The following is a 57,671-nucleotide window of genomic DNA, read 5'->3' as shown; positions in this document are numbered from 1 at the left end:
ATCGTCAACGACGAGAAGTCGTGCTTCTCCATTGTTCTCAAATTCCGTCATAGTGAACATTTTGAGTGAATTTTCTGGACGAAACCTGAATGTCCACTGTGTGAAATTTTATTTGTGAGATTGTCGGAGATGACGGAGTCTGCCCGTATCATTTTTATATGAGCAAAAACTCCTCCCGTGCCCTCTTCGAACCGCAGGGCGTGATCTTCAATCCCGTCAAGCGTGCGCTGGCAACTGTTCGTCGGATTTCCCTGACAGTTTTCTTCCTCATCATTGCGGCCCCCATTGTCGTCATGACGCAGATCTTGGAGGAATTCCCACAGCCACTTCTTTATGCAGCACTTGTGTGTGTCGGCCTCCTCTGGCTCTATTTCCTATGGCTGATCGGACGCCAAGTTCGCAACCTCGCATGGGCACAGGGAGAGCATGACTTCCTCATCCGTCGAGGCGCGTTCTTCCGTTCAATGACGATTGTTCCCTACGGCCGCATCCAGTATGTCGATATCTCCGAGGGCCCGATTGCGCGTATGTTCGGAATTTCCTCGATCGTGATTCACACGGCATCGACCCAGACGTCAGCTCACCTCCACGGCATTCCCTCCGAACAAGCTGCCCAACTCCGCGACTACCTTGCGCAGCGCGGGAGCGCTGAGATGGCGGGGCTGTGATCATGAATTCTGCGCAGCGAACGTTTGCAGCAGACCAGGGAGTGGACCCCTCGCTGTGGAGACGTGTCCACATCATCACTCCTCTTCTCGAGGTGTGGCCGATCATTGTTGCCATCATTGCTTTCGCTACCGTGCGAAACCTCAATGAACTCCAAGAAGCGATGAACGCCGGGCTTGGAAACGCCATTATGGACAGGCTTTTCCTTGTCGCGCTGGTGTCTATTCTTGTCATCGCATTTCTTTTTCTCTACACCTTCCTTCAATGGCGAGTGACGGCCTACGCGCTCACTGATTCAGCTTTGTGGTTCCGCAAAGGCATCCTGAACCGGAATCAACGTCACGCGCGGCTTGACCGCATCCAAGCGGTGGACATTACCCAGCCGGTCCTTGCACGCCTTGTTGGATTGGGGAAACTCGACGTTGAGGTTGCTGGCGGCTCGGATTCAAATATCACTATCGGTTTCCTCAAGGTCTCTGAATTAGAAGCCTTGCGCGGTGAAATTCTTGCTCGCGCAGCAGGACTGAAGATGAGCGGACAGAGCCCAGCCCAGGCCTCGGCAATGGGAGGCCAAGGGTACGCGGCACCGTATGGAGCGCCCCAGGCTGCCTCCCCCTACGCTCCCACCCAGGCTCCCTACGGCAGCGCGCAGAGTACCCAGGCACCCTACAGCCCTGTTCCGCAAGGTCAATACCCGCAAGCTCCGGCAATGCCCGCACAACCGGGAGCGATGCCTCAGCCGGCAAACTTCAGCTATACGGGTGAGGTCTTTGCGCCATCCACAATCCCAGTTGCGCCCGAACGGGAACTGTACCAAGTGCCAATGGGGCGCCTTCTCGGCTCGCAGCTTCTTTCGATGAGCGCGCTCGTCTCTGTCTTGGCATTGATCGTGATCATTGTTATCGGCGCTGCAAGTATTCCCTATATCGGTTTGGCGGGAATCACCGCCTCTCTCGGTGGTGTGGCTATGGTGGGGCTCTCCGTTGCGAGCTTCCATTGGAATCGCTTTGCTTCCGAGGCCAACTTCCGCCTTGCGATTTCCCCGGACGGCCTGCGCCTGCGTCGCGGGCTCCTGAGCACACGTTCTCAGACAATTCCCCCCAGGCGAATCCACGCGATTGAGATCCAGCAGCCATTCCTGTGGCGTTTCTTCGGGTGGTATCGCGTGCTGATCCTGCAGGCGGGCTACGGGGCAAAAGATACCGATCAAAATAAACAGCAGAGCTCTCATGTCCTCATCCCCGTGGGAACACGCCGGGACGTGAACTTTGCACTGTGGGCAGTCATCGAGGACCTCGGGGTCGATGACATCCAGACTTTCGTTGATGCTGCGCTCGCAGGAACAGGGGATGGCAACGGTTTTGTCCGAATGTCAGCTCGCGCCTTCATTCTGGATCCATTCCTCTTCAAACGTCGTGCCCGCGCAATTACTCGGACGACTTTCGTTGTCCGAGACGGGTGGCTTACGCGCAAGAGCTTCTGGGCACCTATCGCGCGTTTGCAGTCCGTCAGTGCGAAGGCAGGTCCGCTGGAACGCGCCCTGGGCGTTGCCACCCTTCACATGCATTTGGTTCCCGGTCCCTTCACCATGAAAGCGGAACATCAGGATGCCACGCAGGTAAGTGCGGACCTGGAAACCTTGCTCCACCTCGGGCATGTCACGCGAGCAAGCGAGCCTCCCGAAAAGTGGATGCTACGCATGGAGAATGGTGTGCGCTCAGGCTTTGAGACATCACCAGTGACACAGTAAGGTTCAACATGCGTGGCGGACGCCTAGACATTGGCATTATCGGCATGGGGCACGTCGGTCCGGTCCTTGGATCGGCCCTACGCGCAGTTGGACACAAACTCGTGGGAGTCAGCGCTTCCTCCGAAGAATCGAGAGAACGTGCCGACGCGCTCCTGCCGGGAATACCGGTCCTGCCCGTAGAAGAGATCGTTCGCAGCTGCGAATTGGTTCTCCTGACCGTACCCGACGATCAACTCGCGGGGTTGGTGTCCGGCCTCGGGGAACTCGGTGCATGGAAGGCTTCGCAGCTGGTCGTCCACACCTCAGGAGCGCACGGGATTGAAGTTCTTGCACCCGCAACCCGAGCGGGTGCGATTCCGCTGGCAATTCACCCCGCGATGACCTTTACGGGCACGTCGGTGGATATTCCTCGCCTGATCGGTACTCCTTTTGCTGTGACTGCTCCGGCCATCGCGCTTCCCATTGCGCAGGCGCTTGTTGTTGAGATGGGTGGAGAGCCCTTCGAGGTTTCCGAAGAAGACCGCGGCGTTTACCACGCTGCCTTGAACCACGGGGCAAATTTCCTTGCAGCAGTTGTTGCGCAGGCAAAGCAGGTTTTGACGACTGTCGGGATCGAAGATCCTGGGACCTTCCTGCGTCCTCTGTGCGAGGCCGCGCTTGATCGTGCGCTTCGAGCAGGAGAACGGGGAATTTCCGGACCGATTCCGCGAGGTGATGCGGGAACCATCCGCACTCACCTTCGAGTCCTTGAAGCCAAGGCTCTCGAAGAAGACCTTGAAGGAGAAGGCCAGTGGGGGCAGCGCCTGCGTGAAGTCAGCAAGACCTACGCTTCGATGACGCTCCACACCGTGGATCTTTTGGAGTTTGAGGGGCGTATCAGCGCCCCTGTTGCCCAAGAAATTCGCCAGGCCCTGCGTGCTATGGACGAAAAGTGACCTGTTAGACCCCAGTGAAAATGGCGCCTCGGGTACCTTTCGGTGAAAAATTATTTACATGAATCCAAAGCCTCAACTGACGCATACCCGTGAAGAACTAGCAGCGGCTCTTAGTGCCCTTGAAGGTAGCGTGGCGCTCGTCATGACTATGGGAGCGCTGCACCGAGGCCATTTGGAACTCGTTCGGCAAGCCCACGAACTAGCTGATCACGTCGTTGTCACGATCTTCGTCAACCCCACGCAGTTCGCGCCGGGAGAAGACTATGATGCCTATCCGCGCACTCTGGATGCGGATATGGAGGCCCTGTCGACAGTGGGTGCTGATGTCGTTTGGGCTCCCTCGAATGACGATGCTTATCCGGTTCCCGCAACGACCCGTATCGATGCTGGCCCTGTCGCTCACATCCTTGAAGGCGCAACGCGTCCGACGCACTTTGCGGGTGTCGCCTTGGTTGTCACGAAGGCCCTGAACCTGATCCGCCCAGAGGTCGCGCTTTTTGGTCAAAAGGATGCTCAGCAGCTTGCTGTGATCCGAACTTTTGTCCGCGATCTTGATATCCCCGTGCGCATTCAGGGCGTAGAGATTGTGCGCGATAGTGATGGTGTTGCTCTCTCTTCGCGTAACCAGTACCTCAGTGATGCTGAGCGTGAGCACGCGCGTGCTCTTTCCCGGGCGATTGACGAGGCCCGGGCTGCCGCTGCGCTCGGGGTGCCCGTCAGTGAAGTCTTGCGTGCTGCCCAGCAGGTTCTCGACGCTGAAGAAGGCGTTGAGCCTGACTATGTCGCAATTGTGGATGACGATGATTTCACCTTGCTTGCGGGAAGCGGGAGCGCAGCAGACCAGGTTAATCCCGAGCTTCGCGGGGCCTCCTTTGAACGATGGGCAGCGCAAGGAACAATGCGAGCCCGAATTCTTCTTGCTGCGCGAGTGGGGGCGACCCGTTTGATCGACAATGCGGATGTTATGGTCAGTGTTTCTGGAGACGCTCGATGAGCGAAATGACCCGAACCATGGTGATCGGGAAGATTCACCGTGCGCGAGTCACGGGTGCAGACCTGCATTACGTCGGCTCCATCACCATTGACGAGGATCTTCTCGACGCCGCCAACATTGTTCCGGGTCAGAAGGTGGATATCGCAGACGTGAATAATGGTTCGCGCCTGTCGACCTATACGATTGCCGGTGAGCGGGGGAGCGGTGTCATCCAGCTCAATGGTGCTGCTGCTCATCTAGTAAATCTTGACGATCTGGTCATCATCATGGCGTACGCACAGGTCCCCGAGTCGCAGGTGCGTTCGGTGGTTCCCAGCGTTGTTTTCGTCGATTCACACAATCGCATTATTGAAAAAGGGGCAGCTCTGGGGCATGTCCCAGAGTCCTCGTCTCAAGCCCAAAACTTAGGTTTGAAGAGCTCAGGCGTGTGAAATTGCTCAGCGCGGGCGCTGGAAGTTCGATATGTCTTCGGCTTTCGCTACGATGGGAACATGACTGATTCGCCTGTTGACGACACCCCAGAGCAAGTACAAGTTCGCGCGGCCAAGCGTGCACGCCTGATGGACGCGGGGATCCCCGCTTACCCGGTGCGCCTGCCCATTACAACGACCATTAAGCAGGTGCGCGAGAAGTACGCGCACCTCGAGGCCGGCGAAGAGACCGAGGACTATGTGGGCCTGGCAGGCCGCGTCATCCTTGCGCGCAACGGTGGCAAGCTCTGCTTCGCGACCCTCATGGACGGCGAAGGCAACAAGATTCAGGTCATGCTCTCCGCAGCTTCCGTTGGCGCCGAGTCCCTGGCCGCCTACAAGAACGACGTCGACCTGGGTGATCACCTCTTTGTCCACGGCCGCGTGATCTCCTCCAAGCGCGGCGAGTTGTCGATTTTCGCAACCCCGGCCGAGGTTACCCCCGAGTCCCAGGCTGCCTACGCCGCCGCCCCGACAGCCCTTCCCGCTCCCGACGCCTCGTGGGCGATCGCCTCGAAGGCGCTGCGCCCCCTGCCCAAGACCTGGACCACCGAAGACGGCGAAGAAATCACCCTGTCCGAGGACCAACGCATCCGTCGCCGTGAGCTCGACCTGATCACACGCCCCGCCGCGCGCGACATGATCCGTATCCGCGCGGCCGTCAACCGTTCGATCCGCGAGAACTTCTTCCGCCGCGACTACATCGAACTCGAAACCCCGATGTTGCAGATGATCCACGGCGGCGCCGCAGCTCGCCCCTTTATCACTCATATCAACGCGCTCGATACCGATCTCTACCTGCGCATCGCAACGGAGATCTACCTCAAGCGTGCGGTCGTCGGTGGCGTGGATCGCGTCTTCGAGATGAACCGCAACTTCCGCAACGAGGGCATGGACTCCTCGCACAGCCCCGAGTTCACCTCCCTGGAGGCATACGAGGCCTACTCGGATTACAACGGCATGGCCGAGTTGACGCGTAACCTGATTCAGCAGGCGGCTCGCGATGCTTTCGACCTATCTGAAGGTCAAGAGATCGTCACGCTGGCAGATGGCACCGAGTACGACCTCTCAGGTGAATGGGATCATATCGACCTGTACGGTTCCACCTCCGAGGCCTTGGGTGAAGAAATCACGGTGGAGACGCCGCGCGAGACCCTCGTCACGTACGCGGAGCGCATCGGCCTGGAGGTCGACGACTACGCCGTTAACGGCAAGATCGTTGAAGACATCTTCGAAGAACTAGTGGGCAACAAGCTGTGGCGTCCCACCTTCGTCTACGACTTCCCGGAGGACACCTCCCCGCTCACCCGTTACCACCGTTCGCGCCCCGGCCTGACCGAAAAGTGGGACCTGTACGTGCGCGGCTTCGAGACGGCGACCGCCTACTCCGAGCTTGCCGATCCGGTCGTTCAGCGTGAGCGCTTTGAGGCGCAGGCGCTTGCGGCCGCCAACGGCGACCCCGAGGCCATGGTCATGGACGAAGACTTCCTCATCGCCATGGAGCAGGGCTTCCCGCCGTGTGGTGGCATGGGCATGGGCATCGACCGTCTGCTCATGGTTCTCACCGGCCAGGGTATCCGTGAAACGATCCCCTTCCCGCTGGTCAAGCGCCTGGGCTGATCTTCAAACATTTCGCGACCGGTTTCGTCAATGACGAGGCCGGTCGCTGTTTATTTGCATACACGCGCGCTCCGTTGAAACGCATCGGAGCTTAGGCGTGCGTGCGGTGACGGATCAGGTCAAGAAGCTCGCGCGCAGCGCCGTCATCAAGCACAAGGTCGGTAATAACTCCCGCGCGTAGAGCTCCCAGAAGCGGGAGAGCCTTTGAAGCGCCCGCAACGACGGCAAGACGCCTCGGGATCTTCTTCAAGGTCTCGGGGAAAGGACCCGAAGCGCGACGGTTTAAGTCCATATCGGTTGAGCCGTCCTCGCGAATGAGGACCGTGCACACGTCGCCCACGACGCCGTCTTCTTGTGCCTGAGCGATTTCGTCAGCATCAAGGAATCCGCCGGAGTACACGCGGGAAGGAAGACGCGCGGAAAGAGAACCGACACCGAAGAGAGCGACATTTGCCGAATCGATCGTTGCAAGTACGGAGGTAATCGAGCGTTCTCTCCACAATGCTTCTTTAGTTTCTGGGAAATCAAAGAATGCAGGAACGGGGAAGTGAACCATGCGTGCGCCAAGTGCAGTCGCAGCGCGTGAAATAATTGCGTCGGCGTAGGGAAAGCCGGATTCTGTTGCTGTTGCTGCGCCGTTGAGCTGGACAACCGTAGACCCCGGAAGGTTGACTCGAGGTAGACACCGTGTGACCTCGGATGTCGTGTTACCCCAGGCGATTCCTAAAGTGTCACCGGGCTTTAAGAGATCAACTAGCCGTTCTGCAGCGACGCGAGCAACGTTGTGGAGGCGATTGACTTCGGTGTGAATATCGTGGACGGGAACAACCGAAGTGTGGACTCCGAAAATCTCGTTGATCTGCCCGGAAAGCGAACCCCGGTTCCCGGGAGTCGCGGCGACAGAAATACGGACCAAGCCCGAATTACGTGCGTAGGTCAGTAGACGGGAGACAGAGGAACGTGACACACCGAGGTGGCGGGCGATGGTTTCCATCGTCTGCCCCTGGAGGTAGTACATCGAGGCTGCTTCATGCGCCTGCTCGTCACGTATCGTCACATTTCCTAGTATGCCATGCACAAGCGTGCAGCGGGATACATTTGATGAGGCGCGTGTTTACGCCAAAAGCGAGCAAGTGAACCCAGTCAAATCAAGAATGGGAGATCCTCAGGCGTGAACAAATGTTCATCGAAATTATGGTGAGCGCGCAATGAATGAGATACTAGAAAGATTCCCGGATCGTGGTTCGTGGCGCTGTGTTCTTTTGTGTGAGTGCGCATCGTCATCCCTGCCGCAATCTACTTTCTCGCTTGCGCCCGAGTAGTGCACAACGACGTGACAGCAACTCTGAAAGGACATTCATGACTACCGAAAAATTTGTCATGGCGATCGACCAAGGAACAACCTCCACACGAGCGATCATCTTCAATCACTCCGGTGAAATTGTCTCCGTTGGGCAGAAGGAATTCACTCAGATTTTCCCCAATCCAGGATGGGTAGAGCACGACCCGATGGAAATTTGGGGTTCTGTGCGAACAGTTGTTGCCGAAGCCTTGCAAAAGGCAGAAATTAACCGTCACTCTCTTGCGGCTGTTGGAATTACAAACCAGCGAGAGACCACCGTGGTGTGGGATAAGAACACAGGAGAACCTGTCTACAACGCAATCGTCTGGCAAGACATGCGGACCTCCGAGATCGTAAAAGAACTCGAGGGGGAGGAAGGACCTGATCGCTTCCGTCAGATCTGTGGCCTCGGGCTCTCGCCCTATTTCTCAGGCTCAAAGATTAAGTGGATTCTCGACAACGTTGAGGGAGCGCGTCAGCGTGCCGAGGCCGGGGACCTCCTCTTCGGCAACACCGACTGCTGGGTTTTGTGGAATCTGACGGGCGGGGTCAATGGCGGTGTGCACTGCACCGATGTCACCAACGCCTCGCGCACGATGCTCATGGATATCCGTACGCTTCAGTGGCGTGAGGACGTATGCGAGATCTTCGGGATCCCCATGTCGATGCTCCCCGAAATCAAGTCGTCTTCTGAGATCTACGGTTATGGACGGAAAAATGGCTTGCTCATCGATACCCCGATCTCGGGCATCCTCGGTGATCAGCAAGCTGCAACTTTCGGCCAGGCATGCTTTGAAAAGGGTATGGCGAAGAACACCTACGGAACTGGCTGCTTCATGCTGATGAATACCGGTACCGAGCCGGTCTTTTCTGAAAACGGTCTGCTCACAACAGTCGCTTACAAGATCGGTGACCAGGATCCGGTCTACGCCCTTGAAGGCTCGATCGCCATCGCCGGTTCACTGACCCAATGGATGCGCGACAACCTGGGACTCATTGAAGAATCGAAGGATATTCAGGCACTTGCTCAGACCGTTGACGATAACGGGGGAGTCTACTTCGTTCCGGCATTCTCAGGACTCTTCGCACCCTACTGGCGTTCTGATGCACGCGGGGCAATTGTGGGACTGACTCGCTATGTCACCAAGGGACACATCGCCCGCGCCGTCGAAGAGTCGACGGCGTTCCAAAGCGCCGAAGTCCTCGACGCAATGAACGCGGATGCGGGAGTGCCACTCAAGGAACTTAAAGTTGACGGTGGAATGACGCATGACAACCTCGTCATGCAGTTCCAAGCCGACCTGTGTGGTGTAGACGTTGTTCGCCCGAAAGTCATTGAGACGACTGCACTGGGCGCGGCCTATGCGGCTGGAATTGCTGTTGGTTACTGGTCAGGAACCGAAGACATCGTGGCCAACTGGCAGGAAGGAAAACGCTGGACTCCCACGATGGATGCCGCCGAGCGTGATCGCACCTACCGTCTGTGGAAGAAGGCCGTGACCAGAACTTTTGATTGGGTCGAAGAAGACTAGGTGACGGGGCGCGCGTAAAAACACTCAACGGGATCCTAAGGGCAATATAGGATTGCTCTATGGATCCCGTTGACGTCGAAGAGACCTACCTCCTGATTGATGGCGAAAATATTGACGCCACCCTTGGCCTATCCGTTTTAGAACGCCGCCCCACTCCCGAAGAACGCCCCCGTTGGGATCGTATTCGCGAGGCGACTGAACAGCTCTGGAACCAGCACGTGCGCGGCCTGTTCTTCCTGAACGGGAGCTCCGGTTATTTGCCCATGGGCTTTATTCAAGCGCTACATGCGATGGGGTATCGTGCGCTGCCCTTGGCGGGTCCCGAGGATATGAAAGTCGTTGACGTTGGTATCCAACGCACTCTCGAGGCGATCGCCCACAAGGGCGTGGGGTCAGTCATTTTGGCCTCACACGATGCGGATTTCCTTCCCCAAATTCAAGAACTCCTTGAGAATGGGCATCGCGTCGGGATCATGTGCTTCAAGGAATTCCTTTCGAGCCAATTCCATGAACTTGAGGACATGGGACTCGAAATTATCGACCTCGAATACGACGCGCATGCCTTCCAAGTTCAGCTTCCGCGCATTCACATCATCGACATTGACGCCTTCGATCCCTTCGATTACATCTAAAACGCAAAAGTGTGGGCCCTGGAATCCAGGGCCCACACTTTTTATGTGATGAATCAGTTCTGCTGCTTCAGTGCTGCAAGACGAGCTTCAATCTCGACCTGCGAAGCATCGGTCTCGAGCTCGGCAAACTGAGCGTCCAGCGAAGATGCGGCGACCTCTGCCTTGCCCTGTGCGAGTGCCTCGGTGTGACGAACCTTGTCTTCGAAGCGAGAGAGTTCGGAGGAAGGATCGAGGATATTGATCGAGGAAACAGCATCGGTAACCTGTGCCTGAGCCTCGGCTGCCTTCTGGCGGGCAACAAGCTGATCGCGCTTGATCTTGAGCTCTCCGAGCTTGTCCTTCATCTGCGTCAGACCGGTCTTGAGCTTCTCGACAACTTCGCGCTGCGAGGCAATGATGGGCTCAGCGGTCTTTGCTTCGCCTTCGAACTGGATCTGCTTGCCGATGGCGACGCGTGCGAGGTCGTCCCACTTCTGTGCGCCAGCCTGATCACCGGCCGCGCGCAGTTCCTCAGCCTTCGCCGAGGCCGCGGCTGCCTTGCGTCCCCAGTCTGCGGCGACTGCGACGTCTTCTTCGTAATCCTTTTCAGCCAAGCGGAGGTTGCCGACGGTCTGTGCGACTGCGGTTTCTGCCTCTGCAATGGAGTTCGTGTAATCACGAATGAGCTGGTCGAGCATCTTCTGCGGGTCTTCAGCGCGGTCGAGGAGCGCGTTGATGTTGGCCTTGGCCAGCTGCGAGATGCGTCCGAGAATGGTCTGCTTTTCCGCCATTGTTTTCTCCTTGGGATGCGGGAAAGGGATGTTGGTTGAACTATACCTTAATTAGAACGAGTCGGTGTGACCTGATCCACTGGAGCCGCCAAAGCCTCCTGAGGATCCGCCAAAACCACCGAAACTGCCGCTATTGCTGGAGCCCCCGCCACCCCAACTTGATCCGCCCCAACCGCTATCCCAGGAACGACGGTGTGAGCCGCCCGAGGAAAGGATGCTGTCGAGAACCGACCAGACCAGGGCTCCGGTGAGGCCATCCGCAATACGGCTTCCGGATGACGGCTGGGGAGTGGTGAGCGGGGCTGTGATCGCTGCCTGTGCGTAGGTAATTGCTGTGCGTGCCTGGGTTGCAGCACTCTCGTCGTTGCCCTGGTTGTGGAATGAGTGGGCATTTTGGAGTGCGGAGCGCGCAAAAGAAAGCTGGGAACGCGCATCGAAACCGACCAAGGATCCGTGGCTTGTGATGTGCTGGTTCGCGCGCGCGACCTCTGAATCAGCCTGCGAAAGGAGCGCGTCGATTCCCGATTGAGCACGCTGGGCGCGCTCTTCAGCGCTGCGCAGGGGAGCCAAGGCCTCGTCAAGCGCAGCCTCCGCAAGACGCAAGGATTCCAGAGCAGCGAGGGGATCGCCCTGGCCGTTTTGGGCAGCGTGGCCGCCGCTAATGGCAGCCTGAGCTGAATCTACCAAGGGCTTGAAGGCGACTGGATCCGCCTTCAATCGGGTGACATCAGAAATATCGGAAGTGATCGAACCGATCGCAGCGGTCAGAAGCTCGGAAGAACGAGCAAGCTGGTCGGGTGCTTGGGTAATCGATTCAAGCTGGTGGCGAGCAAGAGCCAGAGCACGGCGTGCAACTTCTAAAGTCTCGTAGGCGTTTTGTCCGGACTGCTGAGCTGCGAGGGCTTCCTTTGCACTCGTCTCAGCTTGATCAAGGAGCGCGCGTGCTTGGTCAGGGCGACCGATTAAGGAAGCGATGGCCTCGGCAGAATACGCAAGCTTGAGGGTCTGCAGATCCATCTCAGCCTGCGAAATCTGATTGCGTGTCTGTGCGATCGAGTCGAGAAGATCGCTGACCTGCTCGCCGATATTTGCTTCCTTATTTCGGCGCTCAGTGAAGCTCTGTCTTTCTTGAACGAGCTGGTTCATCGCCGCGTTGAGGCGGTTGATGAAGTCATTCATTTCCTGGGTGGAAACAGGATTCGATCCGTCCTCATTTCCGCGTTGCAAGGCGAATCCTCGGCTCACAAGGGCTCGCGCGTTATCAATCGCACTGGAGAAGGAAGCAACGGCATCGGGGCCGAATTGAGCGCGAGCAAACTCGATCTCATCCTCGCTTGCGCGCACGACATCGTCGGCGTCAAGAAGCATTCGTGCAAGGTCCAGGGTCGACTGGACCCTTTGCTGTTCCTGCGTGCCGACAACGATCTTTCGGGTCTTGCGCTGCGAACGCGCGATGGCCGCGACGAGGATAATCGGGAGGAGAATCAAGAATAAGAGGAAGAGAAAAATAGAACCCAGCGGGAAGGCCGAACTATCGCTTGTGCTGGTAGACGAACGCGTAGCTGCACTTGTTGCCCTTGTCTTTGTTGTTGTCACTCCGCTGGACTGGGCGGTCTTCAAGCTCGAAGAGTAGGCCTGAATTGCCGAAACGACAGTGTCTGCATCAAGTGGATTTGCTTTCCCAAGTTCCGTCTTCGCGGCAGCGAAGGCGCTGACCACCGCGGAGTCAGCGATTCCCTTCTGATCGGTGTTTCCGCAGGTCGCGGCAACGCGCTGCTCTGTGGCGATGACAAGGACAAGAGAAGAATTCGACAAGCCGGATTTGGTTCCTGCGGCCTCGCACCACTTCACCGGTGCCTGATCCGAAAAGTCAGTAACCAAGACGACGTAGGCGTCGAGGCCACCTGACTTGAGCTTGCTGAGACTTTGGCTGGCAGACTGTGCCTGAGAATCAGACAGGAAAGAATGCGGGTCTGTGACAGTCGAGGTGATGGTCACGGGGGAATCGGCGTGCGCCATGCCAATTGGCATGCAAACGAACGCAATCGCGGCAAAGAGCGCAATACACCGGGAGCGAAAACCGTGGTAAAACATAGCCACTAGCTTACGACGATGCGGCGGCTGAGTGGAGAGCCATCTATGATGGTGGTTACGTCGTAAACCAAATGACAAAGGAAGGAGTGCGGAAATGCCCACTGGTAAGGTGAAGTTTTTTGATGCCGAGCGCGGTTTTGGCTTCATTACAGGAGAAGACGGTGAACAGGTTTTTCTGCACTCGTCGGCTCTTCCTGAAGGAGTGATTCCTCGTCCCGGGACTCGTGTCGAGTATGGAATCGCTGATGGACGTAAAGGTCCGCAGGCCCTATCTGTTCGGGTAATCGCTGCGCCGCACTCTGTTGCGCGTGCACAGCGTCGTAAGCCTGAAGCAATGGTTTCCGTCGTCGAAGACTTGATTAAGCTGCTTGATGCCTCCTCGGAGTCTTTGCGCCGCGGCCACTACCCGGAAAATGCCGCAAAGATCGCGAAGGTCATGCGAGCCGTTGCAGAGGATTTTGATGCCTGAAAAGAACACTTCCGCTCATAACCGCGTGGATGCTCAACTAGCCCAAGCGGTTGATTTCGCGCGCGAGAACGCCCTCGAAATAGCGGGAGAATCTTCGCTTGGCGAACATCTATCGTTTGAGATGAACGCAGAACGTCTGGGCACGCACTACTTTGCGTGCACGGACGCGGGTTATGTGGGGTGGCGCTGGGCCGTGACCGTGACGCGAGTTCCTCGTTCACGCAAGATCACCGTTTGCGAAGTTGATCTGGTTCCCGGTGAAGGATCGCTTTTGGCCCCCGAATGGGTTCCATGGGAAGAACGCCTCCAGCCCGGTGACGTGAGTCGCGATGATGTCTTGCCCTATCGCGATGATGACGATCGTTTGGAATCCGGTTTGGAAGACAGTGGTGAGTATCCGGATCTTCCCACCGATCGTGAACTCGGTTTAGGGCGTGTTCGCGTGCTTTCTGCAAAAGGACACGATCAGGCTGCCCAGCGCTGGTACGAATCAGAGCGAGGCCCCAAGCGTGGGCGTCGTCCGAAGCAGACCTGTTCGACCTGCGGCTTTTTGATGAAGATGGCCGGCTCGATGCGCTTGGCCTTCGGAGTATGTGCAAATGAATGGGCCCCGGATGATGGCTGCGTCGTCAGTTTGGATCACGCCTGCGGTGCGCACTCGGAAACAGATGTCCCCAATAACGGGACAGATTGGCCGGTTCGGCCCTCTCGCGTCAACGACTTCCTTGTCGAGTCTGAACGCATTGAGGCTTAAACAACCTGAACTGGTTCTAAACAAGAACTATAAGCAGGTCAGAGCCTCAAATCAAAACTGGTCTCGCCAGGTGAAGCATGCTTCACTTTGAGGGTTTTTTCAGCGAAAATTTGGGGAGTGAGCACACAAGAAAAAGCGCCCACGAGCGCGAAGCCACTAAATTCCCTTGACGCTTTCTTCCACATTTCCGAACGTGGATCCACTGTTGGCCGTGAAATTCGAGGTGGCGTGGTCACCTTCTTTGCAATGGCCTACATCCTTGTTGTTAACCCGTTGATTCTTTCTGCTGCCCTGCCCGAGGGTAGCTCCATCACTGCCCCTGGAATTGCTGCCGGCACCGCTTTGGTTGCCGGCATCATGACTATTCTCATGGGTGTGGTCGCAAACTACCCGCTGGCTCTGGCCGCGGGCATGGGCTTGAACGCCATCGTTGCTTTCACACTCGTTCTGGGAGCAAAACTGACCTTCCAAGAGGCCATGGGCCTGATCTTCTGGGAAGGCATTCTCATTACGGTCTTGGTTCTGACAGGATTCCGCGAGGCCGTTTTCCGCGCGGTTCCCTACCAGCTCAAGACCGCAATCTCCGTTGGTATCGGCCTCTTCGTGTCCTTGGTTGGTCTGATTAACGCGGGTATCATCCGCGCAGGTTCAACCCCGGTTCAGCTGGGTATCAAGGGCTCTCTGGACGGCTGGCCAACTCTGGTCTTCGTTTTCGGCTTGCTTGTCACCATCATCTTGTATGTCCGCAAGGTAAAGGGTGCAATGCTGATCGGCCTGCTCTCCTCGACCGTCTTGGCTGTGATCTTGCAGGCGATCCTTCACCTGCCCGCTAAGAGCGAGACAACTCCCACCGGCTGGGGACAAACTATTCCCTCCCTGAGTGGGTCTCCGATCTCAATTCCTTCCTTCAACTCCCTGTTCCAGATTGACTTCATCGGGGCTTTCAGCAAGCTCGGCGCCGTCTCGGTGGTCCTGCTGATCTTCTCCCTGATGCTCGCGGACTTCTTCGACACCATGGGAACCATGGTCGCCGTGGGTGCTGAAGGCGACCTCTTGGATAATGGCGGAAACCCCCCGCACTCCAGCCGCATCCTCCTCATCGACTCTCTGGCTGCTGCTGCCGGTGGTCTGGGTGGCGTTTCCTCAAACACTTCCTACATTGAGTCGACCTCAGGTGTGGGTGAAGGTGCGCGTACGGGTCTGGCCTCGGTTGTCACCGGTGTCCTCTTCCTGCTGTCGACCTTCCTTTCGCCGCTGGTTCAGCTTGTTCCGACCGAGGCTGCTTCGACCGCTTTGGTCTTCGTTGGCTTCTTGATGATGGCTCAGGTTCTGGAAGTCGATTGGAAGGATCCGGAGCTCGCAATTCCTGGATTCCTCACCATCGCCTTCATGCCTTTCGCCTACTCGATCTCGGCGGGTATCGGTGTTGGCTTCATTGCCTACACGATCATCCAGATTGCCGTTGGTAAGGCACGTAAGATCCACCCCTTGATGTGGCTGGCGTCGATCCTCTTCGTCATCTACTTCCTCTTGGGTCCGATCCAAGCGGCCCTGGGAGCCTGATCCTGATCCTTCCTCGCGTGGGGGTGAGATACGAGTGATCGTGTCTTGCCCCCACATGTTTATTCCAAGAGATTTCTCCCTTGTGGCGTATTCTCAAATGAAGACGAAACGAAAGTAGGGGAGTTCGTGTCAACGACGTTTCAATCCATGCAATACCGAAGCTTTCGGCATTGGTTCATTGCCAATGCTCTTGCGGCTTCGGCTCAGTGGATGCAACGCGTTGCCCAGGACTGGCTGGTTCTCACGGTCCTGACCGATAATTCTTCGTTTCAAGTCGGTATCGTTACGGCCTTGCAGTTTCTGCCGCTCTTACTCTTCAGCCCGTACGCGGGCGTTGTCGTTGATCGCGTGGACCGTAAGACAATCATCCAGATCACTCAGTGTTCTTTTGGTGTTTTCGGTCTTTTGCTGGGGGTCATGGTCTTCACGGGGCATGCGAGCTTATGGCTGGTCTACCTTCTTGCGTTTGGCGGGGGACTTGCGGCGGCTTTCGATTCACCGGCTCGCCAGGCTTTTGTTTCGGAGCTTGTCCCTGCAAGGTCGATCACCAACGCGGTCGCGCTGAACTCTGTTGCCTTTAACTTCGCTCGCCTGATTGGCCCGGCGATCTCAGGTTTGATGATTGATTGGGTTGGCGAGGCCTGGGTCTTTTTCGTGAACACCGGGATCTTCCTTGTTGCGGCGATGTTTACGACCTCGATCCGTCATCGCGATCTGGTTCCGCGTCGGCCGGTTCCTCGCAAGAAGGGACAGTTGCGTGAGGGCTTGGCCTATCTGCGAGGCCGCCCTGACCTTTTGTTGATCATCCTTGTCGTTGGCGTTGCCTCGGCTTTGACCCTCAATCAGCAATTGACGACCGCCGTCATGGCAACGAGCGTGTTCCATAAGGGTGCGGGACAATACGGCATTTTGGGAACGCTGATTGCGGTTGGTTCTTTGTCTGGCGCTCTCTTTGCTGCTAGGCGTAAGCTGCCTCGTTTGCGCTTGGTCATGGGATCGACGATCGCGCTCACTATTGTGTCGACGATTCTGGCATTTATGCCGACCTATGAAACTTACGCGCTGATGTGTATTCCGAACGGCTTCGCCATGATCACGATGCTGACCGCTGCGAATGCTACGGTCCAGACAACCACAGTTGAAGAGATGCGCGGACGTGTCTTGGCCCTCTACGGCATGGTTGTCATGGGGTCGACCCCCATCGGTTCGCCTTTCGTTGGATGGATTGGCGAAGTCATTGATGCTCGTGCTTCGATTTGGTTTGGTTCGGTTGTTACTTTGATTGTTGCTGTTATTGCGACGGCCTGGAGCATGAAGCGGTGGAATGTAAGCGTTCATCTTCATGCCAGTGCTCATCTCATTGAGATCGACAACCCACATGCACACCACGGTGAAGGCGAAGGGAATTGATAACACTCACCTGACCCAATTAGGGGTCTGAGTGGTACCTATGACACCCTCTAACACGCGGTTTTGTGCGCTTTGACACGCACTGTGGCGAGAAATATGTACTCTAGGCTCAGTGCCTAGCCATGGAGGAAACCGTGAGCGACCTGATTGATACCACCGAAATGTATCTCAAGACGATCTTCGAGCTCGAAGAAGATGGAGTGACGCCTCTGCGTGCCCGCATCGTTGAGCGCTTGGGGCACTCTGGTCCGACGGTCTCACAGACAGTGGGGCGAATGGAGCGCGACGGCCTCGTCCATGTGATGGGGGATCGCAGGCTGGAACTGACAACTTTGGGGCGCGAAAAGGCGGTTGAAGTGGTTCGCAAGCACCGCCTCGCAGAGCGCTTGCTAACCGACGTCATTGGTTTGGACTGGGCGTGTACGCATGAGGAAGCGTGCCGCTGGGAACATGTCATGTCGGACCAGGTTGAAAAGCGCCTCGGTGAAATTCTGAATAACCCAACGACGGATCCCTACGGAAACCCCATTCCCGGTACCGATGCTACGTCTACGGGGATCTCGATGGAGCTCGCCCTGCGGATGGGGGGCACGAATTCCGCGGTCGTTACCCGAATTGGGGAACCCATTCAGGCAGAGACCGACCTCTTGGCTGACTTTGCCCGCCTCGGGGTTCTTCCAGGTGCGGAAATCGCTTTTGAAGCGGATACGCGGCAGGTTCTCCTTGAGGTGACTCGTGCTGCGGATGGGAGTTCGGTAACACAAACGGGTGCGGTTCAGCTGCCGCTCGCGCTCTCTCCGCATTTGTTTGTCGACCTGAATTAGCCCGCTGACCAGCATGTCTGGGAAATGCCTGTAAAACCTTAAGAAAACCTGTAATAAGTTCGTCATCCTTTCGTTACATTCGCGTGACATTTTGGGGATGCTACGCTAGACTAAAACAAGGCGAAAAAAGCCGACCGCTCTTCGTTCACCGAGGTTGAACCGCGAAGAGATTGGGAAACTAAGGTTCAACGCGGGGAAACCAATTCCGACCCTTCGCGGTCTTGGGGTGAAGCTTGGGAAACCAAGCCGGGCACTCCCGCCCGAACCCGACAGCTCACCTCGCAGGTCTAAGAGGAGAAAATTGTGACAACAGCAAAGCCTGCCCCGCGGCACCGTAAGGCCCGCCGCCCGATGGCCCCTGTTTTCGACCTGGCTGACACTCTCACGTCGTTCAAGACTCCGCTTCGTGGCACTGCCGCTGCGTCAGCCGCTGGACTTGCACTGACTGCTGTAGTCGGTGGAGCTGCAACTGCAGCCCCCACCGCTCACGAAGCTGCGGTCGATACTTCCACAAACACCGCGACCGTTCTGCCTACGACTGTTTCGGTCCCGGATATCGCCTGGTCTGCTAGTGACGAAGTTTCCGCTTCGGCTGAAGCCCCGGCTGCTGTTGCAACGACGAATGCTGCTTCGCGTGATTACACTCGCGCGGATCTTGGCACTTCTGCCGCTTCGTCTGCTGCAGTGAACCCCGCGGGCTCTGACATCGTCTCGATCGCAATGTCTCTCACTGGCATTCCTTATGTCTACGGTGGCTCTACCCCCGCGGGCTTCGACTGCTCTGGTTTCACCCAGTACGTCTACGCCCGGGCTGGTATCTCCATTCCCCGTACTTCCGGCGCGCAGGGTGCAGCAGGCACCTTCGTCTCGGCTTCCGAGGCGCGCCCCGGTGACTTGGTGTGGCACGCCTACGGACACGTGGGTATCTACGCCGGTAACGGAATGGTTATCGAAGCAACGACTCCCGGCTCTGTGACGAAGATCCAGCCGCTGTGGGGTAACTACAGCTTCGTGCGCTACTGAGTTTTCCTGTGTGAGTGAAGGGGTCGCTTCTGCGGCCCCTTCACTATTTCTCTGGGGATATCCTGAACCCCTGACATTTCACCGTGGAATAGGGCAAAATAGAGGCGACGGCAATCACGAGGAGGTAGTCATGGGGACATCAGAAGTGATTTTGGTCGGAGTCGATGGCTCAAAGGAGAGCTACGCAGCAGTTAAGTGGGCAGCTGAGCGTTCAAAGGTACGTGATTGCCGCCTTCACATTATTTGCACCTACGCAGTTGCGTCCTATGCGGCAGCAACCCTTGATGGGGGTTATGCGGTTCTTGATGACGCTGCTCTTAAGGAAGGTGCGTCCCAAATCGTTCAGCAAGGCGTCGATCTTGCGCGTGAAATCGGTGCGACGAACGTGCACGGAGTCGTTGAGGCCGGAGATCCCGCGGGGATCCTCATCGATATGTCCAAGGAAGTTGACCTGATCGTGGTGGGATCGCGTGGCGGGGGAGGCTTCGCGGACCGTCTGCTGGGAACGGTTTCCTCTGCTCTTCCTGCACACGCGAAGTGCCCGGTCGTCATCGTTCCGCGTCATACATCCGGTAAGGGCTTCACTCCGGTTGAGAGAATCGTTGTTGGCTCCGATGGGTCGGAAGGTGCAACCTCTGCTCTGAAGCGAGCGATCGACGAGGCTGAGCTGTGGGATGCTCGTCTGACGGCGGTTGCAGCTGTTCCGATGGCAACTGGGACGACCATGATGGCGTGGCTTCCCGCAAATATCGACCGCGATGCCATGCTGAAGGACGTCAAGGAAGGCCTTGACGCGGCTGTCGATCAAGCTCTGGACGGACGTTCACGCAAGGTCGCGCGCCATGCGCTTGATGGGTCTCCCTCGTCTCTGCTCATCGAGTTCTCGACTGCGGTTGATCTTGTTGTTGTGGGGACCCGAGGCCGTGGTGGCTTCGCCGGGATTTTGCTGGGATCAACCTCGCAGACGGTGATCGCGCACTCGACCTGTCCCGTTATGGTTGTTCCTTCGAAGCATCACGACGTGCTGCCTGATCCGGCACAAGAGTGGACAAGGCGCTAAACACTCCCGAGCCTCGGCGTTTCGGTCGCCTCTGAGAAAGAGCTGCGCGAAATGGTAGTCTATGGGGGTGCGCCCTCGTAGCTCAGGGGATAGAGCACCGCTCTCCTAAAGCGGGTGTCGGACGTTCGAATCGTCTCGGGGGCACAGAAGATACAAAACGACTTGGTTTTCAAGTCGTTTTTGTATTTTTCTATTCGGAGAGGACTCCCCAGATTTGCACGGTTGCACCATCGGGGTAGTGAAGAAATAACGCAAAGCAGCATGGGGGAGAAGTGAACAGGGCGATTGGGCGGTTACTGAGCCATCCTCTCACGCGCAATTCCGCTTTCATGCACCTGTGGGCCGGCCAGACCGCAGCTGAGTTCGGTTTCCAAGTAGCCACTCTTGCAACCTCTGCAATCGCTATCTCTCTATTGCACGCCACGGAGTCTGAAATCGGTATTCTCACCGGTTTGCAGACGCTCGCATTTCTCCTGATTGGTCTTCCCGCGGGTGCGTGGGTTGATCGCTGGCGTAAACGCCGGGTCATGATTGTTTCTGACCTTGCTCGGGTTTTCGCGCTTATTTCGATTCCGATCGCCTATGAGTGGTTTACGCTGACACTCACGCACCTGATGATTGTTGCTGCGCTCTTAGGACTTGCGACAGTCTTCTTCGATGTTGCCTACCAGTCCTACGTCCCTGCAATCGCATCCACGCGGTATATCGCGGCTGCGAATGGGCGGCTCGAGGCCTCGTACCAGGTTGGCGCTGCAGGTGGCCCCGGTCTAGGCGGCTGGCTTTTGGGTGTCTTTGCGCCCCCTTTGGCCTACGTATTTACCGCAGCGACTTACGTGTTTTCAACGGTTGCCATTTGGCGGATTCGAACGCCTGAACCTCAACCAGCACGCTCCAGTGCTTCTCTGTTCGCTCAAATCCGCGAGGGATTAAGTTTCGTTCGACATGAGCGCCTGCTTTTCCCTTTGTTTTCGTGTATCTCCTTTGCTGCGTTTACGGGTTCAGGGGTGCGCGTTCTCTTGCCAATTTTGGTGCTTCGAACACTGGGCATGAATGCGACGCAATTGGGGGTCCTTCTGAGCGCGGGTGCACTTGGTGGCATTCTTGGATCAATGACACGTTCCCTGTGGCTTGGGCGCCTAGGGATCGGGCGTTGCATTGTGATCACTTACGTCATTGGAGTCTCGATCCTTGTCTTGCAGCCGGTAGCGCTTCACGTGCCCGAGATCGCTGGCTGGGTGATTGCCGGTGCGGGAGTGGTTTACTCGTACTTCATTACCATCTACAACGTGACGCAGATGAGTTTGCGGCAGGAAATCTGTCCCAAGTGGATGCTTGGGCGCATGAATGCGACCTTCCGTTTCGCGGTGTGGGGAGTGATGCCCCTGGGATCGGTCGCTGCAGGCCTTCTTGCGTCTGTTGTGGGTGTCGAAGCTGCAATGTATGTCTTTATCGCGCTGTCGGTTGTGGCTGGGATTGCGATGAGCTTTACTCCCGCTGCTCGCATTCGCGGGGTCAGTGCTGCTGAAGACCTCTCCTGAACCCGTGGGGTTTCGCATAGTGGGATTTTCTGCTAGAGATTTCAAGCTGAATTTTAACTGGAAGCAGTTTTGGGACTATCGAGTCAAAAACCTGTGAGTGGGTCGAATAAGTTCGGCTATATCGGGGCAATAATGATGTTTTACTCAAGAAAAGCTGGGTTGCGGCTGATTGTTGCAGTGATAGCATTCAGGTAGCTGTCGCTCAATGACACCTCCTGAAGAAAGCTGTTGACATCATGGATCTTGACGTTACGAGCGTGAGGACGCGCCGTGTTCCGCTTGCGACTGTAGTTGCGTGCTCGCTTGTGGGGGTAAGTGCACTGACAGGGATTGCTTCTCTTGCTGCGCCCGCTCAAGCTGCAGAGATTAATGCCATCACGAACGCGATGATTCGAAATAGGTCCACGCCCGCTGGTCCGAACTATGTCTATGACAACTACAATCTGACTTTCGCCTTCGATACGACTGGTAAGACTGTCGCTGAAAATGACACTTTGAGCATTCAGCTGCCCAGTGAGCTTCGCACTCGAGCCGCATCTTTCAATGTGACAGATCGGGACACTGGGGGAGTGGCGCTCACATGTTCGATTCCAGCAGGTGAGGGTCAAGTCTTAAGCTGTGCCTTCACTGACTATGTGACGACGCACGACAATGCCAGGGGTGATATTCACGTTGTGGCAGATATGGTTCGTCAAACGACTACTGATACTTTCAGCTTCACGATTAACCACAGTGTTGAGATTGATGCGACCGTTCCAAACGGAAATATCGTCAAGAATACGAATGGCTACGCTCCTGAGACCGCGTACAAAAATGGATGGCAATTGCATGAAGGTCACACAGAGCGTTTTACGTGGGAAGTCTCTATTCCTGAGCGTCAGATCCAATCGGACACCATCAGCGTCACTGACACCTTTGATACTGCCCATGGCGGCTACAAACTATTCAATGAGCCCGGAGCAAATGCCTGGCAGCGGACGCGTCTGTATAAGTGGAATTCTCTTGATGACTTTAAAGCTGATCCCGAGCATCAGAACTATGCCGAAAGCATTAAAGTCAATGGCTCGGTTAATGGCGGTACATTCACTCTGACTGAAACTTCTGCAGGATTCGTAGCCTCATTCCCGAACTCAAAGAACGATGCGTACTACCTGCTCAAGTACTACACAGAACTGAATGTTCCCGCTAACGCAACAATCGGAAGTACCTTCAAGAACACTGCAGTCGTGAACGGGCAGGTTACCGAAAAGACGATTGCGATTGAAACAGTTGGGTGGGGAGACGTTGATGGAGAGCTGAAGGCTACGCCAACGCCTACCCCTACTCCGACCCCGACGACGAGTACGCCGGCACCGACTCCGAGCGTGACCCCCTCTACGCCGGCGCCTTCGCCAAGCACCTCTAGCCCGACCCCCTCGGTGAGGACCTCTACTCCGACACCGTCAGCGACGACTCCGCAAACGAGCTCGCCAACCCCCTCGCCTTCGGCCTCGACCACTATCACTACACCTGCTCCTCGCCTCAGCACTCCGCCTCGTCCGAAGGAAGCGCTTGCGCATACCGGAGTCAACTCTGGGATGCTGCTGGGCAGCGTGGCGTTACTAATGGCGCTTGGAATGTCTCTACGCCAACGTCGCAAGGCTCTAGGCTGAGGAGCTCAGCTTGCTCCTTGGAGATTTGTTCGCGCGGGCCTGCAATGAGTCCACCATGGATACAAGCGCGCGCAGTGAACAATTTGCGAAAAGTTAAAACTGGGATTTTCCTATGAGCATTTACACATGAATTGCGTATTGTTCCCGAAAACTTGGCGGAATACTTGCGTTTCGACCCTGAATAATTATTGTTTCCGAAATTTAGTCTGGGGTAATGCTGAAGGTCGGCGTGCTAACCTGTTGATATCTGGTCACGTGAGTGACGTTTCTTGAGAAAGATTTAACTTCATGATTTTCAATGCTTCAGGCGCGCGTCTCCGCCGTGCCTCGGTGGCAGGTGCACTTATCTGCGCACTCTCCGGTGCCGGTGCGATGACGGTGATGACCGCGTCTCCATCTCGTGCAGATCACGTGCCCGTCGAGGTAAACCAAGTTGTTAAGAACGTCGTAATGAAGAACCGTTCAACTCCGAACGGCCCCAACTATGTATGGGATAACTTCACGATGGACTTCAGCTTCGATACGACTGGTACGGATGTTTCCGAAACGGATACTGTCACCATCCAGCTGCCCAGCGAGCTGCGCACCCGCGAAGCCTACTTTGACGTCACAGATAAGAACACCGGTGGCGTCGCAATGAAGTGCGTTATTCCCGCCGGTGTCGGCCAGACCCTCCACTGTGCGTTCACTGATTACGCCGATGAGCACGTCAATATGAAGGGTGATATTCACGTCCTCGCGGATATGACTCGCGCGACCACTTCAACTCATTTTGAGTTCAAGATCGGCCACGACATCACCCTGCCTGCAGATATCGAAAACGGGAATGTCATTCCGAACCCGAACGGCTACGCCCCCGATACTCCGTGGAAGTATGGCTGGCAGCTGCACGAGGGACACAAAGAACGTTTCACCTGGGAGGTCTACATCCCAGAACGCAACATTCACTCGGGCACTATTTCGGTGACTGATACCTTCGACACTGCCAATGGCGGTTACAAGCTGTTCAATGATCCCTCAACGGATCCGAATGCTTGGCAGCGCACGCGCTTGCTCAAGTGGAACTCTCTTGATGACTTCAAGGCTGATCCGAGTCACGAGAACTACGTTGAGAGTATTCCCGTTGGAGGAACCGTCAATGGTGGCACCTTCACCATGACCGAGACCTCGACCGGCTTCGTTGCTTCCTTCCCGAACTCTAACAGTGACGCGTACTACATGATCAAGTACTACACCGTGCTGAATATTCCCGAGAATGCAAAGCCTGGGAACGTCTTTAATAACAAGGCCGATGTCAACGGAATGACCGCTGAGCGCGATATCGCGATTGAAACAGTTGGCTGGGGCGACCTCGAGTCTGATCGTCGTCCTACCCCTCCGACTTCCACAACGTCGACACCTCCGGCAACCACGGTGACCCCCTCGCCTTCTGAATCCACTACCGAGGCCACGCCCTCCCCGAGCACGTCGACTACCCCTTCACCGAAGACCTCCTTGGCCCACACTGGTGCTATGACTGCTCCTGCTATTGCTCTCGGAGCATTGGGACTGGCCCTGGGCGTCGCGCTCATGCGTCGTCGCGAGCAAGCCTCGGCCTAAGGCGAGTATGTAACTTCGTGTAGAAACGAAAGTATGATCGTGGGCCCCATCCGAAAGGATGGGGCCCATGGTATTACCCAAAATGAGCGGTGATCAGGGGCTATTTGCATGAATGTGTGCCCTTGGTCAGTTCATGGTCCTTGGAAAGCTTGGAGTTCGAGCAATGCGGCTTCCTTCAAGTTATTAATTTCTTACGATCTGTCAGAAACTGAGACTTCTTGAAGAATATTCAGGAATGTACCGGGGAAGCTTTTCGGCCGACTCGTGAAAGGCGTTGGAATTACGCGGATTTAGAGGGTAAAAAATTGTTGTTTAGGCAATGGAGGCTGAATTGAAGCTGAATGTGATCGTGTTAGCCTGAGGGCGTCGAGTCACGTATGTGACATCCCTCCAGAAAGACAAGAATGTGATGAATAAGGATGCTACGCGTGCACACGTGCTGCGTGCTTCAGTTGCTGGCACGATTGCCTGTGCATTTGTGGGAGCGGGAGCTCTCACTGTGTTCTCTCCGACGTTACCTGCTGCTCAGGCAGTAGAGGTTGATGTTGTTACTGGCGTGATGATGGCGAATAGTTCGCATCCGCATGGGCCAAACTACGTCTGGGATAACTACGTCATGGATTTCTCTTTCGATACAAGCGGTAAGGCTGTAACCGAAGGAGATACGATTACTATTCAGCTGCCTAGTGAACTGCGTACTCGCGCTACCCACTTTGATGTTGATGATAAGAATGGCGGTGGAACTGCGCTTAATTGTGCAATTCCGGCAGGCGAGGGGCAATCGCTTAGCTGTGTCTTTACCGACTATGCAAAGCGACATGTGAATATGAAGGGCGATATTCATGTTCTTGCGGATATGACTCGCGAATCGACTTCTGATTCTTTTAGCTTCACAATTAATCACACTGTTACGCTGACGGCGACCGTGCCTAATGGCAATATTGTGAGGAATACGACCGGATATGCGCCTGTTGATCCCTACAAGTACGGTTGGCAGCTGCATGATGGCCATAACGATCGTTTTACATGGGAGATTTACCTCCCCGAACGTAATATCACGTCGAATACCATCAACATTACTGATACCTTTGACACCTCCCACGGTGGCTACAAGCTGTTCAATGATCCTGTGCCTAATGCTTGGCAGCAAACGCGCTTGTACAAGTGGAATTCATTGGCTGATTTCAAGGCGGATGTGAACCATCAACATCCCGCACAAAGCGTCAAAATTGGCGGTTCTGTCAATGGTGGAACCTTCACCTTGACTGAGACTGCGGATGGCTTTGTTGCTTCTTTCCCGAACTCGAATAGCGATGCCTACTACTTGCTCAAGTACTACACAGAACTCAAGATTCCTGGTTCTGCAACCGTTGGCACCAGCTTCAAGAACACTGCAGTAGTTAACGGGAAATCGACCGAACGGACTATTGCTATCGAGACTGTTGGATGGGGGGAACTTGAGGGGCAGTTGAAGACAACTCCTCCGACGCCCTCTGTGACTACTCCTCCCACGACTGTGCCTTCTCCTTCTGAGTCAACGACTGTTCCCTCGCCGAGTGTGAGTACGACGGTTCCTCCGAAGAAGAGTCTTGCGCACACTGGTGTGAACCCTGTTCCGGCCATTGGTCTGGGTGCTCTTGGTCTTGCTCTTGGCGTGGCCTTGATGCGTCGCCGTCAGCAGGTGTGAAAATCTGAGCCTCTAAAATAGAGCGAAACCGTGTGGCCCCCACCCAAAAGGTGGGGGCCACACGGTACATATTAGTGTTGTTTTTGCAGTTCAGAGCGGGTGTTAGTTGGTGAATATTCCCGTGTGGTCAGTTGGCGTTCCGCGAAAACTGATTAATTTTGCTGTGTGTGGATTCTTCATTGATGCCAATTCTTTACGTGTAGTCAGAAACTGGGACTTTACTAAGAAAATTTACACGTAAATTACGTGTTTTAATATAAAAAACTTGGGTATTTCGTCGAAACTTCGCGGTTTTCTTGTTGGGAATATTCGCATTTTTGCGCAGAAAAGCTGAAATCAGACTGGAAAATATCGTGCTAGCCTCTTGATGTTACGTCACGGAAGTGACCACCCTCCAGAAAGACGGAATGTCATGAATATCGATGCAGCGCGCGAAGGACTGAGTCGTGCTTCGCTCGTTACTGCCCTTACATGTGCACTTGTCGGTGCGGGCGCACTGACTACTTTTGGACCAGGCGTTCCCACGGCCTCGGCAGTGGAAGTCAACAACGTTGTCACCGGCGTGACGATGACAAACGAATCCAGCCCCAACGGTCCCAATACGATTTGGGATGAATTTTCAGCGGATCTTACTTTTGATACGACGGGAAAGAATGTCTCTGAAGGCGACACTCTGACAATCCAGCTTCCGCAGGAACTACGTACTCGTAATGCCGATTTCGATGTGATCGATAAGAACGGTGGCGGTGTTGCGTTGAAATGCTCCCTGCCGTTTGGTACTGGGCAGACCGTAAACTGTGTCTTCACCAGCTACGTGAATACGCATGTCAACGCTAAGGGTGATATCCACGTGCGAGCTGACATGGCCACAACCACGACGACGAATCGCTTTAGCTTTACAATCGGCCACTCGGTGACCCTCGAAGCCGAGATCGATCATGGCAACGTGATCTCGAATCAGTACAGCTGGGTTCCTCAACAGCCATGGAAATATGGGTGGCAACTCCATGAGGGGCATAACGAACGCTTTACGTGGGAAATCCATATTCCTGCGCAATCGATTCAATCGCCGGTTATTTCCATTACTGACACCTTCGACACCTCCAATGGGGGCTACAAACTATTCAATGATGGAGTGAGGAACCAGCAGGCGCGCCTACTCAAGTGGAATACGACTGCGGCCTATCGGAACGATCCTTACCACCAGCATCCGAGCGAACTCGTATGGGTTGGTGGTTCCATTAACGGCGGCACCTTCACGATGACCGAAACTGCTGATGGTTTTGTTGCTTCTTTCCCGAACTCGAATGACGATGCGATCTACGAGCTCAAGTACTACACCGAACTGAAGAGTCCCGAGGGCCTGAAGGTCGGCAACGTTTTCAATAACACCGCAAACGTCAACGGCCAGACCGCGACCAAGACCGTCGCCATCGAAACCGTCGGTTGGGGAAATGTTGAAAGCCAGTTGCGCACGACCCCTCCGACTCCCTCTGTGACTACTCCGCCCACGACTGTGCCTTCTCCTTCTGAGTCAACGACTGTTCCCTCGCCGAGTGTGAGCACGACGCTTCCTCCGAAGAAGAGTCTTGCGCACACTGGTGTGAACGCTGTTCCGGCCATTGGTCTGGGTGCTCTTGGCCTTGCCCTGGGCGTGGCCTTGATGCGTCGACGTCAGCAGGCGTGAGTGTTCCTTTTGCCTCGACCTCGAACTTAGGTTCGAGCGCGTGAGGTAGCAGAGTTTCTGAGGTAACCGAAGCTCAGAGAAAGAGGAATGCTCGAGGAATAGGCTCTCGCGAAATATGCAGGTGGGTCCCGTCCGTTTGGATGGGACCCACCTGCGTTTGAGTCTCAAGCGCGACCGTCGCGTTCGGCCTTCGTAATTAACACATGAAGTCGACGAAAAGCATGGATTATAGCCTGTGTCTTTTGTCGACTTCGTGTGCTGGGTAACAGGGGACTGCCCGTTGCCTTGGAGGCAGCGCGACCTCGCCTTAATTCCTTAGCTCTCCACGCGAAGTCGTGGAATGACACAGCTTATTTCATGTGTCTTTTGCCGACTTCGTGTGGAGTAGAGGAGTGGATAGGCCGGATGGCCCCCAGCGCTTTATGCGCGTGCGTCGAAGTGTTGCAGACCGGAGTCCTCACGGGAACCGCCTTGACCGTCTCCGACATCGTGGTAGTCGTGAATCCATTCAATGCGGTGAACCCATTTGACCATCTTGTAACCGTGTTGGGAATCAGCACGCAGACGCAGGGGACCGCCGTAAACGTCGGGCAGGGGCTCACCGTTCATGGCCCATGCCAGGATGCATTCATCATCGTCAATCATGGAGGCGTCGAGGCACTCGTAGTACGGGGTTGTCGGACCGCCGTCGTACATGTGTCCCACGTGTCCGTAGGAAGTAACCATGACGTAGCGCGCGCCCTCGGTTGGCTTCACCAAAGCTAAGACGTCCTTCAAACGGATGCCTTCCCACTTTGCAATGCCAGTCCATCCCTGCATGCAGGTGTGCATGGTGATGTTGGTGACGTGGCCAAGTGCCTTGAGTTCATCAATCGAGAAGGACTTCTCTTCCTCGACCAGGCCGCCAATCTCCAAGCGGTAGTCCTCGAAGCCGCGTTCACGCATTTCAACCCATTCTTCCGATTGCTCGCGTGTCGGGGGACGAGTGTTCACCCAGTGGAAAGGCGAAATATCGTCTTCGGTAAAAGTGCCTGTCTTGACCTGACGAGAATGCATCTTGTCGAGGGTAAGTGAACGGATAGGCTGGGTAGCTCCCCAGACCAGGCGCTGTGCGCGGCGCTTGTCAGCCAATGACCAGTAGGAAGCGCCGATCCATAGAGCGATTGCAAAAACAATTCCAAGGATTAGCATCGTTACAGCTTGAGCGAATTGCGCTGCAGTGATGTCGTTGTAGTTTTCGCCCAGCATCATGTGTGCGATGTTGTACTGCGGGTGAACCACGAAAACCAGGGCCACGTGAATCACCACAAATACGCAGTAGAAAGCCATTCCAAGGAAGTGAATGGAACGCGCCGTCTGACGGTTGTGGAAGAGCTTGACGTAGCGGGGGAAACGTCCTGCGAAGGTCGGGGACATGATCGGTCCGGTTGCGATCATCAAAGGTGCGACGATGAAGACGACTGTGAAGTACATGAGCTTCTGCAGAGCGTCATAGGGCTGGAAGTGCTCGATCGAAGGGATCTGCAAGCCCATGTAGATCTTGGCGCTTTCCCAGGCCTCGGGGAAAATCGACCATGACGTGGGGACGATTCGGCGCCACTGGCCGGTTCCAAAAAGCAGTGCAACATAGATGAAGCCGTTGAGCAGCCAGATCGAGGTAACCAGGGCGTGCCATGCGCGTCCAAGTCCAATTTCGCCTCGTCCGGGGAGGGAGATCAGCGGGTGAAGACTGCGCTGATCGTCGCGAGCGGTGAACTCGCCGGGGACGGTCGAAACCTTGTCCTTGGTGAATTTGATCCACTCAGAGCCGGGGGTGCAGTGGTTATTCCAGTATAGTCGCGGGTGAGATGCTAGAACTTCCCAGCCGGATCGAATGAGGAACCCCATCATGATGAAGTTGATGAAGTGGGTGATTCGAAGCCACGCGGGGAAGGTATCTAGATCAACACCGTTCACGATATTCGCGACTGCAATAAATGAGTGCGACATGGTGATTCCTTAGTCGATTCTGACACGGTGACACTTTCAGTTTAGGACGCCTTCGTCATAAAAAAGGGAAAAACCAAATTTATTTACAAAATAAGCCCGAAGTGTCATATTCGCATGCGTATGCAGAAAACGGCAATTTTAGGAATAAATATAGAGATAGTTTCTGAATTGCGGAGAAATTATCGCTGATGCTTGAGGGTGAGAGTGTTGGTGTCAAAAGAAACGTGGGACCTGTGTCCTGATTGACGAGGCCGTGGCGGGGATGTGCGAAGAAGTGCAGGCTACCCGGCCGCGGCCTCGTCAAGGAGAAGAAGCGCTATGAGGGAATGCAGGAAGCGCCCCCTCACCTCATGCTTACAAGCGCGGAATGTTACGCATATTCGACGTTGCCATTGAAACGACCTCGCCAGCGCCGCGGTTCAAGACGATCTTGCTCATCGCTGTCGCGAAACCAATCACCTGGCCCGAACGGATCTCAGGAGGAAGCGAAAGCGCATTCGGATCAGTCATGACTTCAACTAGGGCCGGGCCGTCAAAAGCGAAGGCTTCCTCGAGAGCCGCGCGCAGACGCGTCGGCTCCGTGACGCGCTCGCCGTGGAAGCCGACCGCAGAAGCAACATCAGCGTAGTTGACGTCGTGGACATCGGTGCCGTAATCGGGAAGGCCGTTGACCAGCATCTCCAGCTTGACCATGCCCAACGTCGAGTTATTGAATACGACAACCTTGATGGGCAAATCATGCATGCGCGCGGTGACCAATTCGCCCAAGAGCATTGCGAGGCCACCGTCACCCGAGACCGAAACGACCTGACGATTCGGGTATGCGACCTGGGCGCCAATAGCCATTGGGAGAGCATTCGCCATCGAACCGTGGAGCAAAGAACCAATCAGGCGACGGCTCCCAAGGGGATCGATGTAACGCGCAGTCCACACGTTACACATACCGGTGTCGGCAGTGAAGACTGCATCCTTTGCAGCAACCTCGTTGAGGATGTGTGCCGCATACTCGGGATGGATCGGCTTCATGTGCTCCGCATTGCGCGTGTAGGCGCCGACGGGGGAGTGCATGATCTTCGAGTGCTTCTTCACCTTTGCCTTGAGGAAAGCATCCGAACGATCGCGGTCAAGCAGTGGCAAGAGCGCTGCGATCAGGGGTTTGACGTCACTGTGAATGGGAAGCGAAACATCGGTACGACGGCCCAGCTTTTCGGGGCGGTTCTCAACCTGAACGGTGAACGTATTGGGCAGGAACTGATCGTAGGGGAAGTCGGTACCCAGCATGATCAGAACATCGGCATCGTTCATGCCTTCAGCAGCGGCACCATAACCCAGCAGGCCGGTCATACCGACATCAAAGGGGTTGTTGTACTGGATAAAATCCTTACCGCGCAAAGTATGGCCGATTGGGGCCTTCAAAACATCAGCGAGTTCGATGACCTCATCGTGTGCGCCCTCAACACCGGCACCGGCAAAGATGGCAACCTTCTTTGCACGGTTGAGGACGTCTGCGAGCTGGCGGACATCCTCCTCATTCGGGGTGAGCACGGGACGGCGGGAGGGAACGTACTTTGGTGAAGGCGAGCTTGCCTTGAGATCAGAGACATCGCCAGGAAGACTGATGACCGAGACTCCAGAAAGCTCAACGGCATGGCGGATCGCGGCGTTGACGACGCGGGGTGCCTGCTCGGCGCTGGAAATCAGCTCGTTATAGACCGAGCACTCGTTGAAGAGGCGATCGGGGTGGGTTTCCTGGAAGTACATCTGGCCGATCTGGACGCTGGGAATGTGCGAGGCGATAGCCAAGACAGGTGCGCCCGAGCGTTGGGCGTCATAGAGACCATTAATGAGGTGGAGGTTTCCCGGGCCGCATGAACCTGCGCAGACAGCGAGCTTGCCGGTGAGCTGGGCCTCGGCTGCCGCGGCGAAAGCAGCGGCTTCCTCATGACGGACGTGAACCCAGTCAATCCCGCCCTTTTTGCTGCCGCCAGACTTACGGATTGCATCGACGACGGGGTTGAGTGAGTCGCCAACGATGCCATAGACGCGGTGGACGCCGGCGTCGATGAGTTGGGCAACAAGCTGCTCTGCAACGTTCATAGTCGCTCCTTGGTTAAAGTGTGCACGCCCCGCAAGCTATCAACCATCAAGCGAATACTTACGGTTCGCGCCGAACAAAACCAGTGTAGTGCGACGAAAGTCCTAGTGATTCGTTAGCGTGAGGCAAAGAACGTTTACAGGAGTGAGGCAGAAAACGAAGCTGGGGGTTATCAGCTTTTCCGACTCCTTGAAGTCTTCCCCTTATGCCTCGCCTTGGTCGCTGAGCTGCTTCTCAATATCTCGAGCAAGAGCGCGAAGCTTGCTCCCGCTGGAGTGAGCCTTCTTCGCAGTCTCATTGAGCTCAGTGACCAGGTCACGCAGTGCATCTGTATCACCAAGTTGGGTGTAACAGTCGGCCAATGCAGCAAGTGGGAAGGGGTAGTTCTGGCTATCCTTAATCTCTTTTTGCATCTCGTGGGACTGCCTCAAAATCGGGATGGCGATCTCGGGCTCATTTCGCTTCATGTAGACCCATCCCCGGATGTACTCGATACCCGCCCGAAGGAAAATAAGCTCCTCGGAATCAATGGTTTCGCTATAAGAATCCAGCCATGAAATGCCAGCTTCTGCTGCCAGCAGTGCCTGATCCTTATCGTCATCCGAAGGGCTACCAGAGGGAACAGTCAGGTAGACATTCGCCTGCATACGACGTAGGGCAATGACGGAAGAATGATCGTTCATACGCTCGGCAACCTTGAGCGCGTTCGTGATGGCCGTTAGACGAAGCGAACGATCGCCCAGTTCCTCTGCTGCCTTATTCGCAATTTCGCCTGCACGAGAGGCAGTCGGGAAGCAACCGCATTCGATCAGTCCCGGAATTGCCGCTGTTGCCGTATCAAAGGCTTCCTGATCGTTGTCAATGTTCAGGTAATACTCTGCCAGCGCTGTACGCAACAAGGCGGCCATCGTTTTGCCAAACCAAGATCCCGTGCAGGACAGAATCGCCTGCTCAAGGATTTCGATCGCTTCCTCGCGTCGCCTCACCGCGACAAAAGCATCCGTGATGAACTTGGTTGAGGCCAGTCCAAGAGAACGCAGAGGTGTACGCGAAATGATCTCGTTCATTCGCGTTGCCTGGGAAGCTGCCTCGGCTGATTCACCGGCCTTCAGACTTGCGACACAAATGATCAAGCGTGCGAAGAAAGCCGTGTAGGGGTCCTGCGTCGTCGAGCGTAGGACTTGGTCAGCTGACTGGGCTGCGCGTCGAAAATCCTGTGCCTCAAGAGCAAGTTCGGCGCGTTCCAAAAGGATTGTGCGCTTGAAGGCTTCTGGCTTGGTACCGCTGCGCACGCAAGCGGGCTTCAGGGATTCGAAGATATCAAGGCTATGCATTGCCTTCTCAATATCGCCGCATTCGAGATAGTTTTCGCCGCAGGTCGAGAGGCTATCCTCGATGGTGGACAGATCGAATGCGCTGATCTTTCCGCGGTTGATCGTCGGCACCATTTGGGCAATCTGACTCGTGAAGCGATCAAGGAATTCACGTACGCTTGCGCGGAAATCGGCAGAGACTTCTTCACCTTGCCACGACAAACGACTGAACTCGCAGGAATACTTGAGGAGCTCGAGCTGTGAGCTAAACAATTCCTTGCGGCTCATGATTGTGCCGGCTCGCCCGAAGACCTTTGCAAAGAAACCAGGAGTAACAACCGGGGCATCATCGCTCATCGAGGCGATCACCGGTGCGACGCGCGCATAGATACCTTCGAAAGCGCTGTATTGTTTGCCCAATGTCATGAGCGTCTTTGCGAAGTTAGCAAAGAGCAGAGCCTCTTCAGGATTGCTGGTATCGAAGTCCAGATCCGCGATGTTTTCGGATGAAGCTAAGGCCCAGTCGGTTAGAACGTTGTTTTCAACACTGAAACCAATGGCATCTCCAATTGCCATATAGCGCTCAAAAGCCTCGCGCATCGAGGCCGGAGGCTTGGGAACGTCGTAATCCACTGCGGGGTAGGGGTCCGTCTCATCAATCGTTTCGCTCTTGCCGCGGGAAGAGCGCGAGGGAGGAATCGGGCGGGCCTCTTGTCCTTCAACCGTAGAAATCGGCTCCGGCATACTCTCGCGTTCGCCAACGAGTTCAAAGCGCCACTCGCTATTCGCGCGCTTCTCGGCCTCGTCGTCAACGGGGCCAGCCTCAATAATTTCACGAGTCAGCACAGTGCAGTAGTCATTTCCATTGCGCTTATCGAAGAGCGCAGCCACGTCTAAAGCCCACCCGCTCAGTCGATCGGCGACCTCAGACAGAGGCGTATTGGCGTCAAGTCGTGGACCTTCGCACCACTGGGAGTGCCCCGTGCACAGTGCTCCCAAGGGTTCCTCTCCCTTACCGCGCTTAGCGGCCTCGCGCGCGGTCAGTGCAGCGCCTCGGAGATAATCCATGAGCAGCGAGGCGTTCTCCGCCTGAGAAGTCAGAGCGATGCTGTCACGCAAGATATCGAGCGCGCGTTGCCATCTGCCTGAGCGCACAAGGAACTCCATGTGCAGGCCAAGGTAATCCATAGTGTTAGCGACGCCACGATGGTTATGGTATGAGCGTACGTGTGCTTCCCAAGCGGTGTCCGGACGACCAGACATCAGGAGGGGAATCATTGCATGAGCGCGAATACTGTAAGGCTGAGCGGCGCACGCCCCCTCCTCGTCGAAGAGTGGCATTGCGGTGGCAACCGCACGCTCCCAGTCCTTTCGGGCCGTGGCCTCGGCAATCTGCTTCTCAGGATCGCAGCCAGCACAGTCACAGATCTCATCGCGAGGGGTTGCGCGCCACAAGGTCAGCGCCTCCCGGGCCTCGTCAAGGTCACCCTTGCGCAGTGCGAGCATGACGCGCACCCCGTGGACAACATGCATGGAAAAGCCCTGTTCGGAAACAAATTGCGCCAAACCGGTCGTCAGTTCCTCGAGCTGCTCGCGTGAAACAGCGGGGTTGCGTCCTGCTGCGGAGACCGTTCCCTTGTAGAGCCAAGCGAGCTCTTCGATCTGCTCGGCATCGAAATCTGCCGGATTCTTCTCGAACATGTTCAGGAGGGTTGACAGAGGCGCCAAAGCCTTCCACTCTTCATTTCCCTGCTGATAGGACATGGTGAGTTCGAGGTAGGCATCGATCTTCAGATCGGTCTCACCTTCGAGGGCGTCTGCCCACATCGCTGCTTGCGCGATCTGCGCGCTTCGAGAGGGAGCCCAGGGGAGCTGTGAGGCGTACTCGAGGAGATCGCGAACTTCTTGTGCGTTTGGCATGGCTGGAGGGTCCTTTGGAGAGAATGGGCCGATCAGTTGGAGGTGTCGTCGAGTGCGGAATCAAGGAGTGAGCCAAGGAGCTGCGCAGCCCACGCGCGTTCCTTGGGTCCCAAAGTTTGGCGTCCCGCCAAGAGGCTCTGGACGTAGAGTCCGCGCAGAACATTCGAGGCCGTCTGCGGGACACTGCTTGCGTGGATCAGTCGCGTGATCAGCGAATTTGAACGGTTCAGTACCAAACGGGGTGGCTTAGAATTTGCGAAAGGATCGCTGACCCCCATGATCCCCGCCCACATCTTCGAGGCCTGTGCCTGAGAATTGCGCTGGACGTGGCGTCCCGCGAAATCCGGGTCCGGCAGATAGAGCGCGGGAAGAGTCAGAGGGGTAAAGCGGCGAAGGACAACTTCGCAATCCGAGGGGTCAATCGCCTGGGCGGCAATGAGCATGAGGTCCATTGCTTCGGCTTGCTCGGATAAGGTGCATTCTTCGAAAGCATCAAGAAGCTCAGAGGGGTCAACCAAGCGAATCTTCTGGGCAATCGTCGAATAGCGAGGGTCGGTGAGCAGTGCGTTAATGAGCTCTTCGTCGTAGGCGTAGCCTGCGTTGACCAGAACCATCGACTGAGAGGCCGCGACGTCTGCCAAGGCGCGGTATTGGTCGACAGTGCGCGTGTATCGGATCGACTCGTGTGACGCGAGGAGATCCAAGAGGGGAAGCGTTCCGACAGTGCTTTCCAGGGGAACATAACGCGCAGTCAAATCGAGCATGTAGGGGTCGCGAACTGCGACCGCACGCAGGCCCATTGCGTGGATCGAAATAAAGTCATTGAAACGACTGGGGGAGTTCTCAGCCATATCTTCGAGCCACTGACGAATTGACGAACCAATTGCTTGGCGAGTGTTTTCTAAAAGTTCGTCATCGCTGAGCTGCTCGCGCGAAGCGGTCAGGCGCAGGTAGTTCGAATTACCAATAAAGCGAACGAAATATGCCCACTGGGGAACGATCCCTTCGCACGCACGCGACACCAGCATCTTCTTCGCGTAGACCGTGTGGTGATCGGAAGAAAGAGCGTTGGGGCGCTGGGAAACGATCGCGATGCCCTTCACTCCGGCTGCGGGGACATCAATGGGAATGATGTCCATGCCCGAAGATCCCAAGTGTTCATCGCACCACTGCTGCTGGGCGGCTGGTTCGAGTTCCCACACGGGGGTCTCATTGCCGTGGAAAGTTGCGGCCGAATCGGAGCGAACTTCGATGGAAATCGGAAGAAGCGAGGCGAATTCGTCGACGAGTGCGCGGACTGTATCGGGGTCAATCCATGGCTCCCCGGGGTGAGCCTCCAAGACGACCTCGGTTCCGGGTTCACCCAAATTATGGGGATCGCCGGGGCCGAGCGGCTGAGTCGTGTAGGTGCCCTCCGTCTTTCCTTGCCAAATGACGGTGGGGGAGTTGGCGGACTTTGCCGAGCGCGAGTAGACGGTGATCGAATCGGAGATCATGAAGCAGGAGAGCATCCCGATGCCAAATTGACCGAGGAAGTCACTGCGTGCCATGCCAAGTTCGTCGCGCTTGGAGGAAGCGCCGATTGTCGAGAGGAGGCCTGCGGCTTCTTCTTCGGTGAGGCCAACTCCGCTGTCACGGCACTTGAGGATGCGCCCTTCGATGGTGATAGTGACGCGGCGCGGACACCCGGGGTCGAGTGCGCTGCGGGCTTCGATGGCGTCGAGGCCGTTTTGGAGAAGTTCACGGATGTAGACGCGTGGGCCGGAGTACAGATTACGAGAGAGAAGATCGACCATTCCTCTCAGGTCCACTTGGAAAGTTGACATCCCTGTCCCTTCTTAATGACGGCCGGAACGCTGGCGAAGACGCTTGCGCTCGTGGTTGTTTGATCGCTTCAAAGATATAAGATCTTTGAGACTGACAATGATAACGCCCGCAAGGATGAGGGCCATTCCTGAAATGTCGAGCAGCGTGAAGTGCGTACCGACAAGGAGGAAAGAGAAGAAAGCTGCCGAGATTGGTTGAAGGCAGGAAATGAGGCTTGCACGCACCGGACCGATATCGCCGACTCCCTGCAAGAACAAGCTGAAGGCGAAGGTTGTCCCGATGATGACCAAACCGGCCATGGCAAGGATCGACATGAAGTCCCAGGTGATGGAGTAATTCCATACCCGTACGATGAGTCCCAAGATAATGCCGCCGATGATGAATCCGTAAGCAACGACTAATTCGCTCCCGTAACGGCGAATGAGCTTGACGGGAATAAGGGTGTACAAGGCGAAGCCAATCGCACTTGCGAGGCCCCAATTCAGGGCTTGAGTTGAAATCACCAAGGAATCGATGTTGCCGTGCGTTGCCAAGATAAACGTTCCGAAGAGGGCAAAGATAATTGCAAAAAGTTCGGTGTATTTGGGGAGCCTGCGCGCAGTGATGCAGACGAAGAGAACGATGAGGATAGGGCCGAGGAACTCGATGACTGTTGCCGTACCCGCATTGGAATAGCCAATGGCTACCACGTAAGTCAGTTGGCTGGCTGCAAGCCCGAAGACGGAATAGATAACCATGGGAAGATAGCTCCTGCGGTTGTGGAGCAGCTTCTTGTGGAGCTCAGAGATTCCACGGTCTTTGATCAGGAGAAAGAGCATTGTCGTTGGTGCAGCAAGGAGCATGCGAATGGCCGTGAGCCAATAGGGATCGGCCTGGTACTCCTTCATGAGGAACTCGCTACAGACCCCTGAGAAGCCCCATGCGATCGAGGCAAAAATAGTAATAACGTACCCGCGGGCTCGCTTGTTCATGGTCTTCCTCAACGTACAGTGCCAGCCACATCAGTCTAGTGTGTTTTTGATACATCTGTACCACCTTGCACGATGCGGACGGGGGGCCAGTACTTGAAAGTACTGGCCCCCCGTATTGCGTTCTCCGCTTCTTAGCCGTCTGAATCCTCGCGAGGTTCTTCGGCGTCGATCATTTCTTGAATAGTGCGGATCAAAGCGCGAAGCCTTGTTCCTTTGATCGTCGCAAGCTTGTTGACTTCGGTGGTTTCTGCGATGCACTCGCGTAATCCGTCAAAGTTCCCCATTGTGAGATAGCACTGAGCCATGGCGTGCATGGGGTACCCAAAACCGTCGTATTCTCCGAGTTCTCGGTATTCGTCAAGAGCCAATCGTAGGTGTTCGATAGCGCCGACTGGATCGCCGCAGTTCAAGGTGACCCACCCTTGCGTGTAGTTCACATCAGCCCTGAGAACTCTGAGTCGACGAGTGATGTCCTCGCCGGCAGCTGGCGCAATGAGTTCTCGAGCGCGATCCAAAACCTGGTTTGCGCGTCTTTCATCCTCCTCGCTGACACGTCCAGGCGTTCCGACGATCACGGCAGCTTCCTGGCGGAGCCAGCGGCACTCCTCGTCGACATCTTCCAAGTCATGGCAGATCTCTGCGGCCATATGTGCGGCAGTGGCTTTTGCCAAACGGTCATCCATTTCTCGGGCTGCATGGAATGCGGTTTCAGTCAGGCTCAGTGCGAACAGCGGATAGTCGCGCTCGCGCAAGGATCGTGCCTCTGTGACTGCCAGATCGTAGGCGTCTTGGAATTCGTTGAGGCGCCAGTAGATCTGTGCCAATGATGGAGCCAGTTCTCCCCGTCGTGCCTGGAAATAAGGCGAATCTTCGAGTGCGCCCATGGCTTCTTCAAAGATTTCGACAGCCTCTGAGATGCGGTCCTTCTGAACAAGTGCGTTGGCGAATATAGGGCCAGCAAGTGGGATATACACCCGGGTTGGGAAAGAATGAACGATCTCGCTCAATCGGCGCCCCTGCGCAAGTGCCTCGTCATATTGCCCTGCGGCGATAGACCCGGCGCAAATGATCGCGCGACCGATGATGGCAGTGTAGGGGTCACACATTGGGCTGACCCGCATGGCTTTGTCGGCGTATTGACATGCCTTCATGTACTCATCTCGTTCGCGTTCCATCTGTGCCCGTTCTAGGAGCACATTGATGGTGACGCGGTCAGGAGAAGTTGCATGGCGGTTGAAAGCACGTTCGAGACTTTCGTACAGATCGTAACCGGCGCTTGCTTCCTCGTACTCCCTGCAGCTACTGCACATCGATGCTGCGGTTGCGATCGCTGAACTGATGATGTCAAGATCGCGGGCCTGGCCAGCACCTCTATTCAGCTGGTTAACTACTGCTGAAATAAGGAGCCGATGCGTGCGGGCAGCCTCGACGGCGCGCGTCTTGATGTCGTCTGGGACCGCTTGGTTACGAATGTAGTAGTAGTCGACCTCGATGTAGGAGCGTCTGATTGCAAGCAGGCTCTCATAAAGCTGCTTGCGTCCAAGAGACGCGTTCTTTCCCATGAGCTTGGAGAAGAAACCGGGGGAAACAATGTCGGGATCGTCGGGAAGCTGTGAAATGATCTCTGATACCCGAGAGACGATTTTCTTTGCATTGTCGTACTCGCGACGCATGATCAAAGCAGCGCAGGCGAACTGGCTGAAGAATATCGCATCCTCATCTGCGTACTGGATGTCCATCACCGACTCATCCATGCAGATGACGCGGTCAATAATGAACTGGCGCTCGACATCGAAACCAGTTATTCCGCAGCGCTTCAGGAAACGATCGTAGCCTTCTTGCACTGTTGCTGGAACAGAGAAAGGCGTGAGATCGACGGGCGGATAGGGATCCGTATCGTCGGTGGTGCGAACCTTGTCTTGACGAATGAGATGGGTTGCGTACTTTCGGGGTTTATCAACATCGCTCGTCGAAATTCCTTCGGGAAGAGCCTCTCGTTCCCCGGCAATTTCGAAGGTCCAGGTCTTCGTCGCGAGTTCTTCCGCATCATCATCGAAAGTATGCGCATCAAGAACTTCTTTCGCGCTGGCGGTGAAGAAGTCATTCCCGTTACGAGTGTCAAAAAGCTTGGCGACCGCTAGGAGCCAATCAGCGAGCTTTTCGGCAACCTCGGATAGGGGAGTATTTGCATCGAGGCGTGGCCCCTCGCACCACTGAGACTGGCCTGTGCACAGTGCTCGGAAGGATTCTTGTCCGCGGCCGCGATCGCTGGCCTCGCGAGCAGCCAAAGCCGCTCCCTTAAGGTAATCAAACAAACGTGCGCAGCTCTCGGCCTGCGAGGTCAAAGCAATGGAATCGCGCAAGATCTCAAGGGCACGCTGCCAGCGTCCCGAACGCACGAGAAACTCCATGTGCGTTCCCAAGATGTCCATGTACCTGGCGGAACGTCGGTGATGACGATAGGAACGCACGTGTGATTCCCACGCGGCGGCAGGGCGCCCGGACATGAGGAGGGGAATCATCGAAGCAGCTTGGATTCCCGCAGGCTGATTCCCACAGCCTTCAGTGGTGTCAAGCAAAGGAACCGCAGTGGCAACTGCACGCTCCCAATCCTTCGTAACCGTGGCCTCGGTAATCTGGCGTTCGGGATCGCACAGCGCGCAATCGGAGACGGAATCACGCGGGGTGGCGCGCCATTGAACGAGCTCTTCGTGTGCTTTTTCCGGATCGCCCATGCCCAGTGCCAGGGTAAAGCGGCTTCCATGCACAGAATGCATAGAAAAACCCTGATCTTGGAAGAAACGTCCCAGGCCTTCGGAGAGCTCGAGAGCCTGCTCGCGCGAAACTGCGGGATTTCGGCCGGCAGCGGTGACGGCGTTCTTGTAGAGCCATGCGAGGTCATGGACTTGGTCAGCGTCGAAAGCTGCGGGGTTTTCTTCGAATCTTGTCAGGCACCAGGCAGTAGGTGCGAGTGCTTTCCACTCTTCGTTCCCCTGCTGGTAGCACAGCGCAAGTTCAAGATAGACCTCGAGCTGCAAGGCTTCTTCGCCTTCGAGGGCATCTGCCAGAACGGCAGCCTGTGCAACTTCAGCACTTCGGGTTGGTCCCCAGGGCATGCTTGAGGTGCGTTTCAGGATATCTTTGACTTCTTGAATACTGCTCATGGCCGTATCGTTCCTAACCGTCGATGAAAAGATCAGGGCGTGTAATGCGACTTGGGTCCATAGTAGCTGGGAGTTGTCAGAAGACTAAAAGTGCTCTTTTGAGACGCATTGAAGCGATTGTGCGGAAGTTAGTCGCGCAATAAGCGCGCAATTTTTGCTTGAGGGACAAAGGTGTTACTTGTGTGGGTAATGCTTGCCTAACCTTGCTATATGCAACTATCACAATTTCCTTTGCGGACTCGGGCGCGTCTGGGAAATATGGACATTCCGTCAGAACACCGACTCCGCCTGTATGAACTTGGAGTTCGCCCCGGAAGCGAATTCTTCATCGTCAACAAGGCTGCTTTCGGTGGCCTCGTCGTCAATATTGCTGGCGCGCGCGTCGCAGTTGATCGTCGCAGCGCCCGAGCGATCGAAGTGGAGGAAATCGCATGAGCTGCCCACACTGCTCACCCGCAGCCGAGGTCGCGGTACTCGACACGCCGAGCTCTAGCGGCGGGGAAACGACCATTGTCCTAGTCGGAAATCCGAACGTTGGAAAATCGACTCTTTTCAATGCAATTACCGGTGCACGCCAGCACGTTGTCAACGCCCCCGGCACCACCGTTGAAATGAAGCGTGGCGTCTGGAAGGCACTTGGCGCCAACCTCATTGATCTTCCCGGAACGTACTCCTTGATTGCTTCTTCGCCCGACGAGCAGGTTGTTAGCGATACTCTCAGCGGCGCACCCGGCTCCTTCACTGATCCTCGGACCGGACGCAAGGTCGATCTTGCCGTTGTTCTGCTTGACGCAAGCGCAATGACGCGTTCGCTGTACCTGCTAGGGCAGGTCGCTCAAGCAGGGCACCCTGTTGTTGCAATTGCGACCATGGTTGATGTCTCTGAAAAGGACGGCCAGAAGTACCCCGTTGACAAACTCGCAGAGGAATTGGGAATCCCCGTTCTGGCCGTAGACCCGCGCCACTTGGACAACTCCGATTTCATCGAGGGCGTGATCCGCAATTCCTTGGCTCATCCGGCACGTCCGAAGGGCTTGCCTGTCAACGCTGCAGATGGAAGCTGCACCTGTGGATGCGGTGGACTCACCCAAGCGGATGAGCTCTTTGCCTGGGTTGACAAGGTTGAGACAGCAGTCGTCGGTGAGCCCCAGGGAGACCCGACCCTGTCCACCTCGGACAAAATCGACCGCGTTTTGCTCAACCCGTGGATCGGCATCCCGATCTTCTTCGCCCTCATGTGGCTCCTCTTCAAAGTCGCAGGCGAATGGGTTAGCCCCGTCCAGGACTTCTTCGACCACATCTTCTCCTCAACGGATGAAGGCTTCCCCTCTCTAGCGAATGGAATTACCTACCTCCTCACGCTCGGTGGACTTCAAGACGGTTGGCTTCACAGCTTCCTCATTGGTGGTCTATGCACCGGTTTGGGTGTGGTTTCTTCCTTCATTCCCCTGATGTTCATCATCTTCTTGATGATTTCCATCCTGGAAGACTCCGGTTACATGGCACGCGCCGCCTTCCTTGGTGACCGCGTGATGCGTGCGATCGGCCTGGATGGCCGCGTGATCTTGCCGCTCATCATGGGATTTGGCTGCAATCTGCCGTCACTGGCGGCAACGCGTACGCTTCCCAACACCGCCCAGCGAATTGTCACGACCATCATTACGCCCTACACCTCGTGTGCAGCGCGACTCACCATCTACCTGATGATCGCCAGGATCTTCTTCCCCGATAACGCTGGAACAGTGATCTTCTCGCTCTATGTGCTCTCGCTCATCATGGTGATCTTGGGTGCGCTTGTTCTCAAGCCCTTCTTCACGAAGAAGACCACGACATCTCCACTGTTCCTCGTGCTTCCCGCGTATCAAGTTCCGCGCGTTTTCGTGATTTTGCGGACCACGTGGCTGCGTGCGTGGGCCTTTGTGAAGGGTGCCGGCAAGATCATCTTGGCGATGACCTTCGTTGTGTGGCTCATGGGTGCAATTCCCATGGCGGGGAACTACTCTTTCGCTGATTCCGAACTCCCCATGGAAGATTCCCTCTACGGGCGCACCGCCCAGGTGCTTGAGCCAGTGTTCAAGCCCGCTGGTTTTGGTGAATGGCACATGACCGGCGCTCTCATGACTGGCTTCGTTGCGAAGGAAACGGTGATTTCCTCGATCGTCACTTCCTACAATATGGATCCCGAAACCGAGGGCGGTGACGCTGAAGACGGCGGCGATGACTTGGGTTCGCTTCCCACTCTGGTCACTGAATCTTTCGAAAAGTCCGCGGGAGATGCAGCACCGGTCGCTGCCTATGCCTTCTTGGTCTTCGTCCTCACCTACACCCCGTGTATGGCGACAGTAGCTGAACAGGTCCGCCAGATTGGTGGCAAACTCACAGCAGCGGCGGTTGGCGTCCAACTTGTCAGTGCGTGGGTCCTTGCCGTTGCCGTCTTCCAGATCGGACGCCTGATCCTGTGACTGCATCATTTGTCTCCCCAGCCCAGCGTCTCAAAGAGGCGTTGGCACGGGGCTGTACTCTCGAGGCCGCCGCTCAGCGGGCGAAAGTATCGCTCGCCTTTGCGACCGTGGTCGTCGAAGATATGCAGCGCCGAGGCCAAGCCGCCAGTGCTCAGTCGCTGTGTGCTTCGGGCTTGGGTGCGTGCCACGGGAATAAGACTCCCGAGGTGATGCTTCACTGTTCGGGATGCCCTCTGGTCATCTAGTACCCGCCCGAGCTCAATCAACAAGAAGGCTCCCTGTCGACCTGCATGAAGCAGTGATCGACAGGGAGCCTTCTGATCAGCCGCTTTAGGCTTACTTCACCCCGGTGATGACGCCGTCCTCGGTGAGTTCAATGCGCTCTGCTGCGGGGTGAGCAGACAAACCTGGCATGGTCGACAAGGTTCCCGAGATTGCGTAGACGTAGCCCGCACCCGCTGCAAGACGGACTTCACGGATTGGAAGCGTCCACCCGGTAGGAGCGCCCTTTGCTTGAGGATCGGCGCTCAGCGACATCGGAGTCTTAGCAACGACAACCTTCAGATTCCCATAACCTGCCTCTTGATATTCCTTGAGGCGCTTGGCTGCTGCAGGGGTGTAATCAACACCTGCCGCACCGTACATCGCAGCAACCTTCGCGATCTTTTCTTTTAAGGAATCCTCATCCTCATAGAGGGGGTGGACTGCGGAAGGATCGGATTCTTCACAGGCTGCCTGCACTTCGCGTGCCAAAGCACGGGCGCCCTCACCGCCTTCGACAACGCCCAAGGAACGCGCCACGCGCACCCCGGCCTCGGCGCAGATCGCCTCGATCTCAGCCAACTCGGCCTCGTGATCGGTGGGGAAGACGTTAATGGCAACCACGGGGTTCAGGCCAAAACCGCGAACGATCTCGATGTGCTTGAGAAGGTTTGCACTTCCCACGCGCACCTCCTCAACATTTTCTTCCACCATCGCCTCGGGAAGAGCCTTCCCCGGGGCAAGCTTGTAGTGACCCGAGTGAGACTTGAGCGCGCGAACCGTCGTGACGATGACCGCACAATCGGGGCGTAAGCCACCCAGAGGGCACTTGATGTTGAAGAAACGCTCGGCGCCCATATCTGCACCGAATCCTGCTTCGGTCACAACAAAGTCGCTGTGCTGGCCGGCAAGAAGATCCGCGATCACCGAGGAACATCCCGTCGCAATATTTCCAAAGGGCCCGGTGTGCACCAAAACGGGGCTTCCCTCGGTGGTGCGCAAAAGATTCGGGCTCAGCGCATCACGCAAAAGCGCCGCCATCGCCCCCGCAGCCTTAAGGTCCTCTGCGGTCACGTATTCTCCGGCCTCGTTTTGACCGATAACGATGCGGCCAAGGCGCTCACGCAGGTCACGATAAGAGGTCGCTAGGGACATGATGACCATGACTTCGCTGGCTGCAGTGATATCGAAAGAAGCTTGGCGAGTCACTCCGTCGATTGCCCCGCCCAGGCCGGTTACGACGTGGCGCAGAGAGCGATCATTGACGTCAAGGACGCGAGGCCACGTGATCGAACGCTCCTTGAGGTGCAGCTCATTTCCTTGGTGGAGGTGATTGTCAATCATTGCGGACAGGAGATTGTGTGCCGCGGTGATTGCGTGGAAGTCTCCGGTCAGGTGCAGATTCATCTTCTCGAATGGCAATACCTGGCTCTTACCGCTGCCCGCTGCTCCTCCTTTGACGCCGAAAGTCGGGCCCATTGAGGGCTGGCGAATAGTCAGGGTCGCGGAGGCACCTTCCAGGGCTAGACCCTGAACCAAGCCGATTGCGGTTGTCGTCTTGCCCTCGCCATAGGGGGTCGGGGAGGTAGCAGTGACAACGACATAGTGGGCACGCTGAGGGGCAGAGACATCGAGTGCCTCGAGATCGACCTTCGCAAGGTCAAAACCGTAGGGACGCAGGTGCTCGCTGGGGATTCCAGCTCGTTCGCCCAGCTCCACCAGTGGGGCCAATTTGGACGCAAAATCAGTTGCAACAGTGCTCATGGGGATAGCTTAAAGCACCGACTCTCTTGGGACCGGGCGGCCCAAGTGCTGGGAAAATGTTCCCTTACGGCGCTTTGTCCCCGGTGAGCCCAGCCTTTTCTATTACGGTGGTTTTGTGGCCGTAAATTTCTTTTCTCGATCGACGCAAGATTCCCCGCGGGAGCAGGAACAGTCCTCTTCCGAGATGCCGAGTGCACCCAGCGACCATGTTGTCCAAGAATGGCGTGCGCAATTGCGCCAAATTACCTCAGAAGAAGGCGGAAACACTTTCCCGCGATTGACCGTATCTGAGGCGCATCCCGGCGGCCTGGCTCAACTGTATGCGGGGCGGCCCACGAAACTCTCCAGCCTCATCCGAGAAAGCGCTGCGCACAAGCGCGCCTTGGAGCGCGCGCGTTCCTTGGTTTCCTTCGCCCATGAAATGGCGATGCGCCACGGAGTTGCTCCCGTCCACATCGCGATCGGACACGCGCAGTGGGGGGAAGGCGAGGCCCGCACCAGTGCGCCGGTTTTCTTGCGTCCCCTGCGCCTGAGTCTTGAAGGCGACGATGTCGTCATTACCTTGCGTCACGGGATGGAACTGTCGGCCGCATTCGAAGACGCACTCGCGGAAAAGAACGTCCACATCGACATGGACGAGGTCGCGCACCTGTCCACTCAGACACACGGTTTTTCGGCCTCGGTTGTCTTGGACCACGCGCGTCAAGCCGCCTCGGTGCTTGACAACTTTGATGTACGCGAAGAACTGACCATCGGCATTTTTGAGCACCCGGCCGCACTTCTGCTTCGTGAGCTCGATCGTCCCGCTCACTTGATGAAGAATCGTATTATTCGCGCTCTGGCTGGGGATGCGGCTGCGCGTAGTGCCATTTCGGGGCCTCTTCCCGAATCGAACCCCAGTGATCGCGACCCCGATGAGGAACGCGGTGCGGGTGACCTAACCCCGAAGCAACAAGATGTTGTCGAGGCCGTCGCGGGTGGTTATTCCTTCATCGTTGATGCACCATCGGGAGCGGATGATGCTTCTTTGATCGCGGCGATTATTGCCGATAGCGCCGCGAATGGCCGCACGGTGGTCCATATTGCAGGATCGCCTTCGCGGACCTTGGCCGTGCACGGTCGCCTTCGCGACTTGGGCGTGGACGAGGCCGCGGTTCGTATCGACGGTTCTAACGCGTCTGATGCGACGCTGGGTCTTCAGCTCATTCATGCCTCGCAAGATCTGACCTCGGTTGAGGACAGCGCTGAGGTCGCAAAGATGCGCGCTCGTTTGCGTAGTGTTCGCCAGACGCTTTCGTCCTACACGACCTACCTGCATCGCCCCTTCAAGCAGTTTGGGGTCAGCGCATTTGATGCCCTCCAGGTTCTCACCGACCTGACGGCGACCAAGCCAGCGCCGCGTACTCGTGTGCGTTTGAGCGAAGAGATCCTCATTGAGATCGCTTCTGACCAAGGTGCGCGTGCCCGCGAGCTCCTCCACGAGGCCTCGTCCTTGGGAGTGTTTTCGCGCAATGCGCAGGTGGGCCCGTGGAAGGGGATCGTCATTGGTTCCCAGGAGCAGGTTCCCGACGTCCTTGAGCGCGTGAATCGCCTTGCGAAGGAAACTCTGCCTGAGCTTCGTGTGCTGATTGCCTCTGTCGCGGGAGAGACGGGGATTTCTTCGGCGGTCAATATGCGTCAGTGGTACGACCAACTTGCTATGTTCGAGGGGGTTCGTGAGGTTCTCGACGTTTTCCAACCGCGGGTCTTTGAGCGTTCCGCGGCCGATATGGTCATTGCGACCGCCTCGAAGAAGTGGCGTCAAGAGCACGGTATTTCCATGCCCCGCTCACAGCGCGTCCGCTTGGTCAAGCAGGCGCAGGACATGCTGCGTCCGGGAAGCCATGTTGAGGACTTGCATCGTGCGCTGTTGACCGTTCAGGAGCGCCGCGATGTGTGGCGTCAGCACTGTGATAGCGACGGCTGGCCGAAGCTGCCATCGAACTTGGCTCAGGCCGCTGCCCTCACTCACGAGGTTGCCGAGGATCTCGCGCACCTGAACCCCATGTTCGTTACCGCTCATGGCGATCTGGAAATGATGCCAATCGTTGATTTGGCCAAGCTTTGCGAGCGCCTGAGTGCCGATCCTGAGGGCGGCTATGAATTGCCGCGTCGCGTCGCGGTCTTGAAAGAACTGGCCGAGTTGGGGCTGGAGCCTTTGACACGCGATCTTCGTGGCCGTCACGTTGATGACGACCAGCTGGACGCCGAACTCGATCTTGCGTGGTGGGCTTCCATCCTTGGTCTCATGCTGGCGACGGACTCTCGTTTGGGTGGCTTTGATCCTGCGGTCCTTGAGCAGGCTTTGACTGAAGGACGCGAACTGGATCGTCAGCAGGTCGCCTCCTTGGTTCCGCAAGTGATCTCACGCCTTCGCCGAGGCCGAACCCAAGCCGTTGCGAACGATCCTCAGGCTTTGAGCGCGCTTGAATTAGCTGTCAATGACCAGCATGCGCTGACCTCGTTGTATGCGCAGTTCCCCTTGGCGTGGGATTTGATCCCGGCGGTCTTGACGGTTCCGACTCTTGTCCCGCAGATTTTGCCGGAGAATCATCAGGTCGATGTTGTCATCTTGGATGACGTTGATGCGCTGCCTTTGGCGGAGCTTGTTCCGATCATTTCGCGTGCTTCTCAGGTCGTTCTTTTCGCTGATCTTGCTCAAGAACACGTCGATGATTCGGTTGCGGCTCTTTCCGAGGTTCTTCCGCACCTGCGCATGGAAGTACGCCCGACTCGTTTGAACGACCAGATGGCGCTCCTGCTTGCGCGTTACCGCGTTGATCACACGGGTGTTCCGGTTCCGTGGACTTCCGCCAGTGCTCCCGTAACAGCGATTTGGACCGAGGGGACGGGTATGCCGACCCCCGGTAGCGAGGCTGTTGAATCGACCGCGGTGGAAGTGGATGCCGTCGTCGAAGCTGTTCTCGAACATGCGACGACTACTCCTGAGCGTTCCCTCGCAGTGGTCGCCCTGAACTCGCAGCATGCGGAGAGGATCCGCAGCCAGCTCATGCGGACGATCGGCGCAGAGCCCGGCTTGGCCTCGTTCTTCGATCCCGCACGCGTGGAGCCCTTCGTGGTTGTCGACCCCGATGGTGCACGAGGCCTGGGCCGCGACCACATCATCATCGCTGTCGGTTTTGCGAAGACCCCGCACGGTCGCGTGATCCACCACTTCGGCGTCTTTTCTTCCCCCGCGGGAGCGGGCGTGATGGCCGATGTCTTGCGTTCTGTGCGCGGAGACCTCACCGTCGTGTCCTCGATTCGCCCCGAAGAAATCGATACGTCCCGCCTGTCCCAGCGTGGTGCGCTGATGCTCGTCGATCTCCTTGAGATTGCCCGAGGCCAATCCGGGGTTGGTATTGATTCGTGGCCGACCCTGGATATTGAACCTGATCGACTGCTCATTGATCTTGCGGATCGACTCTACGGCCTCGGTCTTGAAGTCGTGGCAAACATCGGGATTCCCGGTGGATTGCGGATTCCGCTGGCGATCGGGCATCCTGAGGTTCCGGGGCGTCTGCTCCTTGCAGTGCTTACCGATGATGACGAATACGTTGCGCAGCCCTCGCTGCGTGTGCGTGATCGCCTGTGGCCCGCGATGCTTGAAGCACAGGGCTGGAAGGTCCACATTGCCTTGTCGATGGCGGTGTTCATCGATCCAGCGAAGGAAACAGATCGGATCGTCCAGCTGGTTTTGGATGCCGTCGACGAGATCAACGGTCCCGCTGTTCCCGTGATGGAGCTTCCTGAGAATCCAGATGCTGAGTTCGGTGCGAATGCTTCTGAGGATGCCGATCTAGCGCCTATTTCTGAAGAAAATGCAGCAGATGACCATGCTGGCGAGGCACGTCAGCGTCGCGATGAATGGGTTGAAGACACTCAGGGTGGGGAGGGTGACCTTCTTGCAAGCGATATCGAGGCCGAGAGTGCGCGCGGCGAGCGTCCTGCGATTGCTCGTGGGCTTCCCCTTGCCGCCTACAGTGATGATCAACTCGATGAGATCGCGCAGTGGGTTGCCTCTGATGGAGTAGAGCGCAGCGAGGAAGAATCAGTCGATGAGCTTTGGCGCGCTCTCGGTCTGACGCGCCGTGGTGCCCAGACTGATGCTGTCTTGCGTCACGTTGTTCGTAGGAATACGAGCGCAAAGTAATAAGGCAGCTGAAAAATGAGTGAAGCCGGTCAGGGGAGCGTGCGGCGGCGAGCACGCAGGCGTGTGCTCTACGTCAACGAGGTGGATTTACGCTTGAGTGACCAGGGGATTCCCACTTCTCTTGAGGAACGAGTGAGTGATCAGGAACGCCAAGACGCTGCCGATAAGGCTCATATTGTTGGCGAAGCGGATCAGTCGAATACTCGGCGGTTGAAAGAGAACGTGCCTCCGCACGCGCAAGCACGGATCTAAGCGGCGCTGTTGAGTATAAAAACGGTGGTGGCAACCAAATGGTTGCCACCACCGTGACGTTTTCAGGCAAACAATCAGTTGTTGTTCTGAGCCTTAAGCAGGTCGCGGATCTCCGAGAGCAGCTGAACATCTTCGCTGACCTCGGGGGTCTCCGCATCTTCTTCCTTCTTGCGGCGAGCTGCCAGCGCGTTCATCGGCAAGACGATGAAGAAGTACAGAGCGAAGGCAACGAGCAGGAAGTTCACGAGCGCAGTGATGACGGTACCGGGCTTAACGGTTGCTGTGCCAACGGCGAAGTGGAAGACATCATCGAAGTTCTGCTCGCCAAAAAGACCACCGATGAGGGGGTTGATGACGTTGGTGACCAGTGCGGTGACGACTGCGGTGAAGGCAGCACCGATCACCATGCCGACGGCAAGATCAATGGCGTTTCCGCGGGAAATGAATTCCTTGAAGCCCTTAAGCATGGATTTCTCCTTGAGTTGTATTTTCAGCTCTGAGTCCAGCAGGTTTCACCGAACTCGCACGTGTTGCGTGACGCGTATGCGTCAACCAAGGAAAAAGCCTAGCGAGAAAAAGAATGCCGAGGGAAGCCCTAAACAAGCAGTTTTCCTCACAAAATGCGGCACTGTTTTGCAGGAGTTACTCATTGCGCTTTCAGATTAATAAAACGTGTGGGCGTGAGAACCCCATCGACGGCCATGTCGTGTGCTTCACGGGGAAGTAGGTCTCCCATATATTCCCAGTCAAAAACGCAAGCAATTACGGGAGTCTTTGCGGATATGAACCGCAGAGCACGGTCGTACCACCCGCCCCCTTGTCCCAGCCGAGTCCCCGCGCGGTCGACTGCAAGCCCCGCCACCAAAACGACTGATGCGGTAGCAATGGCCTCGGGCCCGCGAAGCTCAGCGGTACTTTGCGACGGAAAAAGAGGATTGGGGCGAATGAGCGAATTCTCTTCTGTGTGGAGTGACCACGCCACTTCTTTCAGAAGGCGCCCATCACTCTGACATAAAACGGGTAGGAGAATCGGATTGTGCGCGCCCACAATGCCGGTGATATCCGGTTCTTTCTCCATGGGGTAGAAAGCTGCAACTGGGTGTTGGGGACTTGGATGAATATCGAATTCAGTCAGTGCGCGTTGCCAATTAAGCAACAAATGTTCACCTTCGTGCGGGCGGCCTCGCTGGCAACAATACGCATCGCGGTGGGCGCGAATCTTGCGGCGAATTGAGTCTTTATGCACGGTAATGTCGCTCATGTGCCCTTTCCTCCGCTACTGTGGTCATCATGACAGATCGAAATGTACCTGTGCGTCACGCGGTCGTCCCGGCCGCCGGACGCGGCACCCGTTTCCTGCCGATCACAAAGTCTGTGCCCAAGGAAATGCTGCCTGTCGTTGACCGCCCTTCAATTGAATATATCGCTCGTGAGGCAACGGATGCCGGCATCGACGATATGCTCTTCGTTACTCGAACCGGCAAAGAATCCATCGAAGCCTACTTCGATGCCGATCCCGGCCTCGAGCATGAACTGGAGAAGGCAGGCAAGGATGAACTTCTTGCCCTCTCTCGTGAATACCTCCAGCTTGCGCGCATGCACTCCGTGCGTCAGGGACACCCCCTGGGATTGGGACATGCAGTTTTGCAGGCTCGCCAGCACGTCGGTGATGCTCCCTTTGCTGTGATGCTTCCCGATGACCTCATGCACCCCAACTCCACCTTGCTCAAGCACATGATCGATGTGCGCCACGCTCTGGGCGGTTCGGTTGTTGCCCTTCTGCGTGTGACTCCCGAGCAGGCGACGGCATACGCCTCGACCTCGGTCACCCCCCTGGCGATCCCCGAGGGCGTCTCCCTCAACGAGGGTGAGCTCATGCGCATCGACCGCGTCGTTGAGAAGCCCCCGCTCGAAGAAGTCATGAGCGAGTACGCGGTTGTCGGCCGCTACGTCTTCGACCCTGCAATCTTCGAAGAACTCACTCGAATCGAGCCCGGTCGCGGCGGCGAATACCAGCTGACCGACGGTTTTGCTCGCCTGATCGATCGCGATCCGGCAGATGGCGGCGGCCTGTACGGCGTTGTCGTCAACGATCGTCGCTTCGACACCGGCGACAAGCTGGGCTACCTCGAGGCCAACATTGCTTTGGCTCTGGAGGACCCGAAGCTCGGCCCGCAGCTCGCGGACTTCCTCGTCCACGAGGCTGGATCGCAGATCAAGGATCGCCTCGCGAAGGTGCTGGGTCTGTAATGCGCTCGGTCGCTGACTTCTATCAAGACTGTATTTCCGCTGTCGGACAGCAGCCCCCTCTGGATGTTCAACTTCCAGATGCTGTTGGTTGCGTCCTAGCAGAAGATGTCCAAGCTCCTTTCAACCTCCCGGTTGCTGATCTGGCTGCGTGCGATGGCTATGCGGTTGCTGCTGCCGATCTCGAAGGTGCTCGCCCGGACGCCCCGGTTGTGTTACCGGTAACGGAAGAAATCCGCGCGGGAGATATTCACCCCGCAGCCCTCATTCGCGGTCGTGCAATCCGAATCGCTTCGGGTGCGCCCATGCCGCAGGGGGCGGATGCAGTTCTTGCTCTGGAATTCAGCGACCACGGTGTCTCCAAGGTTTCCGCCAAGACACAGCCCGCGGTGGGCGAAAATATTCGCCGCAAAGCTGAGGACGTGGAAGAAGGAACTGTTGTTCTTCGCGCTGGGACCCGCGTGGGAGCTCGCCAGGTTGCTCTTCTTGCCGGGGTTGGCCGTTCGCGAGTGCTGGTCCATCCTCGACCTCGAGTGGTGATCCTGTCGATCGGTGACGAAATCGTTGAACCGGGACGCGAGGCGCGTCCGGGAACGGTTTTTGACGCCAACGGTCATGCGCTCTCGACGGCTATTGCTGACGCGGGAGCCCAGACTTTCCGCGTGTCGGCGGTCCCCGACGAGCGCTCGGTCCTTCGTGAAACGATCGAAGATCAGTTGGTGCGCGCTGACCTGATTTTGACGACCGGCGGTATTTCTTACGGCAGTGGCGATACTGTGCGCGAGGTTCTCTCTGCGCTGGGCACGGTTCGCTTTGACTCAGTTGCAGCTTGGCCCGGGCACATCCTTGGTGTAGGTACCGTTGGTGGAGATGACCAGGGGCGTGCGGGAACGCCTATTTTCTGCCTCCCTGGTGACCCGGTTTCTGCCCAGGTGTGTTTCGAGGTCTATGTGCGTCCCGCTCTGCGTCACATGCAGGGCTGGACTGTACTCAATCGTCCCAGCGTTCAAGCTCGAGTGGACCGCTCGTGGTATTCGCCTCGCGGACGCCGTGAATTTGTGCGCGTGCGCCTGGTTGGTGACCCCCACAGTGGCTATCAGGCGAAGGTTATGGGAGCCCCGGCCTCGTTGCTGCTGTCTGCATTGGCCGAATCCAATGCTCTCGCGGTTGTTCCCGAAGACGTGACGAATGTGCGCGTTGGGGATACCCTGCGCTGCATGGTTTTGGACTAATAGGTACCGCAGATGAATCTGCGTTCACTTTTTGCGCCGACTCAGGTGTGGGGTCGCGATCCTTCGTTTTTCAGCGTCCGGATTTCGGATCCGGTTGGTGAGGGTTTTCTCCATGAGAATCCTGACGCGCCCAACCGGCCAAAAATTGCGACGATCCGCCCACTTTTGGGTCATGATCATTCACGCGTCGATACGGTGCGCCGGGCCAACGCTCCGTGGCTAACCCCGTGGGATGCGACCTTGCCTGCGGGCGCCCGGGAAGAATTGCCGACACTGTGGGAGTACATGCGTCGCGCGGACCGAGACCAGCGCGAGGGGCATTCTTTGATTTTGATGCCCGAATTCGATGGGCGCCCGGTTGGTCAATTCACGCTTTCTCAAGTTCAGTGGGGCGCGATGAGTCAGGGGGTCCTGGGGTACTGGGTTGCTCAGGAAGCATCGCGTATGGGTCTTGCGTCTTTGGTTGTCTCCTACATGATGGACCTCGTGATCGGTGAACTGGGATTGCACCGCATTGAGGTCAATGTGCGCCCTGAAAATGAGCGTTCGTTGGGCTTGTGCCGCAAATTAGGTTTGCGCGAAGAGGGCTATCGCGAGCGCTATATGAATATCGCGGGTGTGTGGGCCGACCATGTGAGTTTTGCAATGGATGCTGAATCTCTTCCCGAAGGTGGAATGCTCACTTCCTTGTTTGGGAAAGGGCTTCGCTAGCCAATAATGGGGCAGGTGTGACAACTGTGAATAGTGTTGCGATCTTCAGGATTTCTTCTGCTATCGATTAAAGACACGCGCCCGCTCTAGCCGCTGATTGTAGCCTCGACGTTTTAGCGTGGGGGAGTGGTGTATGGCGGAGTTTTAGTTGCGATAGCAGTCCTTGTGAGCGTGGCGACCCTTCCATACCTCATTGCTCGTCGAAGCGCGATGATGCAGTCCCGAGAGAACGATCGGTTCTCTCCCAGCTTGCGTCTCGTCGAATCAACTAGCGTCACTTCTATCGATCATTGCGCCTCCGAGTCGCCCAAACTTCTCAGTGGCACACGTCCCGTTCAACGAAGGAGCTCACCAGTGGCACACAATGCTCCAGTCATTTCCGTCGAGGCCGCCCGTGCGCGCAGCCGCGGAGTGCGTGAGATTTCCGCGTTGCGTGCACGTCGTGCCGCTCGCTTGAGTGCCGAGGCCGCAGCCGCCAGGCGCCGCATGCTCCTTGTTGCGGTGGCGGGGCTTGCGACTCTGATTCTCGCAGGTTCAGCGGCTGCGACATCACTGTCGTGGATCTGGCCCGTTCTTCCTTTTGCTCTGGGGCTTGCGACGATAGCTTTCTCGCGCGCATGTGCTGTGCGTTCCCAGCGGATGGGCGAAGAAGAAGTAGCCCAGCTTCACCGTTTGCGCGATCAACTCTCGCGTTCGACAACTGAGGCCAAGGTAACCGTTCAGGCCGAAGCTGTGGAAGCCAAGCAAGTTGCTGAGGCTGAAGCTTCCGATTCGTTTGAGTCCGAGGAACCCGCCGCAGAAGTGCCTGCGGAAGCTCCGCTCGAGGAAGTTTCGGCGCAGGAAAGTACCGATGCCCAAGTGAGCGTGGCCTCGGAAATTCAAGAAGAGGTTCCCGCACCGGTTGAGCGCCGCACATGGACTCCGGCAGCGATCCCCGCACCGACCTATGCAATGCGCGCTCGTTTGAGCGGCCGAATTGTCCACCCCGATACGGATATCCGGGGAATTCCACGAGTGGATGCTCGTATCCCTGCTCGTCCGATTGCAGCTGGTCCTGTGGCGCAGGATGCGCGCTCGACTGAAGAAGTTGTTGCCTTCGAATCGGTCGTGCTGGACGTCGAGGCCGCACTGGATTCTCGCATCGCGCAGTAGTCGAGCCACGGGGCTTTTCGCGGGCTCCGTTTGGCCAAATAGACTTCTCCCGCTATGATGGTGAGGTCCTTGGGGCTATGGCGCAGTTGGTAGCGCGTCTCGTTCGCAATGAGAAGGTCAGGGGTTCGAATCCCCTTAGCTCCACAAGTTGGGCCGGGTTTTAAACCCGGCCCTTTTTGTATGCGCCGCGCAGGCTGGCCGGGCTGTTGATCAAGATGCTGCTGGCTTACTTCGTACTGAAAAAAGTCTCGGCCGCCTCCTGAGGAAGCGGCCGAGACCCTGACTAATTTCGAGAGCGTGGAATCAGTCCTGCCAGTAATCCAACTTCTGGGTGATTCCAATGGTGGAAGCCCGGAAGCTGGGGTTAAGTCCCTGCTTGCGCTGCATCTGATAGTCCTTTGCGCATCGGATGGCCTTATTGCCCAGGATCACGATGACGGGCAGGTTAATGAGGGCCATCAACCCCATGAGGATGTCGCCGATGTTCCATGCGACCGAGAACTCCAGTAGTGCGCCAGCGAAAACCAGCAACGAGGCCACCGCGCGGAAGATCGTCAGGACCCAGTGCGGGGTGGGCTTGTCGCCAAAGAGGAAGCGCAGGTTCACCTCGGCGTAGTAGAAGTTGCCGACCAGGGTGGTGAAGCCGAAGAGCAAGAGAGCGAAGGTCGTGAAGGGGCCTGCGAAGGAACCGATTGTCGTCGCCATTGCGTTTTGGACCAGCGGTGCGCCCGTGACGTCTCCTGTGAGTTCGATATTCGAGGAGAGGATGACGAATGCGGTGATGGTGCAGATGATCATCGTGTCGATGAAGACCGAGAGCATCTGGACGAGGCCCTGTTTGACGGGGTGGGAAACCGAAGCAGAAGCCGCGGCGTTGGGGGCAGAACCGACACCGGCCTCGTTCGAGTACAAACCACGCTTAATACCGAGCATGACGGCGGAGCCAGCAAAACCGGAGAAGATCGCCTTGAAATCGAAGGCGCTAGCGAAGATTGATTCGAACATCGTGGGGATGTTGCGCCAATTCAATGCGATGACGACGATGCCGACGCTCAGGTAGACGATGGCCATGATCGGCACGAGGATGCCGGTGATGTCAGAGAGGCGACGAGTTCCGCCGAAGATCGAGCCGGCCATGGCCAGGCCGAGCAGTCCACCAATGATGTAAGGCGTGTAGCTGGCGTTGTACCAGCTGTATGCGCTGAAAGCCTGATTCACGTTGAAGGAAGCGAGGAGGTTGAATCCGCCCATGTAGGTGACGATCAGTGCAACGGCGAAGATGATTGCGAGGGTCTTGCTGCGCAGTGCGTCCTTGATGTAGTACGCGGGGCCACCGAAAGAGTGGCCGTGCGGGGAACGGCGCTTGTAGATCTGTGCGAGCGTTGATTCGATAAAAGCTGATGCGGCACCGATGGTTGCGATGACCCACATCCAGAAGACCGCGCCTGCCCCGCCCAGTGCGATTGCAGTTGCGACACCCGCGATGTTGCCGACGCCCACTCGCGAGGCCGTAGAGACCATGAGTGCGCGGAATGATGAGAAATCGCTTCCCTTCTCGGGCTTTTCCATGACGACGCGAATTGACTCGCCGAACATGCGCAGGGGGAGGGCCTTGGTACGGATAAAGAAGTACAAGCCCACACCGATCAGAAGAATGATCAGGATGTAGCTATACAGCGCAGTAGATATCGCATCCAAAATCGCCGACATGAGAACTCCTCGAACTATCTAAAAGCGCAGCACCAAGCCGTTTTCTGGCCTTGCGTAGGCGCTGCGAACTGAATGAGATAAGGGTATAGCAAAGGTAAAGAAATAGCAATGCCGGTAAAACTTCGTTCAATAAAATTGAGGTGTGTGCTGGTTCACGTGGTTTTGGTTTGACGTGGGGGGTGGTGGGTGTGTAGATTTTTCTCTTGTCGCCGCGGCCTTGGTGCTGTGGTGGTGGCCTTCTTTCTTGGCTTTTCCTGCTGGTTTTGGTGGGTTTGGTTGGGAGATGTGGGGGTGTTGTTTGTGAACTCGATAGTGTGTTTGTTTTTTGTTTTTATGCC

At 56.5% G+C, this 57,671-nt stretch carries 44 protein-coding genes, 2 tRNA genes and 1 riboswitch (1 of these 47 running past the window's edge); of the genes, 31 read left to right on the top strand and 15 right to left on the bottom strand.

Going from position 1 to position 57,671, the window contains the following annotated elements; translation table 11 throughout:
- Window positions 1-60, bottom strand: partial view of a response regulator transcription factor gene (locus HMPREF1627_RS06570; protein ID WP_034502238.1) — the start only. 660 nt of this gene lie to the left of the window's left edge; only the first 60 of its 720 coding nucleotides appear in the window; it begins with the start codon at window positions 58-60; its stop codon lies off the left edge, out of view.
- A 98-nt stretch (window positions 61-158) separates the two neighbouring features.
- On the opposite strand from HMPREF1627_RS06570, the gene HMPREF1627_RS06565 reads away from it, so the two are divergent.
- The 6 genes from HMPREF1627_RS06565 to HMPREF1627_RS06540 are packed head-to-tail and all read left to right on the top strand — an operon-like array spanning window position 159 to window position 6,435.
- Window positions 159-668, top strand: a complete 510-nt coding sequence (locus HMPREF1627_RS06565) for a PH domain-containing protein (protein ID WP_034502236.1) — start codon at window positions 159-161, stop codon at window positions 666-668.
- A gap of 2 nt (window positions 669-670) precedes the next feature.
- Window positions 671-2,416: a PH domain-containing protein gene (locus tag HMPREF1627_RS06560; RefSeq protein WP_034502423.1), complete on the top strand. Its 1,746-nt coding sequence runs from the start codon at window positions 671-673 to the stop codon at window positions 2,414-2,416.
- Between the two features lie 8 nt (window positions 2,417-2,424).
- Window positions 2,425-3,351 (top strand): Rossmann-like and DUF2520 domain-containing protein, encoded by a 927-nt coding sequence (locus tag HMPREF1627_RS06555; protein ID WP_034502234.1) that lies wholly within the window; start codon window positions 2,425-2,427, stop codon window positions 3,349-3,351.
- 58 nt (window positions 3,352-3,409) lie between these two features.
- Entirely contained in the window at window positions 3,410-4,345 is a 936-nt protein-coding gene (gene panC / locus HMPREF1627_RS06550) for a pantoate--beta-alanine ligase (protein WP_034502232.1), read from the top strand.
- A complete protein-coding gene (gene panD, locus HMPREF1627_RS06545) occupies window positions 4,342-4,776 on the top strand; it encodes an aspartate 1-decarboxylase (protein WP_034502230.1) in 435 nt (144 codons plus the stop codon). Before panC ends, panD begins: the two co-directional genes overlap by 4 nt.
- A 60-nt stretch (window positions 4,777-4,836) precedes the next feature.
- The gene (locus HMPREF1627_RS06540; RefSeq protein WP_034502228.1) at window positions 4,837-6,435 is read left to right on the top strand and encodes a lysine--tRNA ligase; all 1,599 of its coding nucleotides are present in this window, start codon (window positions 4,837-4,839) and stop codon (window positions 6,433-6,435) included.
- Between the two features lie 91 nt (window positions 6,436-6,526).
- Here the strand turns inward: HMPREF1627_RS06540 and HMPREF1627_RS06535 are convergent, their stop codons facing one another.
- Entirely contained in the window at window positions 6,527-7,453 is a 927-nt protein-coding gene (locus HMPREF1627_RS06535) for a sugar-binding transcriptional regulator (protein WP_034502421.1), read from the bottom strand.
- A gap of 341 nt (window positions 7,454-7,794) precedes the next feature.
- Here HMPREF1627_RS06535 and glpK point away from each other — a divergent pair, with 341 nt between their 5' ends.
- Together glpK and HMPREF1627_RS06525 are read left to right on the top strand one after the other, a co-directional pair.
- Window positions 7,795-9,309 carry a glycerol kinase GlpK gene (gene glpK / locus HMPREF1627_RS06530; RefSeq protein WP_034502225.1) on the top strand — a complete coding sequence of 505 codons (1,515 nt, stop codon included), beginning with the start codon at window positions 7,795-7,797 and terminating at the stop codon, window positions 9,307-9,309.
- A 59-nt stretch (window positions 9,310-9,368) separates the two neighbouring features.
- Window positions 9,369-9,941 (top strand): NYN domain-containing protein, encoded by a 573-nt coding sequence (locus HMPREF1627_RS06525; RefSeq protein WP_034502223.1) that lies wholly within the window; start codon window positions 9,369-9,371, stop codon window positions 9,939-9,941.
- Between the two features lie 53 nt (window positions 9,942-9,994).
- Here the strand turns inward: HMPREF1627_RS06525 and HMPREF1627_RS06520 are convergent, their stop codons facing one another.
- Together HMPREF1627_RS06520 and HMPREF1627_RS06515 are read right to left on the bottom strand one after the other, a co-directional pair.
- Window positions 9,995-10,711: a PspA/IM30 family protein gene (locus tag HMPREF1627_RS06520; protein ID WP_034502222.1), complete on the bottom strand. Its 717-nt coding sequence runs from the start codon at window positions 10,709-10,711 to the stop codon at window positions 9,995-9,997.
- A 51-nt stretch (window positions 10,712-10,762) separates the two neighbouring features.
- Window positions 10,763-12,730 (bottom strand): TPM domain-containing protein, encoded by a 1,968-nt coding sequence (locus HMPREF1627_RS06515; RefSeq protein ID WP_234305275.1) that lies wholly within the window; start codon window positions 12,728-12,730, stop codon window positions 10,763-10,765.
- 169 nt (window positions 12,731-12,899) lie between these two features.
- Here HMPREF1627_RS06515 and HMPREF1627_RS06510 point away from each other — a divergent pair, with 169 nt between their 5' ends.
- From HMPREF1627_RS06510 to HMPREF1627_RS06450, 13 genes are all read left to right on the top strand, one after another.
- Window positions 12,900-13,274, top strand: coding sequence for a cold-shock protein (locus HMPREF1627_RS06510; RefSeq protein ID WP_034502221.1), 375 nt, complete (start codon window positions 12,900-12,902; stop codon window positions 13,272-13,274).
- Window positions 13,267-14,028, top strand: a complete 762-nt coding sequence (locus tag HMPREF1627_RS06505) for a DUF3027 domain-containing protein (protein ID WP_034502220.1) — start codon at window positions 13,267-13,269, stop codon at window positions 14,026-14,028. The genes HMPREF1627_RS06510 and HMPREF1627_RS06505 overlap by 8 nt, the downstream gene beginning before the upstream one ends.
- Before the next feature lie 117 nt (window positions 14,029-14,145).
- Complete coding sequence (locus tag HMPREF1627_RS06500; protein ID WP_034502217.1) at window positions 14,146-15,591, top strand: NCS2 family permease; 1,446 nt, start codon at window positions 14,146-14,148, stop codon at window positions 15,589-15,591.
- Window positions 15,592-15,717: 126 nt separating this feature from the next.
- The gene (locus HMPREF1627_RS06495) at window positions 15,718-17,001 is read left to right on the top strand and encodes an MFS transporter (RefSeq protein WP_034502214.1); all 1,284 of its coding nucleotides are present in this window, start codon (window positions 15,718-15,720) and stop codon (window positions 16,999-17,001) included.
- Between the two features lie 134 nt (window positions 17,002-17,135).
- A complete protein-coding gene (locus HMPREF1627_RS06490) occupies window positions 17,136-17,825 on the top strand; it encodes a metal-dependent transcriptional regulator (protein ID WP_034502416.1) in 690 nt (229 codons plus the stop codon).
- A gap of 136 nt (window positions 17,826-17,961) precedes the next feature.
- Window positions 17,962-18,128: riboswitch (cyclic di-AMP (ydaO/yuaA leader) on the top strand.
- Window positions 18,129-18,848: a C40 family peptidase gene (locus HMPREF1627_RS06485; RefSeq protein WP_034502210.1), complete on the top strand. Its 720-nt coding sequence runs from the start codon at window positions 18,129-18,131 to the stop codon at window positions 18,846-18,848. It abuts the riboswitch before it with no gap.
- A gap of 130 nt (window positions 18,849-18,978) precedes the next feature.
- A complete protein-coding gene (locus tag HMPREF1627_RS06480; protein WP_034502207.1) occupies window positions 18,979-19,908 on the top strand; it encodes a universal stress protein in 930 nt (309 codons plus the stop codon).
- 71 nt (window positions 19,909-19,979) lie between these two features.
- Window positions 19,980-20,052, top strand: a tRNA-Arg gene (locus HMPREF1627_RS06475).
- 128 nt (window positions 20,053-20,180) lie between these two features.
- Complete coding sequence (locus HMPREF1627_RS06470; protein ID WP_267958473.1) at window positions 20,181-21,446, top strand: MFS transporter; 1,266 nt, start codon at window positions 20,181-20,183, stop codon at window positions 21,444-21,446.
- A gap of 236 nt (window positions 21,447-21,682) precedes the next feature.
- A complete protein-coding gene (locus HMPREF1627_RS10510; protein ID WP_034502201.1) occupies window positions 21,683-23,098 on the top strand; it encodes an Ig-like domain-containing protein in 1,416 nt (471 codons plus the stop codon).
- Window positions 23,099-23,386: 288 nt separating this feature from the next.
- Window positions 23,387-24,697, top strand: a complete 1,311-nt coding sequence (locus HMPREF1627_RS06460) for an Ig-like domain-containing protein (RefSeq protein WP_034502198.1) — start codon at window positions 23,387-23,389, stop codon at window positions 24,695-24,697.
- Window positions 24,698-25,076: 379 nt separating this feature from the next.
- Window positions 25,077-26,384 carry an Ig-like domain-containing protein gene (locus tag HMPREF1627_RS06455; protein ID WP_234305274.1) on the top strand — a complete coding sequence of 436 codons (1,308 nt, stop codon included), beginning with the start codon at window positions 25,077-25,079 and terminating at the stop codon, window positions 26,382-26,384.
- Between the two features lie 412 nt (window positions 26,385-26,796).
- On the top strand, window positions 26,797-28,071 hold the full coding sequence (locus HMPREF1627_RS06450; protein ID WP_034502195.1) for an Ig-like domain-containing protein: 1,275 nt from the start codon (window positions 26,797-26,799) through the stop codon (window positions 28,069-28,071).
- Window positions 28,072-28,491: 420 nt separating this feature from the next.
- Here HMPREF1627_RS06450 and HMPREF1627_RS06445 read toward each other — a convergent pair whose 3' ends face one another.
- From HMPREF1627_RS06445 to HMPREF1627_RS06420, 6 genes are all read right to left on the bottom strand, one after another.
- A complete protein-coding gene (locus tag HMPREF1627_RS06445) occupies window positions 28,492-30,060 on the bottom strand; it encodes a molybdopterin-dependent oxidoreductase (protein ID WP_034502191.1) in 1,569 nt (522 codons plus the stop codon).
- 354 nt (window positions 30,061-30,414) lie between these two features.
- Window positions 30,415-32,157 (bottom strand): pyruvate dehydrogenase, encoded by a 1,743-nt coding sequence (locus HMPREF1627_RS06440; protein ID WP_034502188.1) that lies wholly within the window; start codon window positions 32,155-32,157, stop codon window positions 30,415-30,417.
- A gap of 201 nt (window positions 32,158-32,358) precedes the next feature.
- Complete coding sequence (locus tag HMPREF1627_RS06435) at window positions 32,359-35,388, bottom strand: hypothetical protein (protein ID WP_034502185.1); 3,030 nt, start codon at window positions 35,386-35,388, stop codon at window positions 32,359-32,361.
- Window positions 35,389-35,420: 32 nt separating this feature from the next.
- The gene (locus HMPREF1627_RS06430) at window positions 35,421-37,214 is read right to left on the bottom strand and encodes an HSP90 family protein (protein ID WP_034502182.1); all 1,794 of its coding nucleotides are present in this window, start codon (window positions 37,212-37,214) and stop codon (window positions 35,421-35,423) included.
- Between the two features lie 12 nt (window positions 37,215-37,226).
- Window positions 37,227-38,186: a DMT family transporter gene (locus HMPREF1627_RS06425; RefSeq protein WP_052040873.1), complete on the bottom strand. Its 960-nt coding sequence runs from the start codon at window positions 38,184-38,186 to the stop codon at window positions 37,227-37,229.
- A 131-nt stretch (window positions 38,187-38,317) separates the two neighbouring features.
- Window positions 38,318-41,350 carry a tetratricopeptide repeat protein gene (locus HMPREF1627_RS06420; RefSeq protein ID WP_034502180.1) on the bottom strand — a complete coding sequence of 1,011 codons (3,033 nt, stop codon included), beginning with the start codon at window positions 41,348-41,350 and terminating at the stop codon, window positions 38,318-38,320.
- 210 nt (window positions 41,351-41,560) lie between these two features.
- Here HMPREF1627_RS06420 and HMPREF1627_RS10225 point away from each other — a divergent pair, with 210 nt between their 5' ends.
- The 3 genes from HMPREF1627_RS10225 to HMPREF1627_RS10220 are packed head-to-tail and all read left to right on the top strand — an operon-like array spanning window position 41,561 to window position 44,057.
- Window positions 41,561-41,785, top strand: coding sequence for a FeoA family protein (locus HMPREF1627_RS10225; RefSeq protein WP_081940785.1), 225 nt, complete (start codon window positions 41,561-41,563; stop codon window positions 41,783-41,785).
- Window positions 41,782-43,812 (top strand): ferrous iron transport protein B, encoded by a 2,031-nt coding sequence (gene feoB / locus HMPREF1627_RS06415; protein ID WP_034502177.1) that lies wholly within the window; start codon window positions 41,782-41,784, stop codon window positions 43,810-43,812. The genes HMPREF1627_RS10225 and feoB overlap by 4 nt, the downstream gene beginning before the upstream one ends.
- Window positions 43,809-44,057 carry a hypothetical protein gene (locus HMPREF1627_RS10220; protein WP_072456447.1) on the top strand — a complete coding sequence of 83 codons (249 nt, stop codon included), beginning with the start codon at window positions 43,809-43,811 and terminating at the stop codon, window positions 44,055-44,057. Before feoB ends, HMPREF1627_RS10220 begins: the two co-directional genes overlap by 4 nt.
- 91 nt (window positions 44,058-44,148) lie before the next feature.
- Here the strand turns inward: HMPREF1627_RS10220 and HMPREF1627_RS06410 are convergent, their stop codons facing one another.
- Window positions 44,149-45,837 (bottom strand): formate--tetrahydrofolate ligase, encoded by a 1,689-nt coding sequence (locus tag HMPREF1627_RS06410; protein WP_034502175.1) that lies wholly within the window; start codon window positions 45,835-45,837, stop codon window positions 44,149-44,151.
- A 115-nt stretch (window positions 45,838-45,952) separates the two neighbouring features.
- On the opposite strand from HMPREF1627_RS06410, the gene HMPREF1627_RS06405 reads away from it, so the two are divergent.
- Window positions 45,953-50,029, top strand: coding sequence for a hypothetical protein (locus HMPREF1627_RS06405; RefSeq protein WP_034502172.1), 4,077 nt, complete (start codon window positions 45,953-45,955; stop codon window positions 50,027-50,029).
- 15 nt (window positions 50,030-50,044) lie between these two features.
- A complete protein-coding gene (locus HMPREF1627_RS06400) occupies window positions 50,045-50,281 on the top strand; it encodes a hypothetical protein (RefSeq protein WP_034502171.1) in 237 nt (78 codons plus the stop codon).
- Between the two features lie 74 nt (window positions 50,282-50,355).
- Here HMPREF1627_RS06400 and mscL read toward each other — a convergent pair whose 3' ends face one another.
- Complete coding sequence (gene mscL / locus HMPREF1627_RS06395; protein ID WP_034502170.1) at window positions 50,356-50,748, bottom strand: large conductance mechanosensitive channel protein MscL; 393 nt, start codon at window positions 50,746-50,748, stop codon at window positions 50,356-50,358.
- A gap of 179 nt (window positions 50,749-50,927) precedes the next feature.
- A complete protein-coding gene (locus tag HMPREF1627_RS06390; protein WP_234305272.1) occupies window positions 50,928-51,542 on the bottom strand; it encodes a 5-formyltetrahydrofolate cyclo-ligase in 615 nt (204 codons plus the stop codon).
- Window positions 51,543-51,571: 29 nt separating this feature from the next.
- On the opposite strand from HMPREF1627_RS06390, the gene HMPREF1627_RS06385 reads away from it, so the two are divergent.
- The 5 genes from HMPREF1627_RS06385 (at window position 51,572) to HMPREF1627_RS06365 (ending at window position 55,767) form a co-directional block, all read left to right on the top strand.
- Window positions 51,572-52,531 carry a UTP--glucose-1-phosphate uridylyltransferase gene (locus tag HMPREF1627_RS06385; RefSeq protein WP_034502407.1) on the top strand — a complete coding sequence of 320 codons (960 nt, stop codon included), beginning with the start codon at window positions 51,572-51,574 and terminating at the stop codon, window positions 52,529-52,531.
- Window positions 52,531-53,760 (top strand): gephyrin-like molybdotransferase Glp, encoded by a 1,230-nt coding sequence (gene glp, locus HMPREF1627_RS06380; protein ID WP_034502167.1) that lies wholly within the window; start codon window positions 52,531-52,533, stop codon window positions 53,758-53,760. The genes HMPREF1627_RS06385 and glp overlap by 1 nt, the downstream gene beginning before the upstream one ends.
- Before the next feature lie 12 nt (window positions 53,761-53,772).
- Entirely contained in the window at window positions 53,773-54,471 is a 699-nt protein-coding gene (locus tag HMPREF1627_RS06375; RefSeq protein WP_034502166.1) for a GNAT family N-acetyltransferase, read from the top strand.
- Between the two features lie 354 nt (window positions 54,472-54,825).
- Window positions 54,826-55,623: a hypothetical protein gene (locus HMPREF1627_RS06370; protein WP_234305271.1), complete on the top strand. Its 798-nt coding sequence runs from the start codon at window positions 54,826-54,828 to the stop codon at window positions 55,621-55,623.
- Window positions 55,624-55,694: 71 nt separating this feature from the next.
- A tRNA-Ala gene (locus tag HMPREF1627_RS06365) sits at window positions 55,695-55,767 on the top strand.
- Window positions 55,768-55,926: 159 nt separating this feature from the next.
- Here the strand turns inward: HMPREF1627_RS06365 and HMPREF1627_RS06360 are convergent.
- Together HMPREF1627_RS06360 and HMPREF1627_RS10795 are read right to left on the bottom strand one after the other, a co-directional pair.
- Window positions 55,927-57,333, bottom strand: coding sequence for an alanine/glycine:cation symporter family protein (locus HMPREF1627_RS06360; RefSeq protein ID WP_034502164.1), 1,407 nt, complete (start codon window positions 57,331-57,333; stop codon window positions 55,927-55,929).
- Window positions 57,334-57,459: 126 nt separating this feature from the next.
- Window positions 57,460-57,671, bottom strand: a 212-nt coding sequence (locus tag HMPREF1627_RS10795) for a hypothetical protein (RefSeq protein ID WP_234305270.1), incomplete at its 5' end; no start/stop codon positions are given.

Source organism: Actinomyces sp. S6-Spd3 (assembly GCF_000758755.1).
In the GTDB taxonomy this organism is placed as follows: domain Bacteria; phylum Actinomycetota; class Actinomycetes; order Actinomycetales; family Actinomycetaceae; genus Pauljensenia.
The sequence above is the reverse complement of the archived record's forward strand: the minus strand, read 5'-3'. Positions and strand labels throughout refer to the sequence as shown.

Bases quoted from the DNA above. Each gene is read 5' to 3' on its own strand.
- HMPREF1627_RS06410 (WP_034502175.1), bottom strand. From the start codon at position 45,837: ATGAGCACTGTTGCAACTGATTTTGCGTCCAAATTGGCCCCACTGGTG.
- HMPREF1627_RS06565 (WP_034502236.1), top strand. From the start codon at position 159: ATGAGCAAAAACTCCTCCCGTGCCCTCTTCGAACCGCAGGGCGTGATC.
- HMPREF1627_RS06360 (WP_034502164.1), bottom strand. From the start codon at position 57,333: ATGTCGGCGATTTTGGATGCGATATCTACTGCGCTGTATAGCTACATC.
- HMPREF1627_RS06515 (WP_234305275.1), bottom strand. From the start codon at position 12,730: ATGGCGCACGCCGATTCCCCCGTGACCATCACCTCGACTGTCACAGAC.
- glpK (WP_034502225.1), top strand. From the start codon at position 7,795: ATGACTACCGAAAAATTTGTCATGGCGATCGACCAAGGAACAACCTCC.
- HMPREF1627_RS06505 (WP_034502220.1), top strand. From the start codon at position 13,267: ATGCCTGAAAAGAACACTTCCGCTCATAACCGCGTGGATGCTCAACTA.
- HMPREF1627_RS06430 (WP_034502182.1), bottom strand. From the start codon at position 37,214: ATGTCAACTTTCCAAGTGGACCTGAGAGGAATGGTCGATCTTCTCTCT.
- HMPREF1627_RS06375 (WP_034502166.1), top strand. From the start codon at position 53,773: ATGAATCTGCGTTCACTTTTTGCGCCGACTCAGGTGTGGGGTCGCGAT.
- HMPREF1627_RS06510 (WP_034502221.1), top strand. From the start codon at position 12,900: ATGCCCACTGGTAAGGTGAAGTTTTTTGATGCCGAGCGCGGTTTTGGC.
- panC (WP_034502232.1), top strand. From the start codon at position 3,410: ATGAATCCAAAGCCTCAACTGACGCATACCCGTGAAGAACTAGCAGCG.
- HMPREF1627_RS06440 (WP_034502188.1), bottom strand. From the start codon at position 32,157: ATGAACGTTGCAGAGCAGCTTGTTGCCCAACTCATCGACGCCGGCGTC.
- HMPREF1627_RS06480 (WP_034502207.1), top strand. From the start codon at position 18,979: ATGGGGACATCAGAAGTGATTTTGGTCGGAGTCGATGGCTCAAAGGAG.
- HMPREF1627_RS06385 (WP_034502407.1), top strand. From the start codon at position 51,572: ATGACAGATCGAAATGTACCTGTGCGTCACGCGGTCGTCCCGGCCGCC.
- HMPREF1627_RS06450 (WP_034502195.1), top strand. From the start codon at position 26,797: ATGAATATCGATGCAGCGCGCGAAGGACTGAGTCGTGCTTCGCTCGTT.
- HMPREF1627_RS06435 (WP_034502185.1), bottom strand. From the start codon at position 35,388: ATGCCAAACGCACAAGAAGTTCGCGATCTCCTCGAGTACGCCTCACAG.
- HMPREF1627_RS06520 (WP_034502222.1), bottom strand. From the start codon at position 10,711: ATGGCGGAAAAGCAGACCATTCTCGGACGCATCTCGCAGCTGGCCAAG.
- glp (WP_034502167.1), top strand. From the start codon at position 52,531: ATGCGCTCGGTCGCTGACTTCTATCAAGACTGTATTTCCGCTGTCGGA.
- feoB (WP_034502177.1), top strand. From the start codon at position 41,782: ATGAGCTGCCCACACTGCTCACCCGCAGCCGAGGTCGCGGTACTCGAC.
- mscL (WP_034502170.1), bottom strand. From the start codon at position 50,748: ATGCTTAAGGGCTTCAAGGAATTCATTTCCCGCGGAAACGCCATTGAT.
- HMPREF1627_RS06535 (WP_034502421.1), bottom strand. From the start codon at position 7,453: ATGTACTACCTCCAGGGGCAGACGATGGAAACCATCGCCCGCCACCTC.
- HMPREF1627_RS10225 (WP_081940785.1), top strand. From the start codon at position 41,561: ATGCAACTATCACAATTTCCTTTGCGGACTCGGGCGCGTCTGGGAAAT.
- HMPREF1627_RS06445 (WP_034502191.1), bottom strand. From the start codon at position 30,060: ATGTCGCACTCATTTATTGCAGTCGCGAATATCGTGAACGGTGTTGAT.
- HMPREF1627_RS06525 (WP_034502223.1), top strand. From the start codon at position 9,369: ATGGATCCCGTTGACGTCGAAGAGACCTACCTCCTGATTGATGGCGAA.
- HMPREF1627_RS06560 (WP_034502423.1), top strand. From the start codon at position 671: ATGAATTCTGCGCAGCGAACGTTTGCAGCAGACCAGGGAGTGGACCCC.
- HMPREF1627_RS06425 (WP_052040873.1), bottom strand. From the start codon at position 38,186: ATGAACAAGCGAGCCCGCGGGTACGTTATTACTATTTTTGCCTCGATC.
- HMPREF1627_RS06390 (WP_234305272.1), bottom strand. From the start codon at position 51,542: ATGAGCGACATTACCGTGCATAAAGACTCAATTCGCCGCAAGATTCGC.
- HMPREF1627_RS06420 (WP_034502180.1), bottom strand. From the start codon at position 41,350: ATGAGCAGTATTCAAGAAGTCAAAGATATCCTGAAACGCACCTCAAGC.
- HMPREF1627_RS06460 (WP_034502198.1), top strand. From the start codon at position 23,387: ATGATTTTCAATGCTTCAGGCGCGCGTCTCCGCCGTGCCTCGGTGGCA.
- panD (WP_034502230.1), top strand. From the start codon at position 4,342: ATGAGCGAAATGACCCGAACCATGGTGATCGGGAAGATTCACCGTGCG.
- HMPREF1627_RS06540 (WP_034502228.1), top strand. From the start codon at position 4,837: ATGACTGATTCGCCTGTTGACGACACCCCAGAGCAAGTACAAGTTCGC.
- HMPREF1627_RS06555 (WP_034502234.1), top strand. From the start codon at position 2,425: ATGCGTGGCGGACGCCTAGACATTGGCATTATCGGCATGGGGCACGTC.
- HMPREF1627_RS06400 (WP_034502171.1), top strand. From the start codon at position 50,045: ATGAGTGAAGCCGGTCAGGGGAGCGTGCGGCGGCGAGCACGCAGGCGT.
- HMPREF1627_RS10510 (WP_034502201.1), top strand. From the start codon at position 21,683: ATGGATCTTGACGTTACGAGCGTGAGGACGCGCCGTGTTCCGCTTGCG.